The organism is Stenotrophomonas maltophilia (assembly GCF_013464915.1).
GTDB classification, from domain to species: domain Bacteria; phylum Pseudomonadota; class Gammaproteobacteria; order Xanthomonadales; family Xanthomonadaceae; genus Stenotrophomonas; species Stenotrophomonas maltophilia_AT.
The window spans coordinates 1-57,033 of the sequence record NZ_RAVT01000022.1 but is presented as its reverse complement, the minus strand read 5'-3'; the positions used below and the strand labels follow the sequence as shown (position 1 = coordinate 57,033).

The window sequence follows — 57,033 nt, the reverse complement described above, 5'->3', positions numbered from 1 at the left end:
GGCAACGGACGGACCACGCGCTCGTACACGTGCCAGAACTGGTACTCGGCCTGCAGGTCGATCACAGGCGTCACGGACGGCGCCTGCCGGGGCCATCCTGGGCCCCGGATGTCGAACAACGGTGATCGCGGGTTGTACTGAGCCATGCCTACAGGATGACCCAGCAACATTGTGGGAACCTTGCGTCGCCGCCAGAAAATCCCTGTTGATTGCGCAAGGCAGGTTTGTAGGCGGGTTTTGGGGGTCAGAGCCCTTTGCTGCGCAAAGGGATCTGACCCCGATCACGGGATGGCTGCGGGGTCGGATCCCTTTGCGCAGCAAAGGGCTCTGACCCCGCCACTACTTGCCTCAGAACGCCATCGAGGTACTGAACATCAATTGCCGGGGCGCGCTGCGCTGCAGGGTCTGGTAATCCCCCGAGAACGACGAGCCTGCGATGGTGGCGGTGCCGATGTTGTGGCGGTTGAACAGGTTGCTCACGTCCAGCCGCAGCTCCAGGCCGGGCATGGCGCTGTCCGCACCGAAGCGGTAGGCCGCATAGGTGTTGACCTGCCAGAAGGTCGGCACGCGGATGTCGTTCTCGTAGGTGAACGGCTGGCGCAGGTAGGAAGTGCTGGTGGCACCGAAGCGCCAGTCACCGAAGTGGGCGGACAGGTCGCTGACCAGCGAGATCTGCGGGTAGCCCGGCTGCGCGTTGCCCTTGATCGGGTACACCGTGTCACCCACCACGAAATCGCTGTCGTAGTACGAACGGGCCACGGCCACGCCCTGGTAGAACTGCAGGTGGTCGGTCAGGTCGGCGGTGATGCCAAGGTCGGCGCCGATCACGTGCATCTTCGGCATCAGCCGCACGGTGTTGATCTGCGCGAACTGGGTACCGATGGCGGCCGACAGCAGGCGGTTGCGGATGTCGTTGTAGAACACGTCGCCGGTGATCGTCAGCCTGTCGAAACGATGCGATGCGCCGACGGTCAGGTTCCAGTTCTTCTCCGGGCGCAGCGTGCCGGCCACGCGGTCGAACTCGTCCTGGTCGGTGATGGTCCACGCCGAGGCGGTGTAGCCGATGTTGCCGCGCTGGGCCACGCGGTAGCCGTTCATGGTATTGGCCAGGTCGATGAACGCATCGGTGGATTCGGTCGGGCTCCAGAACAGCGAGACGTGCGGCAGGAAGTTGCTCTTCGCGCGCAGCGTGCCGTTTACCGGCCGGTCCTTGGCATCACCCAGGCCGCCACCGCTGGTGCGGAAGTCCACGGCCTTGAAGCCGACACCCAGCTTCAGCGTGTCGTTCAACACGATGTCGTCCTGCAGATAGAACTGGCGCGAGCGGGTCGCCCAGCTCGATGCATTGTCGGTCTGGAACGCGGGGCCGTACACATCGAACGGACCCGTGGCCTTCAGCGGTGGGCCCTCGCCCAGCAGCGGCTGCTGGTACCACTCGGTCTTGGCCGCGGCCTTGCTCTTCTCCTGCCAGAAGCCGGCGGTGAAGGTGTGCGCGCCGGTCTCGAACTGCAGGTTGAGCATGCCGCCCAGGCGATTCACGCGCGGCGTCTGCACCTGTTCGGAGAACGGTGCGCCGTTGGGTGACGGTACGGTCGGGTCGGTCAGCGTGGCCTGGGTGTGGCTGTTGGCGTTGTACAGCTGCACGTTGCCACTCAGCGCCGGGCTGATCTGGAAGCGGTGGTTGATCGAGGACACGCGGTCGCGGGTGATCTGGCCGGTGTCGTACGGAATCAGTTCGGACAGCTCGCCACAGGTATAGGCGCCGCAGGATTTATCTGCGTTCTCCGGTGAAGCCACGTACCAGACCCAGGCGTAGTCCGGATAGAAGATGTCGGCCTTCCAGCCCAGCTTGCGGATCATGTCGAAGGAGATGTTGTTGTAACCCCAGACCTTGGCCTTGCTGTCGGACAGGAACACGGTAAAGTCACCCCAGGCCACGTCCTGCTGCAGCTTCAGGTCGCCGCGCAGGAAGTTCTGGGTGCCCTCGCCCTGGTACTTGTCGGCAGACACGCGCTGCAGGTCGACCAGCACCTTCGGGCCGTGCTCACCCAGCTGGCCGCTCTGCCCGGACACGGTGGTGACCAGCGTGCTGTTGCTGCCCACGCCCTGCTTCACCCGCAGGCTGGGTGTGTCCTGCAGCTCGCGCAGGCGGTATTCCAGACTGCCGCCGTTGACGCTGCTGGAGAACACGCTGACCGGTGCGCCACCGGGGCTGACCGTGATCGCGCCGATGCCATCGGGCACGCCCACGTTCACCACGCTGGTGCCGGTGAGCGAGAGGAAGCCGTTGTCGTTCAGCGGCACGCCTTCGAAGGTGATGCCCATTTCGTTCATGCGGAAGCCGCGCACGAACAGGCTGGTGGCGGAGATGTCCAGGCCCAGCCCATCGGTGGCGGTGTAGCTGGCGCCCGGCACCTGCTTGAGCATGGCCAGGCCGTTGTTGCCGGTGACCATCGCGTCGAGGTCTTCGGCCTTGATGACGTAGCGGTTGGGACCGACCACCTGGGTGGGTGCAACGGCCGCACCGCGCGGCGTGGCGATGACCTGCAGGGCGTTCAGGGTGGTGGGGGTGTCATGTGCTGCGTCGTGAGTCTCGGCGGCGTACGCAGGTGCGGTGATGGCCGTGATGATGGCCAGGGCGAGGCGCGTCGTGGGTGGGGTGTTCATGGGCAGATCCAGGGTGCAGGGAGAGAGCGGCGCAGGCACACGCCCAGCGCGTTGCAGCGCCGGTGTCGGCGCCCTGGCTGGCGATGCGATTGCGTTGAGGGGATGACCGCGCGGTGCGCGCCGGTCAGTGGCAGACGAGGACGATCATCTGCCGTGGGATTCGATGGCGTGATTTCGACGTGCGAAAGTCTTGCATCGGTTTGCCGCATTCGCCATCGCGCCGTGGTACAGCGCCGATGGCGATGGGGATGTATGGGCTATACGCAGGTATAGATCCAAGCCAGGCTAGCGAGCAGTCGTGGACTGCTTCCACTCATCGACCAAAGCCACAACGGCAGCATGCAGCTGGGCGGCATCAAGCTCATACGCATGGCGATCCATCTCTTCGCCGCAATACATGTCGGCAGCACAGAAGATGTTGGACAGGCACGTTGAAAGCGCTGCGTCATCCAAAGCCAGCACGTCAAGATCCCGCTCGATCTTCCACAGCTCAATGTAGGACTCGGAGAAAACCAGCGCCGACATCCGCTCGTTGGCAAAGGACTGGGCAAACATCATCAACGTCCAGCTCATGATGCGCTCCGGCTCATTGCAGCACGAGGCGCTCGATCGCGCGCGCCACGCCGTCATCGGCATTGCTGGTGGTTTCAAACCGCGCCACCGACTTCACCGCATCGATGGCGTTACCCATCGCCACGCTGGTACCGGCGTACTGCAGCATGGTCAGGTCGTTCTCCTGGTCGCCGATGGCCATGACGTTGGCGCGGCCGATGCCCAGGTGCTCGGCCAGCGTCTGCAGGCTCGGGCCCTTGCCGGCACGGCGGTCGAATACTTCCAGGAAGAATGGCGCGCTCTTCAGCACCGCGAAGCGCTCGGTCAGCTCGGCGGGCAGGCGTGCGATGGCGGCATCCAGCACGTCGGGCGCGTCGATCATCATCAGCTTGATGAAGGACATGGACGGGTCCATGTCGGCCACGCGACGGTAGGACAGCGGCATCCGCGAGAGATGCGAGTCGGCCACGGTGTAGTAGCTGATGTCCTGGTTGGGCGTGTACATGCGCTGGCTGTCCAGCGCCTGGAAGTGCACGCCCAGGTCGCGGGCCACCTGCTCGCAGAACAGGAAGTCGTCGAAGCTGAGCGGGTACTCGACCACGGTTTCGCGCGTGCCGATGCGCTGCACCAGGCCGCCATTGCAGGCGATGCAGTAATCATCGTTGCCGGTGATGCCCAGCTCGTGCAGGAACGGTGCCAGGCCGGGAACCGGGCGGCCACTGGTCAGCACGATGTGCACACCCAGCGCGCGCGCCTGCGCGATGGCCTTCTTGGCCCGCGCGGTGAGCGTGTGGGTAGGGTCCAGCAGGGTGCCATCCATGTCGATGGCGACCAGTTCGATGGTCGATTGCCTGCGGCCCATGTCCATTGCGTTCAACTCGTGCGGGGCACGCCAGTTTACCCCCTCATGCCCGGTTCACCTCTTTGCCCACGCTGGCCGGGATACTGCGGGAGCCTGTGCGTCCCCCACCGCAGGACGGCCCACTGACCGCCCTTCCCTGGAGAACCTTGCGACGCATGACCTACCGTGCCCCCGAAACCAATGACAGCGCACCCCTGGCCCAGCAGATCGAGCAGATGATCGACGAGCTGCCCGGCGAACAGGTCAGCATCGGCACCCTGCTCAGTGCGCTGGGCGATGAAGGCCTGCTGCTGATCGTGATCCTGCTCTCGGCCATCTTCATCATTCCGGTGTCGATTCCCGGGCTGAGTACGGTGTTTGGTGCCTCGATCCTGCTGATCGGCCTGAGCCGGGTGCGCAACCGCCCGCTATGGGTGCCGCAGAAGCTCGCCCGCCGCGAGATCGCCACCGACAAGCTGAAGGCCAACCTGGGCCGTGCGCTGAAGTGGGTGCACCGCATGGAGCGGCTGTCTCGGCCGATGCGGCTGGCGGTGATGGTGCGCTCGAAGAAGATGATGCGCCTGAACAACCTGGCGCTGGTCGTGGCCACCCTGCTGCTGATGGCGCCGGCCGGGCCGATTCCCTTCAGCAACACGCTGCCGGCCCTGGCGCTGATGTCCTTCGCCATTGGCTTCATCCAGCGCGATGGCGCGGCGGTAGCAGCGGGCTACGCGTTCGTGGTGGCCACGATGGTGTATTTCGGCGTGCTGCTGGGTGGCGTCGGGTTTGCCGCCGAATCGGTGTTCAGCGGGCTGCGCGCGAGAGTCGACTGGTAGAGTCGACTGTTAGTCGACTGCTCTCCGCTGCCCCCCGAGAAGCACGCGCTGCGCGCGTGAGTCGACTGGTAGAGTCGACTGTTAGTCGACTGCTCTCCGCTGCCCCCCCGAGAAGCACGCGCTGCGCGCGTGAGTCGACTGACAGTCGACTCTACCGGTTGTCCTGGGGTCATGGCTCCACTCTACAGCGCTACTTCGCCGACACCCGCCACACCACGTCGCCCACGTCGTCGGCCACCAGCAGTGCGCCCTCGGCATCCATCGCCATGCCCACCGGTGCGCCCATCAGGGTCTTCTCGTCCTTCGAGGCGAAACCGCTGACCACGGTCTGCGGCCGCCCGGTCGGCTTGCCGTCCTTGAACGGTACGTAGACCACTTCGTAGCCGCTCAACGGCGAGCGGTCCCAGCTGCCGTGTTCGCCGATGAAGGCGCCGCCGTGGTACTGCGCCGGCAATGCCTGGCCGGTGTAGAACAACAGGCCCAGCGGTGCCACATGCGAGCCGATGGCATAGTCCGGCACGATCGCCTTGGCCACCAGGTCCGGCCGCTGCGGCTGCACGCGCTCGTCCACGTGCTGGCCGTAGTAGCTGTAGGGCCAACCGTAGAAGCCATCCTCCTTCACCGAGGTGAGGTAGTCCGGCACCAGGTCGGCACCGATCTCATCGCGCTCGTTCGCCACCGCCCACAGCTTCCCGGTACTCGGCTCCCAGTCCAGCCCGGTCGGATTGCGGATGCCCGAGGCGTAGATGCGGCTGCCACGCGTGGCCACGTCCACTTCCAGCACCACCGCGCGGCGGTACTCGACCGCCAGGCCGTTCTCGGTGATGTTGCTGTTGGAGCCCACGCCCACGTACAGCTTGCGGCCATCGCGGCTGGCCAGCAGTTCCTTGGTCCAGTGGTGGTTGATGGTGCTGGGCAGGTCGGTGAACTCGCGGCCCTTGTCGGACATGCGGGTTTCACCGGGCACGTAGTGGTACTGCACGATGTTGCCGGTGTTGGCCACGTACAGCGTGTCGCCGATCAGCTGGATGCCGAACGGCGAATGCAGGCCTTCGATGTAGACGTGCTGGGTCCAGGTGTTCGTTCCCGGCGTGTGGCGCAGCAGGGTGACCCGGTTGCCGCCCTTGCCGGCCTTGCCCGAGCGCGCCTTCACCTTGCCGGCGATCCACTGCTTGGGCGTGGTGACCGGTTCTTCGCCGGGGCCATTGCCCTCCACCACCAACACATCGCCATTGGGCAGGGTCAGCAGCCGCCGCGGATGCAGCAGGTTGGCGGCGATGCGCTCGATCTTCAGGCCTTCGGCCACGGTGGGAGACTGCCCCTCGGCCCAGCCGACACCCGTGGGCACCTGCATCGGCGGCATCAGGAAGTTCTTCGGTGCCGGCAGCGGCGGCTGCGCACCGGACTGGTCGGCGGGATGGTATTCGGCCTTGCCGGCACAGGCCGACAGCATCACAGCCAGCGCCAAGGCGCCGATGGTGGGCAGGATGTGCTTAGCCATGACGGCCTCCCTGCAGCACCGGCGGCTGCAATGACAGCAGGATCAGGCCCAGGGCGATCAGGGCCACGGTCAGCGCCGACAGGATCGTGCCCGGCACCGCAACGGCATAGGCATCGCGGCTGTGCACGAAGGCATTCCAGATCGCCAGCACCACTGCGACCAGGTTGAGGAAGAAGTCGATGCGGTCGATGCGCGTGGCGGTGCCGTTGCGGCGCCAGACCGTGAACAGGTTGATCAGCCGCGGAATGATGGCGATCAGCAGGCCGAAGGTGATCAGCCAGGCGGCGGCCTTGCCCCACATCACCTCGGCGCTGTTGAGATAGATCGCGTCGAAGATCAGTGCGCCGACGAAGAAGCCGAAGGGTATCGGGTTCAACAGGCTGAACAGCGTGGTGCCAAGGCCGCGATGCGCCTGGGCCAGAGGGTTGACCATCATCGTGCTCCGATGCGGAAGGGTGCACGGGCTGTAGTAGCACAGCGGGATGTGAGGGAACGCGATGACGCCTGGCAGATCCACCCCATGCGTGGATACGCATGCCAACCAGGGTTGGCATCTACCAGATGAAGGTCACTGCATACGTCATTACATCGCGCCAGTAGATCCACGCCATGCGTGGATGCGGGGCCAGCCAAGATCGACATCCACCAGATGCAGGGCACCGCTGTCGTAATTACCCCGCGGCATAAGTGTTTGTGACGCAATTGGCACATCTGCAGATTGCTTGTGTGAAGAGGTAGGGGGTTCTTCGTTGTGTCGCGTTTGGCTCGTTGCGATGGGGCAGTTCCGCCCCGCCGTCCTGCCATGCCGATTCACAACAGAAGGATTCGTGTATGAAGCGACACACGCAACGCTCCGCGCCACCGCGCTCCGCGCGCCTGGCCCTTGCCACTGCCCTGGTGCTGGGCAGCCTGGCCGTCACCGCCCAGGCCCAGCAGGCTGACCCGCTGGCCGGTCGCCAGTGGCACCTGCTCAACACCGGACAAGCCGTGCTGGGCGATACCCGGCCTGTGGCCGGCAACGATCTGAACGTGGACGGGCTGTTCCGCAACGGCATCCGCGGCCAGGGCGTCACCATCGCCATCGTCGATGATGGCCTGCAGATCGCACACCCGGACCTGGCTGCCAACATCGCGGCAGTCGCAGGCAAGAACTTCGCCAACGGCTCCAACAATCCGACGCCGCCTGATCCCGACGTCGACAACCACGGCACCATGGTCGGCGGCATCGCCGGCGCGGTCGGGGCCAACAATCTCGGCGTGCGCGGCGTGGCTCCGGCAGCGACACTGAAAGGGTTCAACCCGATTTCGAGGGCTGCCCAGGGCAACCAGCAGAGCAACATCGAGTATGCCTGGTGGGACGGTGCCGAATCGGCGGATGTACAGGTCTTCAACAACAGCTGGGGCGCAGGCCCTGGCAATCCAAACCTGCCGTTCGCATACAGCCAGAATGACATCACCGCCTACGAGCAGGCCTTGTCAGGCACCCGCGGTGGCCGCGGCGGCATCTATGTGAAGGCAGCGGGCAACAACTTCGACAATGCTGCGATCAACCAGTTCCAGGACGTCTGCACCAACGACACCAAGAACCGCAGGACCGGCTGTGTTCCGGCTGGCCGCGATCCACGCAACAACCTGTTCAACGTGATCACCGTGGCTGCGGTGCGTGCCGACGGTGTCCGCTCCTCGTACTCGTCCACCGGCTCGGCATTGTGGGTGTCCGGCTTCGGCGGTGAGAACGGCTGGCAGCGGCAGGTGGTGCCGGGGCAGCTGGCGATCCGCTACGATCCCGCCATCCTCACCACCGACGTCACCGGCTGCGCTCAAGGCAGCAACAAGAACAGCAGCCTGCGGAACACGTTGGACGGCGACCAGTCGGCCATCGACAGCACCTGCAACTACACCGGCAAGATGAACGGCACCTCGGCCGCCACGCCGATGGTGTCGGGTGTCGCGGCACTGGTGCTGGAAACCAACCCGAACCTGTCCTACCGCGATGTGAAGTACATCCTGGCCACCACGGCCACCCGCAACGACCCGAACCAGGCGGCAGTGACCCATTCCGACGGCCGCGTGCTGGTGCCCGGGTGGACAGTGAACGCCGCCGGCCGCGCCTACAGCAACTGGTACGGCTTCGGCGTGGTCAATGCCGCGCGTGCAGTGCAGGTGGCGGAGAACTTCCAGTCGCTGGGTGCGCTGGTAGACAGCGGCTGGCGCAATACGACGCGCACCGTGGCCATCGGCAATACCTCGGCGGCCGCCGCACGCCTCACCTTCCAGCTGGCGAACGGCGCGCGCAACATCGAAAGCGTGCAGCTGGGCTTCCGCGTCAACCACACCAACACCCGCCAGCTGCAGTTCGTGCTGATCTCGCCCAGTGGCACCCGCAGCGTAGTGCAGCCGGCGTTCACCGCGATCGGCTCGGGTACCGGTGGCGTGCAGCGCAACTTCACCAGCTGGGACCTGCTGTCCAGCAATGCCTTCCTGGATGAAAACGCCAGCGGCACCTGGACACTGGAAGTGACCGACCTGGGGCAGGCCGCGAACGCTGCATCGCGTGGCAACCTCGAATTCTTCAAGATCCGCGTTCTGGGGCACTGATGATGAAGACGACCATTCTGTTGAGCACCCTCGCCCTCGCGGCGATGACCACCACCACCTGGGCCCAGAGTTCGGGCCAGACGCCGCCAGACAAGACCCTTTCGACCGTGGATGCACAGGCGCTGAAAGCGGCAGCCACCGGCCGTTCGTTCGATGTGGGCGGCTCCCGCTTCCAGCTGGCGCCTTCGGCGACCGTGCAGCAGGCCAGCGGGGGTCAGTTCAAGATCACCCAGGGCAGCACTGCCAGCGCACCTGCAGCGGGTACCCGCAGCAAGCGCTCTACCGATGCCGCGTCGGGCGCGGCCGCACGCCTGGATGCCGGAGCCAGCAAGTTCGCCGCCGCCGTCTCCAACGATGGCGCACCGGTAGTGGCGACCTCGCGGGTCAAGGTGTTCTTCACCGATGCGGCCTCGGCCCAGCGTGCAGCCACCGCCACCGGCGGCACCGTGGTGAAGGTGTCCAAGGCGTCGGGCCGCGCGATTGTGGAGTACCCCTCGGTGAACGCGGCGCTGGATGCGACCACCAAGCTTCTGTCGACCGCCGGCATCAAGGCGGCCGAACCGGACGTGGTGCAGTGGGAAGAAACGAAGTAAGGCGTTGAGTGGTGCCCCCGGCCGGTTGGCTCTCCTGGCCGGCCGGGGGATTGAAGTGGTGGGCGACCAACGGTCGGCACCCACCGGATCGAATCTGCCGCTACCGGGCGGCAAGCATGTAGAGCCGAGCCTATGCTCGGCTGCTGTGCGTTAGGCACGGAGCCGAGCATGGGCTCGGCTCTACAGGTGTGCCAACCAAGGTTGGCACCCACCAGGAGCAGTGGTCGGCACCCACCACCGTCAGCGCGCGGCGAGTGTGTCGCTGTGCCTTGGGCTGCAGCTGGCCAGTGGACCATTGCCGGCGGCCGGGTGGCCGGGCTCGAGCAGCAGGCGCTGCACGTCGGAGAACAGCTTGTCCACCGGCATGCCGTAGGGCGCGAACAGGCGCAGGCGGCCTTGGCGGTCGAACACGTAGCCACCGGCAATGTGGCTCATGGTGTAGGTGTCCGGTACCTGGCCGGGCTCTTTCTCGTAGAACGCCTTGAAGTCACTGGCCATCGCAGCCAGTTGTGCTTCGTTGCCAACCAGCGCGATGGCCTTGGGGTCGAACGCTTCCACATAGGTGCGCGCCACCTCCGGCGTGTCGCGGGCCGGATCGACGCTGACGAACACCACCTGCAGCTGATCGGCATCCTTGCCCATCAGGTGCTTCACCTGGCTCAGCTCGACCATCGTGGTCGGGCACACGTCCGGGCAGCTGGTGAAGCCGAAGAACAGGTAAGTCACCTGCCCCTGCAGGTCCTTCGGGCCACGCACGGTGCCGTGGCTGTCAGGCATCGACCAGTGCTGGCCGAGCTCTTCGCAGGCGATGTCCCTGGAATAGAAGTCCATGCGCGACTGCGCGCTGCAGGCGGCCAGCAGGCCGATGGCCAGGCCTGCCAGCAGCGGCAGGCGGAAACGGGGAGAGAACAACGAACGAACAACAGCAGCAGGACGCTTCACGGGGTACCACCAACGCAGGTGCGGGCGGGGTCTCGGTCGGGCCTGCCCTTGGGGGGAAAGAGGACGGAGGTGCCGGGGTGATCGTGCGGTCCATGCCGATCACCCCGGCCACGGTCAGTTGATCATCATGTGGTAGTGCATGCTCCAGATGATCCACACCGACAGCGCGACGATGATGAACAGGATCACCAGGGTGAACACGAAGCTGGCCAGGTTCCAGCCACCCTCGGACTTGCGGTCCATGTGCAGGAAATAGACCAGCTGCACCAGGATCTGCGCCACCGCGAAGCCGACCAGCAGGAACAGCGTGAGCGGCCGTGACAGCACCGGGTTCATCACCAGCGCGAACGGCACCACGGTCAGCAGCGCGCACAGCACGAAGCCGATCAGGTAGGACTTGGTGGAGCCGTGCGCATTGCCGGCGCGCGAGGTTTCGACGTGGGCCATGTCAGAAGGCTCCGATCAGGTAGACGAAGGTGAAGACGCAGATCCACACCAGGTCCAGGAAGTGCCAGAACAGGCTCAGGCACGACACCCGGGTGATGTTGGTCGGGGTCAGGCCACGGCTGTAGACTTGGTGCATGACCACGGCCATCCAGATCAGGCCGCTGGCCACGTGCAGGCCGTGGGTGGCAACCAGGGCGAAGAACGCCGACAGGTAGGCACTGGTGCTCGGGCCGGCGCCTTCGTGGATCAGGTGCGAGAACTCGTAGATCTCCATGCCGATGAACGAAGCACCGAGCACGAAGGTCACGCCCAGCCAGCGCAGCACTGCCGAGGCATCGTGGCGATGCATCGCCAGCACGGCCTGGCCGTAGGTGATGCTGGACACCAGCAGCAGGAAGGTCTCGGCCATCACGAACGGCAGCGAGAACAGGTCCTTGCCGGTGGGGCCGCCGGCGTATGCGGTGCTGAGCACCGCATACGAGGCGAACAGCGAACCGAACAGCACCAGGTCGGACATGAGGTAGACCCACATGCCGAACACCTTCATGCCGCCCTGCTCGTGGCCATGGTCGTGATCGTGGTGGTCCTGGTGCGCCTGCGTATCGCTGGCCAGCTCCGGGCGGGTCAACAGGTTCATGCGCGTACCTCCTTCAGCTTGGCAAGGCTGGCCGCTTCGGTGCGCGCCACCTCTTCGGAACTGACGTAGTAGTCCACGTCCTCGTCATAGGACCGCACGATCAGGGTCACGATCATCGCGATGAAGCTGGCCGCGGCCATCCACCAGATGTGCCAGACCAGGGCGAAGCACAGCACCAGGATCCAGATGTTGAGGATCAGCGGCACGCCGGTGTTCTTCGGCATGTGGATCGGTGCGTACTTCTTCGGCGGCGGCGGCAGGCCGCGCTTCTTCGCTTCATGGAAGGCATCCAGCTCATCGGCCTTGGGCACCACGGCGAAGTTGTAGAACGGCGGCGGCGACGGCGTGGCCCATTCCAGCGTGCGTGCGTTCCACGGGTCGCCGGTCAGGTCCAGGTTGCGCTTGCGGTCGCGCACGCTCACGTAGATCTGCACCAGCATCAGGATGATGCCCGCGAACACGAACAGCGCGCCGATGAAGGCGGCGATCAGGTACGGCGTCCATGCCGGGTTGTCGTACTGGTTCATGCGGCGGGTCATGCCCATGAAGCCGAGCATGTACAGCGGCATGAAGGCCAGGTAGAAGCCGATCACCCAGCAGGCGAACGACCACTTGCCCAGGCGCTCGTTGAGGGTGAAGCCGAACACCTTCGGGAACCAGTAGGCGAAGCCGGCCAGATAGCCGAACAGCGCGCCGCCGATGATGGTGTTGTGGAAGTGCGCGACCAGGAACAGGCTGTTGTGCAGCAGGAAGTCCGCGCCCGGGATGGCCAGCAGCACGCCGGTCATGCCACCGATGGTGAAGGTGACCAGGAAGGCGATGGTCCACAGCATCGGCACGCTGAACTCGACGCGGCCGCCGTACATGGTGAACAGCCAGGTGAAGATCTTCACGCCGGTGGGGATGGCGATGATCATCGTCATGATGCCGAAGAAGGCATTGACGCTGGCACCGGAGCCCATGGTGAAGAAGTGGTGCAGCCAGACGATGAACGACAGGATGCCGATCGCCAGCGTAGCGCCCACCATCGACTTGTAGCCGAACAGCTTCTTGCGCGCGAACGTGGCGGTCACTTCAGAGAAGATGCCGAACGCCGGCAGCACCAGGATGTACACCTCCGGATGGCCCCAGGCCCACACCAGGTTCACGTACATCATCGGGTTGCCACCCAACGTGTTGGTGTAGAAGTTGAAGTCCAGGTAGCGGTCCAGGGTGAGCGCACCCAGTGCCACGGTCAGGATCGGGAAGGCGGCGATGATGATCACGCTGGTGACCAGCACGGTCCAGGTGAACACCGGCATCTTCATCAGGGTCATGCCCGGCGCACGCATGCGCAGGATGGTGATGAACAGGTTGACGCCGGTCAGCAATGTGCCGATGCCCGAAGCCTGCAACGCCCAGATGTAGTAATCGACACCGACCCCTGGACTGAACTCGATGCCCGACAGCGGCGGATAGGCCACCCAGCCGGTCATGGCGAATTCGCCGACACCCAGCGAGATCATCATCAGCGCGGCGCCGACCACGAAGATCCAGAAGCTGAAGGCGTTGAGGAACGGGAACGCCATGTCGCGCGCGCCGATCTGCAGCGGCACGATGATGTTCATCAGGCCGACCACGAACGGGGTGGCCACGAAGAAGATCATGATCACGCCATGCGCGGTGAAGATCTGGTCGTAGTGCTCCGGTGGCAGGAAGCCGTCACTGCCCGGGCCAGCCGCGGCCAGCTGCGCGCGCATCATCAGCGCATCGGCGAAGCCACGCACCAGCATGACCAGCGCCACCACCACGTACATGATGCCGATCTTCTTGTGGTCCACGGTGGTGAACCAGTCGCGCCACAACGGGCCCCACAGCTTGAAGTACGTCACCGCGCCGAGCAGCGCGAGGCCACCCAGCACCATGGCCGCCAATGTGACCACGACGATCGGCTCGTGCAGCGGCACGGCCTCCCACGTCAATTTACCCAACATGTTCGTTACTCCTGGGAAACCTGGGCACCACCGGCAGCGCCCGCCGGGGTGGCGGCGGCGGTGTTTTCACCCACGCCGATGAACTGGTCGATGACCTTCTTGAACAGCAGCGGTTCAACACTGGAGAAGTGCTGCACCGGTGCGTTCTTCGACGGCGCGGCCAGCGCCTTGAACTGCGTGAAGCTGAGTGCTTCGGGCGCGCTGCGCACCTCGGCCACCCAGCGCTCGAAGTCTTCGTTGCTGCTGGCGGTTGCGATGAACTTCATGTTCGAGAAGCCATGCCCGCTGTAGTTGCCGGACATGCCGCGGAACTGGCCGGGCTCGTTGGCGATCAGGTGCAGCTGCGTGCGCATGCCGGCCATCGCGTAGATCTGCCCACCCAGCTGCGGGATGAAGAAGGTGTTCATCGTCGAGTTGGAGGTGATGTTGAACGCCAGCGGGCGGTTGGCCGGGAAGTTGAGCTGGTTGACCGTGGCGATGCCCAGGTCCGGGTAGACGAACACCCATTTCCAGTCGGTGGCGATCACGTCCACGTGCAGCGGCTCTCCGGCCACGTCCAGCGGCTTGTACGGGTCGAGTTCGTGGGTCGACTTCCACACGATCACCGCCAGCACCGCGATGATGATCAGCGGCACACCCCAGACCACAATCTCCACCTTGGTGGAGTGCGACCAGTCCGGCGTGTATTTCGCTTTGGTGTTGCCGGCGCGGTAGCGCCAGGCGAACACGAAGGTCAGCACGATGGCCGGTATCACCACGATCAGCATCAGGCCGATGCAGATCAGGATCAGGTCGCGCTGGGCGAGCCCGACCATGCCCTTCGAATCCAGCAGCACCCAGTCACAGCCCGACAGGCCGACGCAGGCCAGGGCGACCAGCGCCAGGCGGATGCGGTTCCAGCAGATATTCATTGGAGGTCAACCCTGTTGAAGAAGCGCGCTTGACCGGCTCGCCTGCGCGCAGCGCCCGGGCGTGGAGCGGCTACACTGTGGGTACGAGGTCGCCTACAAGCGGGCGATCCACTCCAATCAAGCCCATACAAGATACATCATTGTATGGACTTGTGCATCTGCACGTATGGAAAAAACTGACCGATGACGCCACCTGCCGCCGGCCGCCGCCTGAAACACCCCAATCGCACCTGGGTTCGCCCGTTCCGCGAGGGCGCCGGCCCGCTGTACCTGCAGATTGCCCAGCAGGTGCGCGAAGCGGTGGATGACGGCGTGCTGCGCCCGGGCGACCGCCTGCCGCCACAACGCGACCTGGCCCAACAGGTGGGCGTGGACCTGACCACGGTCACCCGCGCCTTCGCCGAGCTGCGCCAGGCCGGCCTGCTTGATGCGCAGGGCGCCGGTGGCACCTTCATCGCGCTGTCGGCCGGCAACCGCAGCACCTCGGTGGACCTGAGCATGAACATCCCGCCGCTGCTGGGCAGCGCGCCGTTCGCGCAGGGCATGGAAGCCGGCTTCCAGCACGTAGGGCAGCAGCTGGGCCAGGGTGAACTGATGAGCTACCACGTCGGCGCCGGCACCCGCGAGGATCGCGCCGCCGCGGTGCAGTGGCTGGCGCCGATGCTGGGCACGGTGGGTGCCGACCAGGTGGTGATCTGCCCCGGCGCGCAGACCGCGCTGTGTGCGCTGATCCTGGCCCGCACCCAGCCGGGCGAGCTGATTGCCGCCGAACAGCTGACCTACCCGGGCCTGCTGGCCGCCGCGCGCGTGCTGCAGCGGGGCGTGGTGCCGGTGGCGATGGACGCCGAAGGCATGCTGCCCGATGCCTTGGAAGAGGCCTGCCAGCTGCGGCGCCCGCGCCTGCTGTACCTGGTGCCGACCATCCAGAACCCGACCACGGCAACGATGTCGGCGCAACGCCGGCAGGCTCTGCTGGACGTCGCCAAGCGCCACGATCTGACCGTGATCGAAGACGATCCCTACTGGTTGCTGGCCGGTGACGCCGCGCCGCCGCTGGCCGCCCATCGCGACGCCGGCTGCCCGGTCTACTACATCTCCACCCTGTCCAAGTGCCTGGCCCCGGGCCTGCGCACCGCCTACCTGGTGGTGCCGGCCGGCGAGCCGATGGAACCGGTGCTGGACGCCCTGCGTGCGATCGCGCTGATGCCGACCCAGTCGATGGTGGCGGTGGCCTCGCAGTGGATCCGCAGTGGCCAGGCCCGGGACATGGTGCAGCGCTTCCAGCAGGAGCTGCGCGAGCGCCAGGCCATTGCTGCCCGCTACCTGCCGGCCCGTGCCCAGGCGCATCCGGCCGGCCTGCACGTGTGGCTGCCGCTGCCGCCACGGCTGGACCAGTACCGGCTGATCCAGGCCGCCCAGGAGCAGGGGCTGGGCATCGCCAGCTCCGACGCCTTCAGCGTGGAGGAGCCGCCACCGGGCAACGCGATCCGCCTGTCGCTGGGCGGCGCAGTCGACCAGGGCGCGCTGGCCGGGGCGCTGGCCAAGCTGAACGAGATCCTGTCTGAAGCCCCCGAGGCCCGGCACAGCGCCATCGTCTGAATCGGGCGCATGGCGCTTCATCCATACAAGATGATATTTTGTATGCAATGTATGGATGAAGGACGTGCATCGATGCGCGCCGAGAAACTGAAGTTCCACCTGGTGATGGCCGGTTGCGGCGGCTTTGTCGTGCTGATGCTGGCCGCGCTGGCCTGGGTCTGCCTGCAGCCGCAGACCGTGGACGTGCAGGCCGCCGAGCGCCATGCCATCGAGCAGTGCGTGCAGCGCAGCGAGGATCCGTCGCGTAGCGAGATCCAGCGCCGCGCGCAGGCCGATTCCTGCCGCGAGATGCGCAAGCAGTACGTGCACAAGTTCGGCCGGGAAGATTCCTGATGGGCGCAGCCGCGCCGCGTCGCCGCTGGCTGCTGCCGACGATGATCGCCCTCGCCTGCCTGTTCATGGCCGGCGTTGCAGCAGCCCTGTGGCAGTACTTCGGCTACAGCGCGCAATCCACCTTCACCGAGCAGGCGATCGTCTTCGACGACTCGCAACTGCGCCTGCCAGCCGATCTGGCCGGTGATACCGGCCGCATCCGCGTGGTGCATTTCTGGGACCCGGCCTGCGGCGTGTGCAACCGCGAAACCGGTGCGCACCTGAGCTACCTGATCAGCATGTACCGCCGCGCCGGCATCGACTTCTATGCGATCCGCCGCCCGGGTACGCAGGGCGAACTGCCCGAGCCGCTGCGCAACAAGGTGATCAACCTTCCGACCATCGACGGCATCGAACACATTCCGGCCAGCCCCGCCGTAGCCATCTGGGACCGCCAGGGCCACCTCGCCTATGCCGGGCCATACAGCATCGGCATGGTCTGCAATTCGGCCAACAGCTTCGTCGAACCGCTGCTGGACAGACTGGTGCGCGGCGAAACCGTGCGCCCCAAGGGACTGCTTGCCGTGGGCTGCTACTGCCCGTGGCAGGCCAAGCGCTGAGGACGCGCAATGACATCACTGACGCTGGCCGGCGCGGCCGCCGCAAACAACAACGGCGGTCACCTGTCCGAACCGACCGATGGTTATGGACAGGCTCCCGCCGTTGGAAGCAACGATACGCCCCGACATGCTCCGTACATGCCGCGACCGGATGTCGCAGCGCGCGAGTGGGTGCAGGACGTGCTTGCACACAGCGGGCCGATCTACCTGCGCATCGTCAACTCACTGGAACGCACGGTGCGTCGGGGCGGCCTCGCACCCGGCCAGCGCCTGCCCTCGCAGCGCGCGCTGGCGCAGCAGCTGGGCATCGACCTGACCACGGTCACCCGCGCCTTCGATGAAGCACGCAAGCGCGGCCTGATCGAAGCGCGCGGGCCACAAGGCAGTTTCATCGCGCCGCCCAAGGCTGGCTTCGACCAGGTGGTGGACCTGAGCATGAACGTGCCGCCGGTGCCTGATGCCGACGCGCTGGCGGAGACGCTGCGCCGCGGTGCCGCCGCCGTGCTTGCACGCAGCAACGCACCGAACCTGATGACCTATCACCTGGGCGGCGGCAACCCCACTGATCGCCATGCAGCAGCGCGCTGGCTGCAGCCGATGCTGGGCGCCGTGGATGACAACTGCCTGCTGCTGACCGAAGGCGCGCAGGTGGCGCTGGCCGCGATCCTGGTCAGCCAGGGCCGCGATGGCGATGCGATCCTGTGCGATGCGCTGGTCTATCCGGGCCTGCTGCAGGCCGCAGCGGCGCTTGGGCGTCGGCTGCTGCCGGTGGACGGCGACGAACACGGCATGTGCCCTGAAGCGCTGGTGCGGCAGGCGCGTGACAGCGGTGCACGGCTGGTCTATCTCAATCCCACCTGCCAGAACCCGACCGCCCTGACCCTGTCCCTGCAGCGGCGCGAAGCGTTGGCGCGCGTGCTGGAACGCGAAGGCCTGCTGGCGATCGAAGACGATCCGTACTGGCACCTTGCTGAAGACGCGCCAACACCGCTGGCGACACTGGCGCCGCGCCACGTGTTCTACGTGGCGACGCTGTCGAAGGTGATCAGCCCCGGCCTGCGCACCGCCTTCGTGCACTGCCCGGGTGCCGCACACGCCGAGGCGATGACAGCCGCGCTGCGGGCAACGCGGTTGATGGGCCATCCGCTGGTGTCGGCGCTGGCCAGCCAGCTGCTGCTGGATGGCTCGGCACAGTCGTTGCTGGCGCAGGTACGCAGTGAAGCAGGTGAGCGCATGCGGATGGCGCGGTACCTGCTGGCACCGTCGCTGCTGCAGCGTGCCGAAGGCCTGCATGCCTGGTGCCGGATACCGGCGCCGTGGACCGATGCGACCCTGGTGCGTACCGCGCAGCTGCAGGGACTGGCGATCGCACCGTCATCGGCATTCTGTCCGCCCGGCGTGTCGCACCCGAATGGCGTGCGGCTGTCGCTGGGGCTGGCAGCGGACCGCAGGCAGCTGGAAAGTGCGCTGCGGCGGATTGACCGGTTGTTGTTGTCGGATGCGTTGCCGGCACTACCCCAATGCCACGAGCGCCTGCACGAGGGCATCCATCTGCTCCGGCCGGGTGAATACCGACGGCGTCACCCGCACGCAGGCGCCGGAGTCCAAGCCGTCACGGTGGGTAGTAAACACGCGATGCTCATTCAGCAGGCGCTTCTGCAGCGCGATGTTGTCAGCCAGGCTGGTGCGCCCGCGAAGGCGGAAGCTGGCCAGCGCACTGGCCAGCGCCGGGTCCGGCGAGGACAGCACTTCGATATGTGCCATCTGCCGCGCCGGCACGGTCCAGCGCTCACGCAGGTAGCGCAGGCGCGCCTGCTTGTTGGCCACGCCGATGCGCTGATGCAGGGCAATGGCGTCCGGCAGTGCCAGGTAGGCGGCGAAGTTGACCGTACCGGTGTGCACGCGGCTGCTCACACGGCCATCGTCGGTCTCGCCCATGTAGGGGTCCAGGTCGGTCACGCGCCCCTTGCGCACGTACATCGCGCCGACACCGACCGGCGCACCGATCCACTTGTGCAGGTTGATGCCGACGAAGTCGGCGTTCAGCTGCGGCACCGCGTAGTCGATCTGGCCAAACCCATGGGCCGCATCAACGATCACATCGATACCGCGTGCTCGCGCACGCTCGGCGATCTCCGCCACCGGCAGCACCAGCCCATGGCGATGGCTGACCTGGGTCAGCAGCACCAGTTTCAGGTGCGGCAACCGCGCGAATGCGGCCTCGTAGGCCTGCAGGATCTGCGCGTGGTCGGGCACTGCCGGCAGCGCGATGCGCTCGACCTGCGCGCCGCGACGCTGCTGCAGCCAGCGCATCGCGCCGATCATGCTGTCGTAGTCGATGTCGGCGTAGAGCACCTGGTCGCCGGGCTGCAGGCGGTTGTAGCCACCGATCAGCACCAGCATCGCCTCGGTGGCGCCACGGGTCAGTGCGATCTCGTCGGCACCCACGCCCAGCAGCTCGGCCACCTGCCGCTGCACCGCGATGTACTGCGCCGGAAACTCGCGACGGCCATACCACGCGTTGCCACGGTTCACCTCGGCGGTGTGGCGCTGGTAGCTGGCCAGCGTCTCGCGGCCCATCGCGCCCCAGTAGCCGTTCTCCAGATGGTTCACTTCATCGGTGATGTCGAAGTGGCTGGCCACGGCGGTCCAGTAGCCTTCATCGCGGGCCAGCACGTCCGGCGCCACGGTCGTTGCGGGAATCTGCATGGGCGCAGCGTAACCCGCGGCAGCCACGGCGGGCAGTGAAGACAGCGCGGCCGTAGCCGGCAGCAGTGCACCGGCACGCAGCAGGGAGCGGCGGTTGCGGTCCATCAGAAGCTCAGCCGGTACTGTGCGTACAGATTGGCGCCGTCGGTGTCATACGGCGCGTTGCGCGAGTAGACCAGGCCACGGCTGGCCTGGAAGGTCGCTTCGTCCGGATAGCGGTCGAACACGTTGTCCGCGCCCACGCGCAGGCTGTGGTGTTCGTTGATGCGATAGCCGACGGCCAGGTCGAGGAAGCTCATCGCACCGAAACGCTGGTAGATATCGCCCACTGCATTGCCACTGGAGTCGGTCCAGGCACCGTAGTAGCGCATGCGCGCCATCAGCGACCAGGCACCGATGTCCCAGCTGCCGGTCAGGCTGCCCTTGTGCTCGGGCAGGCGGTCTTCAAACAGCACGCGCTGGGTTTCGTTGGTGGCCACCGAGGTGCTGCCGTTGTCCACGCGAGTGCGGTTGTAGTTGTAGGCCAAGGTCAGCGTCATGCGGCCGGCGCCGAGATCGCGCAGGTAGTTGCCGACCACGTCCACGCCGGTGGTGGTGGTATCGAAATCGTTGGTGAAGTAGTTCACCGAGGTATAGCCCAGCGGATTCGGCGTGCCTGCCGGAATGGCAAAGCTGGCCGACTGGCTGAAGCGGTCGGTGAGCTTGATCTGGTAGACATCCACCGAGCCGGACAGGCCCAGGTCGGTGCGCCAGGTCAGGCCCAGCGACGCGGTACGCGATTCTTCCGGCTTCAGTGGCCTGGCACCGAGCATCTGCGCCAGCGGGTCGTTCGGCGACAGGCGGCCACTGGTGAAGATCTGCAGGGTGCGCGTATCCAGGCCCTGGGTGGTGCTGGTGGTGTTGAGCTGCGCCGGGGTCGGTGCGCGGAAGCCGGTCGACACGGTGCCGCGCAGGGCCACGTCCGGGGTGATCGCAAAGCGTGCCGACAGCTTGCCGTCCAGGGTGCTGCCGAAGCTGGAGAAGTCCTCGTAACGGCTGGCTGCACCGATGCTCCAGCGCTCGCCCAGCGGCACTTCCATATCCACGTAGGCCGCCTTGCTGCGCTGGCTCCACTGCCCGGCCTGGCTGGCCGAGAAGCCCGGTGCGCCGTTGGAGTTGGCCTCCAGGCCCGCGGCCGCGCCCGGGCCTACCGCGTACGAGGCCGGATCACCGGCGCGCACCTGGTAGGTCTCCTGGCGGAACTCACCACCGAAGGCGACGTTGATCGGCTTGGCCAGCGCGGCCACGTCCCACTCGTAGTTGAAGTCGGCGTTGGCGTTCTTCTCGGTCTGGGTCAGACGGCCGAGATCGAACGCGGTCGGGCTGGCCGGGCCGAGCGAGGCGTTGATCGAGTTCTTCAGGCTGTAGTCGATGGCGTTGCGGCCATACGACGCACTGACATCCCAGCGCAGCTTCGGAGTGATCTCGCCACGCAGGCCACCAACCAGCTGCAGGTCGTTCTGGACGTTGCCGTACTGCGGGCTGAAGCCCACCGGATAGATCGAACGCAGGTTCCAGCCGGGGAAGATCGCTGTGGTGCGGTAGGCACCGGTGGTGGTGTCCGGGTTGCGCCAGTTGAAATCGCTGACGCCATCGCTGTGGCTGTACAGGCCGAACGCATACAGCTCCAGCGCGTCGCTGGCATTGGCCTTTACGTTGAAGCCGACTCGGCGGCTTTCCAGTTCCGGCTGACCCCAGCGCTGTACCGGATTGGACACGTCCAGATCCGGATGCGCGGCCTGGAAGGCGATCGCATCCGGGCGCTGGCGGGTGCGCGAGGTGGCGTCGGAGTTGGACGATTCGGCGAACAGCACCAGGCTGCCGTAGTCACCCAGCGACCAGCCGGTACGTGCGCTGAAATCACGCGACGCGCCATCGCCCTGTGCGTACTGCGAATAGCCGGCGGTGATCTCGGTACCGGGGCCATCCTCGAGAATGATGTTGATGACACCGGCGATGGCGTCCGAGCCGTACTGCGCAGAGGCACCATCGCGCAGCACTTCAATGCGCTTGATCGCACTGGTCGGAATCTGTGCCAGATCGGCCGCCTGCGCGCCGCGGTTGCCGAGCAGCGCACTGCGATGGAAGCGACGACCGTTGACCAGCACCAGGGTCTGGTCCGGCGACAGGCCACGCAGCGTGGCCGGGCGCACGAACACCTGGCCGTCCGCCATCGGCAGGCGCTGCACCACGAACGACGGCACCAGCTGCGCCAGCACGTCCTTCAGGTCGGTGGATTCCACCGACCTGATGTCCTCCTTGGTGAACACGTCCACCGGCGCCAGCGTTTCGAACTGGGTGCGGTTGGACGCGCGGGTGCCGGTGACCAGCATCGCGTCAAGCTGGGTGGGCACGGCGCGGCTGACACTGCTGGCATCGACCGCATCGGCCTCCGCTGCGATCGCGCCTCCTGCGCTGGCCATGGAAAGGGCAAGGAGGATGGAACGCGAAAGCTTCGAACGATGCACGGCAGGGCTCCGGGAGGACACGACAGGGCCAGTACCTGTGCGGACACAACAGGTCTGGACAAGGCGCGCAGTCTCGGCGCGATCTGTGAAGGAGCCATGACGTCAGTGCGACAACTTGATGCGCCAACCAAGGTTGAGCGCTGCCAGGGCCCACCCGTAGATCCACGCCATGCGTGGATGGGCAACGCCGCCCCACGCCCCATCCCCGCGCACGCCGGGCTAGCCGTTGCCGTCGTCGCCACAGCCGAAACGGGCCGGCCGTGCCGTTCGCAGCGGAACGAACATCATGGCGGTGAATACCACCAGGGCAGGGGTGGACATGATCCAGATGCCCCTGTTGCGAATCCCGATCCCCATGAAATCGGCCTGCAGATCGCCGATCCACTGCAGCTGCGTCAGTATCATCACCAGCCCACCGATGGTCGCGCACGGCACCCCACCGTGACCGGCCCCAAGCAACGTCGGTGTCAGAAACCCGCCCAGCAACGCGAATCCGACGCGGTACACCAGGGATTGCCGCGCCACCGTGGCGCGCCGGACACCATCAGCAGCAGCAGCGCCAGGGTCAACAGACTGGGCACTACCCAGAGGGCAAGCAGCATTTCGATCATCTCGATCATCGGCCGGGCTCCGCTGGCCGGGCATCCCACGTCGTCGTTCGCATCTTCCTGCTCCTGATCTCGTCCATGAAGCGCACATTGTTGCCGGCATGCGGGAAGACGCACAGCTCGGGCAGCGCAAGAACTGCTAAACGCGGCACCTGCCGATCCGCTACTGTGCCGGCATCGGATTCGGGGAACGGCAGGATGAGCGCGGCAGGCAAGGCCTTGTGGTACATCGAAACCCATGCGGACCAGCCATTGGCACTGGCCGATATTGCCGCCGCAGCGGGGCTTTCACCGTTCCACCTGTCACGCCTGTTCCAGGCCCGCACTGGCACCTCGGTGGTGCGCTATCTGCGGGGACGGCGCCTGACCGCTGCCGCGCAGCGATTGGCCAACGGGGCGGGGGATATCCTGCAGGTCGCGCTGGCAGCCGGCTATACCACCCATGCGGCGTTCACCCGCGCCTTCAGCGAACAGTTCGGGCAGACACCGGAGCGCGTACGCGAACAGGGCACCGATGGACTGGCGCTGGTACAGGCGATCCGCGTGGATGAAGCACCGGCGCCCTGCGCTGAAGCGCCGCGACTGCTCGACACGCCCGCTTTCCAGGTGGCGGGCATCGGCATGCGGCATACCCGCGACAGTGGCGGCGCGATTCCCGGCCAATGGGCGCAGCTCAACCGCGAATGGCCGACGCCGGCACCGATCAGTTTCGGCGTGTGCTGCAACAGCGATGACGACGGTGGCTTCGACTACGTCGCAGCGCTGCCCGCCAGCGCGCTGCCCACCGTGCCCGCGCATTGGCAGCGGATCGATGTGCCCGCGCGCCGCTATCTGGTGGCCTGGCACGGCGGGCACATCTCGACCATCCGCTCGACCTGGTTCTGGCTGCTGGACCACTACCTGCCCGGCTCCGGCCTCAGCCTGGCCGATGCACCGGACCTGGAACGCTATGACGCCCGCTTCGATGAGCACACCGGCAGCGGCGGCGTGGAGATCTGGCTGCCGGTGGACGGGCGTCCCTGCTGACATGGAGTTGAAGATGCGCATGAACACCGCGGTCGTCGGGCTGCTGCTGATGGCATCAGCGCTCTCCGCCCACGCAGATGGCGCCTGGACTGCCGGCGAGCGCCATGGCACTACGACGGTGGCCAGTGCCTCCGTGCGCGATGCACAGCACCGCGACACCCTGCGCTACACGGTGTGGTATCCGGCGCCGGCCGACAGCAGCGAAGTCGCGCTGGCCATCGGTCCGCCTGGGGCGCCCCTGTTCGATGTCGGTCGTTCGGCGTTGGATGCGCCGCTCGCGGGCGCTCGCCTGCCGGTATTGCTGCTGTCGCACGGCAACGGCGGCAGTGCACGCATGATGGGCTGGTTGGGCACGGCGCTGGCGCGGGACGGTTATCTGGTGATCGCGGTCGATCATCCCGGCAACAATGGTGCCGACGAAATGACCTTGCCCGGCAGCATGCTGAGCTGGCTGCGCGCGGATGACCTGCGCGCTGCGCTGGCCGCCGTGCAGGCCGATCCGATGCTGGGCCCGCACGTCGATCCTGCACGGCTGGGCGTGGTCGGCTTCTCGGCCGGTGGTTACACCGCACTGCTGGCCGCCGGAGCGCGGCCCAACCTGCAGCGGCTGCTGGCCTTCTGTACCGCGCACCCCGATGACGGCGTCTGCCGGCCACAACAGGAAACCGCCACGCACACGATGGAGGCGCGTGTTGCCGCTGCGAGCTCACCCGCGCTTTCCCCCTGGATCTCCCACGCCAACGACTCGCGCGCGATCCCCGGCGTGCGCGCGGTATTCCTGCTGGCGCCAGCAATCGTGCAGGCATTTGCGCCGGAACAGCTGTCCTCGCTGAGGCAGCCGGTGTCGATGATGCTGGGCGAGGCTGATACGGTTGCGCCACCGCAGAGCAATGGCGAGGCTGCACAGGCACTGATTCCGCACGCAACGCTGCAACGCCTGCCGGACGTGGGTCACTACGACTTCCTGGCAGCCTGTACCGCTGCCGGCGTGCAGAGGCTGCCCGAGCTATGCAACACGTCGATCCCCAGGGCAGAAACCCACCGGGAAGCGGTGGATGCAGCAATGCGGTTCTTCGCAGACGCATTGCGCTAGTGGCCGCCGGGCACGGCCCGGCGCTACAGTGGCCGCGTCCACGGAGGAACGATCATGCGCCTGCTGCACCTCACCCTGCCGGTGTCCGATGTCAGTGCCGTCGCCGCATACTTCCACGATGTGCTGCAGCAACGCGTGGTCGGCAACCATGTGCACGTCGGCTGGAGCACGATCGAACTGCGGCCCGCTGAAGGGCGTCCGGTCGGTGGTGTGCACCTGGCGTTCAACGTGCCGGACAACCGCTTCGACGAGGCGATGACCTGGTTGCGCGAACGTACACCGTTGCAGCGTAATCCTGCCGGGCTGGACTACTTCGCGCTGGAAAGCAGCTGGCAGTCGCAGTCGGTGTACTTCACCGGCCCCGATGGCCTGATCCTGGAACTGATCGGTCGTCGCCGCTTGCCGGCCAGCGCGCGCGAAGGCGTGTTCCATGGCAGCGAGCTGGCCTGCCTGAGCGAAGTCGGCCTGCCCAGCCACGATGTCGACGCGGTGCGCGAACAGTCCACCCAAAGGTTCGGCCTGCAGCCGATCAGCCCGCCTTCGCCGCAGTTCGCGCCGATGGGCGACGACGAAGGCCTGCTGATCGTGGTGGCGGCGGATCGACGCTGGTTCCCCGAGCAGAAGGACCTGCCCAATGCGCAGGGACTGCAGGTGCAGGTCGGCGACGTAGCCGGCCCGGGTGTTGTGGAGGACGTTGGGCTCGGCTGGCGGGTACAGGCAGTCTGAACTACCAGCTGCCCGATGCACCGCCTCCGCCGCTGCGGCCACCGCCCCCGGACCAGCTGCTGGAACTGCTCGAGGATGAACTCGACGACGAGGTGCTGGACGCGCTGCGGTGGCCACCGGATGAACTGCGGCTGCCGCGTGCCTTCTCACCTGGCAGCATGGTGAAGATCCAGGCGAAGTACAGCACCAACGTGCCGGCACTCCACCCGATCGTCGCCGCAAGGCGCGCAACCGGGTCGGCCCGATCAATGGCCAGCAGTGCGAAGATCGCGTAGCCCGCGGTCAGCAGCAACAGCACGGAGAACCTCACCCCGAAGCTGCTGCGGTCCTTGTGCCAGCGCGCGCGAGACGCCTGTAGGAGGAAGAACACCAGCATGGCCACGATACCCACCGCCAGGTCCAGCAACGTGTGCAGGGCCAGACTGGGCGGTAGCTGGCCACGCAGCACCATCACCACGAAGAACCCCGAACTGGCCGCGAGCATGCCCAGCAGCACCACGCGCACACCTCGGCTGCGGCGCCAGCACCAGCCGAGCAGGCTCGCCACCGGCACGCACAACGCCAACACGATGCAGAGCGCTGCCAGTGCCTGGCGTGGCGCCCACATGGCCGTCGCCAGCAGGCCCGCGGCCACCACAGCCGTCACCAGCAGCGGGCGGGCCCAGGCCGGCAATCGCTTCGGGCGCGCCTGCGGCGTGGTGACCTCGCGCGGCGCTCCACGCCGGCGCTCGCGATGCCTGCGTGCGAAGTCGTCCGGCGTCCTGGTCGCCGGCCGCGAGGGCGGCGAGCGCCACAGGCCCGCAAGGAAGCCGGCCAGCAGCGTCAGTGCAACCACCGAGTCCGCGCTGCGCCAATCGGCCGGCAGCACGTTGCGCATCGATGGCTCTTCCCATGCCGGCAGATCCTCGCCATTGATCAGCGCGACCACGATCTTCGTTCCATCCAGCAGGCCCTGATCAAGGTCGCCATCGCGGAAACGTGGCACGATCGCCTTGTCGATGATGCGGGCGGCATAGGCATCGGGAATCGCGCCCTCCAGGCCGTAACCGGTCTGGATGCGCACGCGGCGGTCCTGCACGGCCACAAGCAGCAACACGCCATCGTCAACGCCTTCGCGGCCCAGCTGCCACTGGTCGAACACCCGCTGGGCGTAGGCCTCGATGCCCTCGTCGCCAACATGGTCGACCACCAGCACCTGCAGCTGCGCGCCGGTGCGCGCCTGCAACTGAAGTGCCTGCGTGCGCAGTATGTCGCGGGTATCCGCCGACAGTGCATTGGCGGTATCCACCACCGGATCATCCAGTGCGGGTACTGCGGCTGCGGCCATCACCATCCTCGGCAACAGGCACAGCGACACCAGCAGCCAGGCCATGGCCCATGTGCGCATCACCCTGCGCGGCATCCTCATGTGCCCTGCCCCGCCTCGATCCGCGCATGCAGCACCTGCAACTGCGCGACCGCCTGGTTGAACACCTGCAGATCGGCATCCACCAGGGCCGTCCAGTCGGGCGTGTGCCCCAGCAGCTGCGCCACCTGTTCGTCCGGTGCGCGGTCGAAGCCCTCGCCAAGCACGGCAAGATAGCGCTCACGGAACCCTTCCGGGTCGCGCTGGTCCTGCACGTACAGCTGCACCGCCAGCAGCCCCGCATAGAGATAATTCACCAGATAGTTCGGGTCTTCATACATCAGGCGCTTGCTGATCCAGCTGTTGCGCAGCTGCGGGTAGCGCTCCGGTTGCTGGCCGAAACGCGCCAGCACCTGGCCGGTCAGCGCGTCCAGGTCGTCGGCGGTGCCCAACGTGCCGGCGGCAACGCCCCGGTAGATCGACTGCTCCAGCTGCGCCTCCTCGGAAGAGGTGAACAGCTGCAGCACCATGTCGTCCAGCAGCGACTTCAGGTAATAGGCCTTGGCACGCGGGTCCTGTGCCTGCTGGTACAGCTGGTCGCGGAAGCGCAGCTCGTTGTAGATCGCGAACGCCTCGGTCAGCCACGGGCTGCCATTGCGCTGCAGCGGCGACGCATGGCCGCGCTGCATCCACTCGCCGTGCAGGGCATGACCGGCTTCGTGCGCGATCTCGACATCGCTTTCCAGATCCCCGCTGCGCACACCAACGAACAGCATTGCCGGCACACCGGGAGCGCTCACCGGGAACGCATCCTGGCTGCGGTCACCGCGTTCGGTGGCCAGATCCATACGCTGGTTGGCCGGATCGAGCAGCGCGCGCAGCTCGGCGACATACGCCGGGCCCAGGTGCTGCATGGCATCGGCGGCATTGTCGCGCAGCTGCGCCAGCGTCAGTACCGGCGGCGTGTAGCCGGCATCGGGCAGCGTGGTGTCCCAAAGCTGCGGCGCATCGATGCCGGAGCGCGCAGCGCGGCGCAGCAGCATGTCCTGGTAGGCGCGACGATCCCCTGCATGGCGTTCGATCGCCTGCAGCGTCGCATCCACTGCCGCTGTATCCAGCCCCATGCGCTGGTAGCCATGTTCAGGCGCCGAGCCATCGCCCTGCAGGCGTGCGGCGGCATCATTCACCTGCACCAGCCCCAGCAGCACCGACGCCATCGGCTCGCGGCGCGAGTGCAGGCCCTGCCAGTAGCCCTTCCAGCCGGCCTCGCGCAAGGCGCGGTCAGGCTGCCGGGCCAGTGCCTGCCTGTCGCGCCCCGTGTCCCAGTGCCGACCGCCGTGCTCGATCTGCGGGTACACGGCGCTGCGCAGGATCTGCCCACGCAGGCGCGCGAAGCTGTCCAGCGCCGGATCGGCCAGTGCCTCCACGGCTTTGTCCAGTTCAGCGTTGGCCGGAGCGGCGGCTTCCTTCAACGCACGTACGCGCAGGAAGGCATACGGTGCTGTCCACGCCGCATCTGCGGGCGCCTCGCGCAGCGCAGCACGACCGTTGCTGGCGATGCGGCTGCACAGCCCCATCACCTGATCCAGCGCCTGCGCCGGACGATGATCACGCGCGTTGCGGGCGGCCTGCAGGTGCAGGTAGCCGTGATGGCGCAGGCATTGCGCCTCCAGTATCTCGGCCTGCCGGAAGCGTTCCTCGGGTGCGATGCCTGCAGCGTGCAGCAGTGTCTCCAGCTGCCTGTCCAGCGTGACACGCGCGGCCTGTTCGGCGGCCGCGCTGGCGAAATAGGCGCGGTCATCGGCATGCACCGACTGCGCCTGGACGCCGCTGACGGCGACCATCGCCAGCACGGCGACAATGGCGGCGGTGATGATGTGCATCCTGCGAGCCTGCATCGGCGTCTCCCTGCCTGCACCAGGCTTCGAGCCTAGCAGCAAGCCGCCCGGCCCGCCTGTGCCGAGTCAGGCCTCAGATCGACTCATCCTCGCGCTTGACCAGCATCCAGCACGGCGCCTGCGCGAAGGTGTAGGTCTGCTGGTCGCTGCTGTCCGGCCTGCGGATCTGCACCTGGCGCTGTCCATCGGCCAGCGTGCTGACCTGCAACTCGCGCCCCTGACCGGCCAAGGCAGCGGGATCGGGCATCACCGGCCACTCGACGTCGGTCAGCGCCAGCCGGCTTTCCACCTTGCGCGGTTCCGGCTCGGCCTCGGCATCGATGTAGCTGTCCAGCAGTGGGTCGGCGGTGGCCTTTTCCTGCAGCGTGATCTCGTTGCCGAAGTGCTTCAGGAAGACATCGAACTCCGGGTAGGGGCATTCACTGGGTGCAGCCACAGGCGTGGGCTCGGCGGCGGTGGTCGCCGGCGCGGCCGGAGCAGGCGCGGCCTCGGCCGCTGTCCGCGGTGCCTGCGGCGCTGGCGTGCAGGCAACCAGCACCACGCCACTGGCGAGCATCAGCAGTGCGGCAGAACGGTAACGAAACATGGGCTCATCCTGAATCCGGTCCGGTCGCTCCATGCTACTGCTCATCCTACAATTCCGGCATTCCGCCTGTCCGAGACTGTCCATGCATCGTGTCCTGCTCCTGATCGGCCTGCTGCTGCCCGCGCTGTGGCCTGCCGTGGCGTTGGCCGTCGATGTCCACGAAGGCGATCTGCTGTTCGTCACCGCCGGCCGCAGCGGCCTGAGCGCGGCCATCGACGATGCCACCGGCAGGCAGGGGGCGACCAGCTTCGATCACGTGGCCCTGGTGGCCTCGGCGCCGAAGGGCTGGGAGGTGCTGCACGCGGACGAGAAGGGATCGCGCCGGCAGTCGCTGGCCGAGTTCCGCCAGGACGCGCGTGCCAAGCAGCGGCAGGTCGTGGTCTATCGCCTGCGCGCGCCGCAGCAGGATGCGATCAAGGATGCGGTCGCCACCGCGCGCACGATGCTGGGCAAGCCGTACAACACGTCGTATGTGTTGAACGAGGACAGCTACTACTGCTCGGACTTCATCGAACGCGCGTTCCGCGCGCATCACGTGTTCGCACTGCAGCCGATGAACTTCCGCAACCCACAGACTGGAGAGATCGCCCAGCACTGGGTAGACCTGTACCGTGGGATGGGCATGGACGTGCCGCAGGACCAGCCTGGCACCAATCCCAACGACATGTCGTCGGCACCGGTACTGCAGCGCATCGGCGTGCTGCAATAAGAGAAGCCCCGCACAAGGCGGGGCTTCACCGGTCACACCGCGCGTGCGGCGGGATCATTCTTCTTCGTCGTGGCCGCCCTGCTGCTGGTTGCGTTCCTTGCGCTGCTGGTCCTGCTGCTGTTGCTGCTGCTGGTCACGGCGTCCCTGCTGCTGATCCTGCTGGTTCTGCTGGCCCGGCTGCTTCTGGTTCGGGTTCTGGTTCTGCTGTGCCATGTCCGTTCTCCGAAAGCCACTCGCGGAATGCGGTGGACGCGGACATCGTCTGCAGCAATTGGTTAATCACGCGTGGGTAGGCGGCTACATTCGTGTGTACGGCTGTGAATGAACGCGCCCGGCCCCTTGCGGCACAAGCCTCTGAAGGATTCATGTGGGTTCGGCATGTGCTCATGCCATGGTCAGTGAGGCGCGCATTCATGGCATCCGCTGGTGGAAACACGCGCTGAACGTGGCTGGCTTGGCTGCCCGCGCAGGAAAACCAGCCCTGCATTCAGGGCATCACCGGTGGCACATAGGCCAGGGTCATGCCCAGCAGCCACAGCAGGCCCAGCACCAGCGGAATGTGCACCAGCAGCTGGATGAAGGTGAAGCCGACGATGTCGCGTGCCTTCAGGCCCAGCACGCCCAGCAGCGGCAGCATCCAGAACGGATTGATCAGGTTCGGCAGCGCTTCGGCGGCGTTGTAGACCTGCACCGCCCAGCCCAGGTGCGCCTTCAGTTCGTTGGCGGCCTGCATCACGTACGGTGCCTCGATGATCCACTTGCCACCACCAGAGGGCACGAAGAAGCCCAGTACCGCCGAATAAACACCCATCACCAGCGCGAAGGTATCGGTGCTGGCCACGTGCACGAACAGGCTCGACAGCCGGTGCGCCAGCGTCTGCCCATCACCGCCGGCAGCATGGGTGAGGATCATCGCGATGCCCCCGTACAGCGGGAACTGGATCAGCACGCCGGTGGTACTGGGCACCGCCTTGGCCACCGCGTTGAGGAAGCTGCGCGGGCGCCAGTGCAACAGCAGGCCCAGCGAAATGAACAGGAAGTTGTAGGTGTTGAGGTTGGCGATGGCGGTGACCACCGGCTTGTTGGCGAACTCGTTGAACAGCCAACCGAACGCCAGCAGCGAAAGCAGCACGGTCAGCAGCGGGCTGTATTCCAGCCACTCGCCCGGGCGCGTGCGGCGCTGCAGCGGCTCCGGCTCGGCCTGCGCGGCGCCCGGGAAATCCTCGGCAGTACGCGCACTAGCGGCGGCCGGCGCGGTCAGCCAGGCGATCAGCAGCGAGACCAGGATCAGCACCGCGGTCAGCGCGATCGACTGCCACAGGAAAATGGTTTCGGTGAACGGCAGTACGCCGGTGATCTCGACCAGCCCCGGCGGCATGCTGGCGGGGTTGGCCTGCAGCTGCGCGGCCGACGAACTCAGGCCCATCGCCCACACCGCGCCCAGCCCCAGATAGGCCGAAGCACCGGCCGCGCGGTAGTCCATGCGCAGCTCGGTGCGGCGGGCCAGCGCGCGCACCAGCAGGCCGCCGAACACCAGCGAGAAGCCCCAGCTGAGCAGCGAGGCGAGCATGCTGACCAGGCCCACGTACACCACTGCACCGCGGCCGGTGCGCGGCACCCGGGCCAGGAAGTCGATGAAGCGCGCGACCACCGGTGCGGTCGCCACGGCGTAGCCACCGATGACCACGAAGGCCATCTGCATGGTGAAGGGGATCAGGCTCCAGAAGCCGTCACCGAAGGCGCTGGCGGTGGCCTGCGGAGTCGAGCCGAAGCCCATCGCCGCCAGCGCGACGATGACCACGCCCAGCACCGCGAACACGTACGCATCGGGGAACCACTTTTCCGCCCAGGCGGCCGAGCGCAGCGCTGCGCGCGCCATCCAGCCATCCTGTACTGCTGCCGTCGAGGCCATCGCCTACCCTCCCAGGTTCGATGGCCCGATTCTGGGCGGTGGGGTGCGAGCTGTCTGCCACCTATTGGTCGTAGGTGGCGGAGGATGGTAGTGCCGGCCGCTGGCCGGCAATCCCGGGATCGCGCACGGCTGCAGCCGGCCAGCGGCCGGCTCTACCAAACCCGGAATGGTCGCAGGTGGTGAATGGCGGTAGTGCCGGCCGCTGGCCGGCAATCTCGGATCGCACACGGCTGCAGCCGGCCAGCGGCCGGCTCTACCAAACCCGAGATGGTCGCAGGTGGTGAATGGCGGTCGTGCCGGCCGCTGGCCGGCAATCCCGGGATCGCGCACGGCTGCAGCCGGCCAGCGGCCGGCTCTACCAAACCCGGGATGGTCGCAGGTGGTGAATGGCGGTAGTGCCGGCCGCWGGCCGGCAACCTCGGAATCGCACACCGGTGCAGCCGGCCAGCGGCCGGCTCTACCAAACCCGGAATGGTCGCAGGTGGTGAATGGCGGTCGTGCCGGCCGCTGGCCGGMAATTTCCCAATCGGGWTGGTCGTGCAGCCGGCCWGCGGCCGGCTCTACCAGGCCTTGGGCTCAGCGCAGTGCCAGATCCACGGCGATGCCGGCAAACAGCGCGGCACCCACCCAGTTGTTGTGCAGGAACGCCTTGAAGCACGGGCCGCGCTCGCGGTTGCGGCAGATCCAGAACTCGTACACCACCAGCACCGTGGCCACCGCCACGCCGGCCAGGTAGTACCCACCCAGCCCGCCGCGCACGCCGACCAGCGCCATGGTGGCCAGGAACAGCGCGTACAGCACGCCCTGGATGACCAGATCGAGATCGCCGAACAGGATCGCGGTGGAATGCGAGCCCATCTTCAGGTCGTCCTCGCGATCGACCATGGCGTACCAGGTGTCGTACGCGGTGGACCACAGGATGTTGCCGGCGTACAGCAGCCAGCCCAGCATCGGCACTTCGCCCTGCACGGCGGCAAACGCCATCGGGATGCCCCAGCCGAACGACATGCCCAGGTAGACCTGCGGCAGGTGGGTGTAGCGCTTCAGGTAGGGGTAGCTGGCGGCCAGGAACACGCCGATGAAGCTCAAGCCGATGGTCAGGCCGTTCAGGGTCAGCACCAGGCCGAAGGCCACCAGCATCAGCACGGCGAACAACGCCAGCGCAGCTCGGCCGCTGATTGCGCCGGTGGCCAGCGGACGCGCCTTGGTCCGCTCCACGTGCGGGTCGAGCCAGCGGTCGGCGTAGTCGTTGATGACGCAACCGGCCGAGCGGGTCAGCCACACGCCGGCGGTGAACACGAACAGCGTCCACAGCGGCGGCACGCCGCCGGCAGCCAGCCACAACGCCCACCAGGTGGGCCACAGCAGCAGCAACGTGCCGATCGGGCGATCAGCGCGCATCAGACTCCAGTAATGCCGCCAACGCGGCGTCGCCGGCGACTGCGGCGAAGTGAGGGGGGTATCAGCCATGGCGATAGGATACTCCTGCCCCTCCGGCAGGGCTTTGCCGGTGGGGGGAGATTTGTTCGGCGAAACTGGATAGAATGCCGGTCCCGCACCGCCTCATGGCGCTGCGATGCCCGCCCCGGCACTGGCCGACGGCGTGGCAGTTCTACAACGCGCCCGTAGCTCAGCCGGATAGAGTAGTGGCTTCCGAAGCCATTGGTCGGGGGTTCGAATCCCTCCGGGCGCGCCATTTTTCCCTGCTCGTACCCGTCACTCCTGGCCTCTCGCTTGCACTTCCACGTCAACGCGGCTCAGGAGCGAACGGCATCGAGCGATGTGCGCAACCTTGAAGATCGCGCACGACGATGGAAAGCTCCTGCCCTTTCTGCACCGCACCGGGCAGGAAGGCGCCCTTGCCGTCGTACAGGAAGGTTTCAATCTCACCACGTGCAACCACCAGGTCCGCAGCCGGCGGCTTGAGCTCTTCCAGAACAACACTGAAGGGACGCCAGGCCAGACCGTGTTCGTCGCGGATATCGGCCGATACCGCGTGTGCATGCGCCTGCCGATCCACGCTGGCCAGTGGCAGTCGTAGTGCCTGCGATCCCTCCGTACTGATCTGGAACCTGCCAAGGACCACGGCATCCACAGTTTCACTGCCGATGTAGGTGATCGTGGCCTCGGGGCACTGCACGGCATCGGCTGGGTGCGATGCACACGCGGCCAGGCTTGCGGTCAGGAGGGCAATGATCGGCCGGATCATGGGCTGGCACCTGGCACGTCGCTACCCTGCCCAGCGTTTGCAGCAGCGCGCGTAGTGGAAGCACCCGGCCTGCGCGCGTAGCTGTAATCCGGATCGCGGCAGGCTCGCATGATCGGACTTCGTGCGTGCCTGATTACGCCAGGGAACCAGCACAACGCCAGCACCACGGCCCAGATCACAGCCAACCAGAACCATCGGCCCAAGGCATAGGCCCAGATCATGGGCAATGCAGCCAGCAGCACGATGATCTGCGTATACAGCAGGTAGAGCGTGTGCAGGCCCAAGCGGGGATCCGAGCGCAGCATCACGCCACATCCCCTGCATGCCGTCTTCGCCTGCCGTCTCGATGCGGAAAGCAGCGGGAATCGCTGCCCGGCAGCGCCGCAAAGTGGACAGGTGAAGGCCAGCAGGCGCATCAGGCAAGCTCCTCTCTGTCGATTGACATCAACTGCCGGGCACGAAGCCGAGCCTAGCATGGGTCTGTTAGGGGGCGTCGCAAACAGCAACGCCGAGCATGGCCCGGCGTTGTGTTCAAGACAGTCGAGCATGGCTCGACTCTACAAGAGCGAATCAATACTTGCCGTCAAACGCGAAGATCGGCTTGCGCTGCTTCCACGCACCTGCAGTGAAGTCCGGGAACTCCAGCGTCTGGAAGCTGTTGGCGATCGACTGCTCGCTGAGCGGCGTGATCGCACTCCATGTAACCGCGTCGTAGATGTCGATCGGCATCGGTGCCTTGGCCTTGAGCGCTTCGACAAAGGCATGAATGACGAACCAGTCCATGCCACCGTGGCCGGCGCTGGCGGCGGTGTCGGCATTCTGCTTCCACAGCGGGTGCTCGTACGCGTCCTGGTACTTCTTGAACTCTTCCCACTGGTGCGGCGGGCTGCGGCCTTCGATGTGGATCGAATGGTTCACGTCCATCCACAAACCCTTGGTTCCCTGCACGCGGAAGCCCATCGAATACGGGCGCGGCAGCGAGGTATCGTGCTGCAGCAGGATGGTCTCGCCGTTCTCGCAGGCCAGCGTGGTGGTGACGATGTCGCCCAGCTTGAACTTCACCTTGGTGCTGGGGTGGGTGGTGCCGCCACTCTTGGCCACGGTGTATTCATGCAGGCCGCGCGCCTTGGTCGCGAAGGCGTTGATGTGGGTGAAGCGGTTGCCACGGTTGATGCCGGTGTACATCGCGCACGGGCCAATGCCGTGGCTGGGGTACAGCTCGCCGTTGCGCTCCACCGAATGCTCGGTGCGCCAGCGTGCTTCGCTCCAGCCCTTGGGGCCGAATTCCACGCCGCTGTCGTAGGGCTGGTTCGGGTCGCCGGAATTGAACTTCACGCCGCGCAGGTCGTGCTGGTAGCCAGCCTGCAGGTGCACCAGTTCGCCGAACAGGCCCTGGCGCACCATCTGCAGCGCGGCCATCACATCTCGGCGGTAGCAGACGTTCTCCAGCAGCATGTACGGGGTGCCGGTGCTCAGCTGGGTCTTCAACACGTCCCAGTGGTCCTGCAGGGTGATGCCGGCCACCACTTCACAGCCCACGGCCACGCCGGCCTGCATGGCGGCAATCGCCATCGGCGCGTGGTATTCCCACGGCGTGGCGATGATCACGCCATCGATGCCCTTCTGTTCCAGCAGGCGCTTCCAGGCATTGCTGTCACGGTCCTGGCCGTAGGTCTTCGGGGCAGGCTTGCCCGCCTTGGCCACCATGTCCACGGCGCGGCCAAGCATGATCGGCTCGATGTCGCACAGCGCGACCACCTCGACATCGTCGCGCCGCACCAGCTCCTTCAGCAGCACCAGGCCGCGCATGCCGGTACCGATCATGGCCAGGCGCACCTTGCGCCCGCGCGCCCATGCCGGGGTCTGCGGCAGCAGGCTGCTGGCGGCGACTGCGGCACTGGCCGCGATGAATTCCCTACGCTTCATGGCAAACATCTCTCCTCTTGGCMGCGTGCCGGCCGCWGCCGGCACGCCAGGTCACGCAAACGGAATTACTTGAAACGGTAGCCAATGGTCACACTGTAACCACGGCCGAAGATGGTTGCGTAGTCACTGGAGTCACCCAGGAAGCTGTTCGGGTCGTAGAACGGCAGGCGATTGAACAGGTTCTTGACGGTGAAGCTCAGGTTCCAGGCATCATCCGGGCGCCAGGTGACGCTCATGTTGGCGGTCCACCACGACGGCGCACCATCGCACTTGCTCTTCTGCAGGGCCAGGTAGCCGCCGGTGCAGGTTTCCTTGTTGTTGCTCACCTCATCAACCTGGTCGGTGGCCCACTTGGTGCCGCCCACGTAGTTGACGAACATGCTGGTGGTGACCTGCTTGTAGGTCCAGTCCGCATTGAGCGTGGCACGCAGGCGCGGGTTGTTGTAGTAGCCCACCACGTCGCCGTAGTACCAGCCGTTCTCGGCGTCCATATAGAAGCGGTTGCGGTTGGCGATGGTGGCGGCCAGGCCGATGTTCAGGTTGCCCCAGTCGCCCAGCGAGAAGCGGCTGCGCGCATCGATGTCGAAGCCGTCGATCAGGGTCTTGCCGCGGTTCTTGTACTGGCCCACCACGCTGGCCACGTTGCCGGCCGAGTAGCCCGGCAGGTTCGCCGGGCAGCTCACGCCGCTGGCCGGATCGGCACACATCGCCGCCAGCTGGGCCAGGTTGGCACGGTCGCTGTCGGTGATCGGCGAGCGCGACATCGAGATGATGTCTTCCATGCGGCGATAGTCCGGCGCGACGATTTCATTGTCGCGGTAGATGAACCAGTAGTCGGCCGACACCGACAGCCAGGTTGCCGGCTCGTAGACGAAGCCGAGGGTGGCGATCTTCGCCTTTTCCGGCTTCAGGTCCTTGTTCGGCTGGGTCATGCGCGCCACGGTGCGGCTGCAGTCGACGTTCAGCAGGGTCTTGCCCAGGTCGACATCACCCGGCCGCTGCGACTTCAGCAGCAGGTTGGCGATGGCATTGGTCTCGTTGCAGCGCAGCTCGTCACGGAAGCCACCGAGCTGTGCGAACACACCGCCGTTGCCGGACTCGGCCAGGCTCGGTGCACGGAAACCGGTCGAGTAGGTACCGCGCAGCATCAGCTGGTCGAACGCCTGGTACTTGAAGCCGATCTTCGGCGCGACGTTGGCGCTGAAGTTCGGGTACTTGTCCACGCGCACTGCTGCATCCAGCTCCAGCTTGTCGGTGATCGGGGCCACGGTCTCGGCGAACAGCGCGTAGGTGTTGCGCTTGCCGTCGAACCACGAGCCGCCCTGCTGGGAGATCAGGCCGTTGGCCGCATCGGCGTTGCCCGGGGTGTAGAAGGTTTCGCGGCTGGCGTTGAAGCCGAACGCGGCACGCATCTCACCGGCCGGCAGCTGGAACAGCGGGCCTTCGATCTTGCCGTCCAGGGTGTGCAGGCGGGTCCACGACTGGATGTCGAAGGTCGGGAATGCTTCACGGATCAGTGCGGCGTTGGCTTCGCTGATCTCGCCGAACTTGTACGCCGGGTGGTCGGAGATGATCACGCGGCCGGTGCCCGGATCGATCGAGTACGGGCCGAACGCCTTCTCGAAGCCCTTGATGTTGACGTTGATCGTCTGGTACGTGGTGGAATGCGTACCCGCGCTGGCGAACGCGGTCTCCCAGTTCCAGTCCCCCCGGTTGCCACGCGCACCGGCCAGCACGCGGTAGCTCTTGTCGGTGTTGCGCTGGCCGAAGTAGTTCGGGCCAGCATCCTGCAGCAGGTAGTTCAGGCCGACCACACCACCCATCATCGCCTTCATCTGCGGGCTGGCGTGGTTGTACTCGTTGTTCGGGCCCAGGAACGGGTACAGGAACTGGTTGACGGTGTTGCCGGTGTTGCGCGAGAACCAGCTGGTCGGGTTGCCGGTGGTGGTGCCGTAGGTACGCGGCGTACCGCCGTTGGCGCGCAGGTCGATGTCGGTGTAGGTGGCCTCGGCGAAGATCTCGGTGCTGTCGCCCACCAGGAAGGTGCCGTTGAGGTAGGCGGTGTTGCGCTCGGACTTGGCGCCGGCATCGATCTCGTTGTTCATCCAGGTTTCCCAGACGCAACGCGGGCCGGCCGCTTCACTGGTCAGCACGTTCCTGCAGCCCGGCGCAGCTTCCTGCACACGGCGGCCGGTGACCGGATCGAAGGCGAAGTAGCTGCCCGGGTTGAACTCGCCCGGCTTGCTGCCCACGCCCAGGCGCAGGTTGTTGAGGTAGTTCGGGTTGTTGACGTAGTACTGGTCGGGGCGCTTGTCGTAGAAATCGCTCAGCGGGATCGCGTCGCGGCGGTACATGTTCACCGCTCCGTAGATGTTGAAGCGGTTCTCGGCCAGGTCACCGAAGCCGGCGGTGATGCTGGCCTGGCGCTCGCCGTAGGAGTCGATGCGCGAGGAGGTGTCGTTGGTGAAGCTGACCTCGGCACCCTGGAAGTTGCGCTTGGTGATCACGTTGATCACGCCGGCCACCGCGTCGGTGCCGTACACCGCCGAGGCGCCGTCGGTCAGCACTTCCATGCGTTCGATGGCTGCGGCCGGGATCGCATCGATGTTGACGAACTGGGTCTGGAAGCCGGCCGGTGCACCGTAGTACGACAGGCGGCGACCGTTCAGCAGCACCAGCGTGCCCTGCGCGCCCAGCCCACGCAGGTTGGCCTGCGAGGCACCATCAGAACCGGTGAACAGCGAGCGCGCGTCCTGCTGCGCCGGGCGTGCGGCCGGCAGGTTGTCCAGCACCTGCAGCAGCGTGCGTGCACCCATGTTCTGGATGTCCTGCTTGCTGATCACCTGCACCGGGGACGCGGTTTCCACGTCGGTGCGGCGGATGTTGGAACCGGTGACCTCGATGCGGGCCAGGTCGGTGGCCTTGTCCTTGCTCTCCTGGGCGAAGGCAGGAACGGCGACCGACAGCAGCACGCCGGCGATGGCCAGCGACAGCGGAGCGATCGAACGACAGGGGGGGCGGTGGTGGCGTGCGGGCAACATCGGGGTTCTCTCCTGGCAGGGGTGCAGCGCAACAAGTGAGCGCATGGGCGTTCGGCGGGCAAAACGCTCCCGGGCCACGGCCATGAGGGCCGTAGTCGGAATGGGCGGGGGGAGGAGCGGTGTTACGAGGGGGTCATGGGGCGACGATGCTGGCGGAGTCGCCCTCCTGGCCGATCAGCACGGCGTTGGCCCAGTTGGCACAGACCTGGGCGGGTTGGCTGCCCTGCGCACCCAGCGTGCGCAGGCTCAGGGTGGAAAGGCCACGGATGTCCAGCTCCGGCTTGACCACGCCGGGTGCCTTCACCAGGCCGCTGTCGTACAGCAGGCGGTTGTCGCCCCAGACCTGGAACTGCAGGCCACCGGCAGTGCGGCAGGCATCGTCGATGCCGAGGTCGGCACGCAGCAGGTGCCAGCCGCCCTGCAGGCGCAGGTCGATGCGGCTGTTGGCGCCCACGCCCAGGCCACGGCGGAACTGCAGGCCGTTCATGCGCATGCCGGCATCGCCACGGAACGACTGGTCGGCACGCACCTGGCTGGCCAGCGCGGCCGGCACCGGCAGCTCGGAGAGATAGCGCTGCCGGGCCGGTCGCTCCGGTTCCTGGTGTTCGAGGATGTGGAAGGTGGACAGGGCGATCGGGCCGACGTCGCGCGGCTGCAGCGCATTGAAGGCGCGGGCGCTGCCCTGTGCCGCCGTGACCATCGGGTCGGTGCTGCTGGCGCCATCGCCCTCGGGGTTCTGCACGCTCAGCACGCGGAAGCGCAGCAGGCGACCGGCGTGGGCCGGGAAGTCGATGCGCTGCAGGCCCTCCTTCAGCTGCAGGCGGCCACGGGCGATCGGCTCGCCCCACTCGCCATTGCTGTCACCCAGGTACACCTCGTAGTCGCGCACCTGGCCGTGCTTCCAGTTCTTGTCGTTGCGCGGCGCGATGTCGATGCCATCGATCATCTTCCGCTCGCCGAAGCCCACCACCCATTCGTGGGCACCGGTGCGCACGGCCTGGTTGCGCACGCTGCGGAACCAGGTGTTGGGATCGTCGTCGAAGGCGTTTTCCAGCGCATGGCCAGGCTCTTCGGCCGGGCGGTTGACCACCAGCAGGCTGTCGGCGGGCAGTTCGCGGCCCAGCACCGGCGCGGCCGGATAGGCGTCGTCGGCGACCGCCGCAGCCGCCGCGAAGTCCAGCTGCAGCTGCAGCGGCTGGCGGATGTCCTGGCTGGCGGTGCGCACATGCAGGGTGCCGCGGCGTTCGGCGGCATCGAAGTACCAGCCTTCGCTGGCGTTGTTGAACGCAGCGGCGTCGGCCAACGCGGGCAGCGCGCGGCCACCGGCCTGCACCGCGCGTGGCGCCTGGCGGCTGAGCACGCGCAGGCCATAGCGACGCTGCGGCAGCTGGCCGTTGTACTGGCCCTGCACCGCATCGATCTGCACCTGCACCGGGCCACTGCCCTGCGCCGGCGCCTGCACGCGGATCAGCTGCGTGCTCGACTCGCCCTGCTGGTAGCGGCGGGTGTTGCCGTCGTCTTCGTACAGCGTGTACTGCGAATCGCCCTGCGGGTAGAGGTCGAAGGTCACCTCATCGAGGGGCTTTTCGCCATCGAACAGCATCGACGGGTACATCGGCAGGATCGCACCGGCACGCACGAACACCGGCAGCGTGGCCAGGTCCACCTGGCGGTCGAGCTGGCGGCCGTCGGCGGCGGCCTGCACGCGGCGGCCATCCCAGTAGTCGATCCAGCCACCAGCCGGCAGATGGATGTCGCGACGCCAGCCACGGCTGGCCGCCTGGCTGCGGTACACCGGCGCCACCAGCAGGTCGCGGCCGAGCAGGAACTGGTACTTGTAGGTTTCATCCTGCGCATGCGGATCGCGCGGGTTGTCCCACATCAGGCCGCGCACCGGCGGTGCGCCGGTCTGGGCGGCCTCGTGCACCAGCCCGTACATGTACGGGGTCAGGCGCATCTTCAGCTTCAGGTAGTCGCGGTTGATGCTGCGGTAGGGTTCGTCGTACCACCACGGGTGCTTGCGCGCATTCGACGACCAGCCGCTCATGCCCATCAGCACCGGGGTGAAGGCCTTCCACTGCAGGTCGCGGGTAAAGGTCTCGGCGCTGCCGCCGAAGATCGCATCGACGTCGCCGCTGGCATAGGCCATGCCGGACAGGCCCGAACCGACCAGGGTCGGCACGTGCCAGCGGATGTAGTCCCAGCTGCTGCTCTGGTCACCGGTCCAGGCCACGGCATAGCGCTGGATGCCGGCCCAGCCCATCACCGTCCACAGGAACGGGCGCGAATCGGAATTGTCGAGGATGCCGTTGAATGCCTGGCGGTTGGCGTCCATCGCGAACTGGTAGCCCTTGCCGGTCCAGGCCACGTCCAGCTTCTGCACGCGGCTGCCGGCCTTGCCCACTTCCCAGGCGATCTTGTCGACGCCGTTCTCGGTCCACAGGCCGGTGCGGAAACCATACGTGGCCAGGCCCTTCACCGTTTCCGGCAGCTGCTTGTAACCGCAGCCATAGCCATCGTTGGGCAGGATCCAGCCACCAGGCATGTCGTGGGCGCGGTACTGCTTGGCCACGCTGTCGATCACATCCGGCGTGGTGCCGGTCGGGCCGTCACTCCAGCCCTCGGGCACGGTGCCGGGCTTCTTGCTGTTGTCGCCGTCGTTGTAGCAATCGGCATCGCCGTAGGACAGCGCCCAGCGCGCGACCATGTTCGGGCGGCCGGTCAGCTGGGTATAGCGCTCGATCAGCTTCGGCAGGTCGGCGCCGACGAAGTAGTAGGCGTCGAAGCGGTCTTCGCGATGCAGCAGCGTGGCCTGGTCGCTCTGGCGCAGGTCGTAGCTGCCATCGCTCCATGTGTTGCGCAGCATGCCCCAGCCACGGCTGCTCAGCAGCATCGGCGCCGGGCTCGGCCGATCACCTTCTTCCCAGCCGCCGGAGTAGGACACGTCCAGCTCGCGGCCCTTGAACTGGTAGCGGCCGTTCTGCTGGCCGCCACCGAAGTAGCCTTCATCGGCCTGCGAGGACAGCACCTGCACGCTCTGCGTGGCATCCAGGTCCAGCGGCTGCATTTCCTGCCACAGCGCGGTGGGCTGGCCGTTGTCCAAGCGTTCCAGGCGCATGCGCAGCGGCTGCCGCTGCACATGCAGCACCAGTGCATCGGTGCGCACGCGGATTTCCTGCGCGTCTTCTTCCAGCTGCGCCTGCACATTCGCCTTGGGCTGCGGCAGCACGATCGGTGCGGCCTTGTCGCCGGCACCGGTCAGCGTGCCGTTGCGGCCGGCCTGCACGCGGATGATGTCGGTGGCCGGCAGCTCGATGCGGATGCGCGCGCCCTTGTCGGTCTGCAGGTCCCAGCCCTGCACGCCGTCGCGGCTGTCGCTGGCGGCCACCGAACGCAGATTGCCGACCGGCTCGGCGCGGGCCGGCATGGACGCCAGCATCAATGCCGGCAACAGGGCCAGCATCAGCGGCGAGCGACGAACGCAGTTTTCCACGCGGACTCCCAACCCGTTCACCGGGCGTTTCGAAAGCGGTTGGGCCGACTCTAGGGCAGCGATTCGAAAGATGTCAACAAATTGAAAGGAAAAAGGAAGATATATTCCATTGAAACGAAAGTTGTTGCGCCGCAATACTTTGTGTAAGCGCTTGCAACCGCCTGTTAAGCATTGTGCGATACGGCATCCGGCCGCTTCTTTCGTTTTCCCGCATGCGTCGGAGCGTGCGAAGCACACATCACCTTTTCTTTCTTTTTGCTTTCGCTATTTGACATTTCGAAAGAAAACGCAGATGGTGCGCTGGCCCAACTGGAACCTCCGAATGGACGTCACCCTGCTTTCCGATGTGTCCGCCTGGCAGCGCCTGGGCGGAGCCGATACCGCTACCGAAATCGCCCAGCAGCCTGCGCTGTGGGAAGCCCTCGCACAGGACCTGTCGCGTGCCCGCGACCGCCTTCAGGCCTTCCTCGGCGACAGCCTCAACGATCCCAACCAGCGCGTGCTGTTCACCGGCGCCGGCAGCTCCGGCTTCATCGCCGAGATGGTGGCCGACGCAATCAACGCGCAGTGGCCGGCCGACGTGCGCGTGGTGCACACCACCAGCCTGCTGACCCACCCGGCGCTGTACCTGCAGCGCGACCGCCCCACCCTGCTGGTGTCGTTCGGCCGCAGTGGTTCCAGCCCGGAAAGCGTGGCCGCGGTGGACCGCGTGCGCAGCGACGTGGACGATGCCCGCTTCCTCGACATCACCTGCAACGCCGATGGCGAACTGGCCCGTCGTGGCGCCGGCCGCGCAGATACCTGCACCCTGCTGATGCCTTCGGCCAGCTGCGACCGCGCGTTCGCCATGACCAGCAGCCTGACCTGCATGCTGCTGGCGGCGCTGACCGTGTTCGACCGCTCGCCGTGGGATGCGCGCGTGGCACGGCTGAAGCAGATTGCCGGTCTCGCCCGCGAAGGCCAGGCACAGTGGGACGCACCGGTGGCCGCACTGGCGCAGCGCCCGTTCAACCGGGTGATCTACCTTGGCAGCGGCCCGCTGGAAGCGCTCGCACGCGAAGCCGCGCTGAAGGTGCTGGAGCTGACCGCCGGCCGCGTGCTGGCGTTGGCCAATACGCCGTTGGGCTTCCGTCATGGGCCGAAGTCGACGCTGGACGGCAACACCCTGGTGGTGGTGCTGCGCAGCGTGCAGCCGCTGGCGCGCCGCTACGAACAGGACCTGCTGGAAGAACTGCGCCGCGACGGCGTGGCCGGCCAGGTGCTGGCGATCGGCCCGCACTCGGATATCGGCACCGATGACGAGTACACCCTTGTGGTGCCGCCGCTTCACACTGCATTCGACGACCCGTGGCTGGCGCCGGTGTGGCTGGGCTTCGCGCAGCTGTTCGCGCTGCAGCGCTCGGCCGCGCTCGGCCTGACCCCGGACAACCCGTTCCCGGACGGCACCGTCAACCGCGTCGTCAAGGGCGTCACCATCCACCATGGCTGAGCTGATCGCCCACGCCTGCTACGGCATCGACATCGGCGGCACCAAGATCGAGCTGGTGGCGTGCGATGCGGCGATGCAGGTCACCTGGCGACGCCGGGTGGCCACCCCGCAGGGCGACTACGACGGTTTCCTGCAGGCGGTGGTGACCCTGGTCGCCGAGGCGGATGCCGCGCTGGGTCGCAGCGATGCGGCGATCGGCATCGCTCTGCCCGGCGTGCGCGACCGCCGCAGCGGCCGCCAGCTCAGCGCGAACGTGCCTGCGTTGACCGGGCACAGCGTGGCCGCCGACCTGCAGGCGCGCCTGCAGCGACCTCTGCATTTCGGCAACGACCTGCAATGTTTTGCCCTGTCTGAAGCGCACGGCGGCGCGGCTGACGGCTACCCCAGCATGTTCGGCGCCATCCTCGGCACTGGTGCCGGCGGCGGCTTCTGCCTGCAGGGTCGCCTGCTGTCCGGCTTCAATGGCGTGGCCGGGGAATGGGGCCACTGGAGCGTGCCCGGCCACCTGCTGCAGCGCCATGGCCTGCCACTGATCGACTGCGCCTGCGGCCTGCAGGGCTGCGTGGAGCGCTACGTGTCCGGCAGTGGCGTGGCGATGATCGAACGCCATCTCGGTGGCAGCGCCGCCGACGCCAGCGCGGTGATCGCACTGGCCGAAGCCGGTGATGCCCGCGCACGCAGGGCGCTGGACATCCACCGCGACCTGCTCGGCCACAGCCTGGCCGCGCTGGTGCTGGCGCTGGACCCGCACGTGATCGTACTTGGCGGTGGTCTTTCGCAGTACGCGCCGCTGTACCAGCAGCTGCCCGCCGCCATCGCCGCCCATCTGTTCAACGGCGTGCAGGTACCGCCCATCGTGCCGCCACGCTTCGGCGATGCCGGTGGCGCACGTGGTGCCGCCCTGCTCGCCTGCCAACCCTCGTTTTCCTGATCGACCGGAGCCTGACCATGTCCCCGTTGCAGAGCCTGCTTGCCTCCCACCGCGCCGGTGCCAATGTCGGCCTGTACAGCGTCTGCTGCAGCAACGAACAGGTCCTACGCGCGGCCATGCACGTGGCGCAGGCGCATGGCACCGTGCTGCTGATCGAGGCCACGTCCAACCAGGTCGACCAGTTCGGTGGCTACACCGGCATGACCCCGCCGCAGTACCGCGACTACGTCGGCGCGCTGGCCGATGAGGAAGGCTTTCCGCGCGAACAGCTGATCCTGGGCGGCGACCACCTCGGCCCGAATGCCTGGCAGAAGCGCCCGGCCGCCGAGGCAATGACCCACGCGCGCGTGCTGATCGAAGCCTACGTCGCCGCCGGTTTCCACAAGATCCACCTGGACTGCAGCATGTCCTGCGCCGATGACCCGGTGCCGCTGCCGGACGCCATCGTCGCTGCGCGCTCGGCCGAGCTGGCCGAGATCGCTGAACGCACCGCCGCCGAACACGGCCTGCCGCCGCCGGTCTACGTGATCGGTACCGAAGTGCCGATTCCCGGTGGTGAAGCCTCGCTGGCCGAAGGCCTGCAGGTGACCACGCCGGCCGCCGCCGCGCAGACCCTGGCCATCCACCAGCAGGCGTTCGACACGCCGCAGCTGCGCGATGCGTGGCAACGGGTGATCGCGATGGTGGTGCAGCCGGGTGTGGACTTCGACCACAGCAGCGTGCACGAATACGACCCGGCCGCCGCCAGTGCGCTGGCCGATTTCCTCGAACAGCAGCCGCGCATCGTGTTCGAAGCGCATTCCACCGATTACCAGCGCGAAAGCGGCCTGCATGCCCTGGTGCGCGATCACTTCGCCATCCTCAAGGTGGGCCCGGCGGCGACGTTCGCCTATCGCGAAGCACTGTTCGCCCTGGCCGCGATCGAGGCCGAACTGCTGCCGGCGGCGCAGTGCTCGCGCCTGCCGCAGGTGCTGGACGAGGTGATGGTGGCGCAGCCGAAGTACTGGCAGTCCTACTACCAGGGCGATGAGGCGGCGCTGCGCCTGCTGCGCAGCTATTCCTTCAGCGACCGCTGCCGCTACTACTGGGGCGAGCCCGCACTGGTGCAGGCGGTGCAGACCCTGTTCGCCAACCTGGAACGGCACGCGCCGCCGCTGGTACTGCTCAGCCAGTACCTGCCCGAGCAGTACCGCGCCGTGCGCGAGGGCACCCTGGCCAATACGCCTGCCGCACTGGCACAGCATCGCGTCGGCCTGTGCCTGGGCGAGTACGCCCGTGCGTGCAGCGCCAACCAGGCCGGAACCCGCACTCACCACGCAGGTTCGGCTGCCGCCGTTGCTGCGAACGGCTAATCTCTACCTTTCCCCGCGACACCGAGAATGGCCATGCGCAACACCCGCTCCCGCCGGCAACAGATCCTGCAGCTGCTGATCGAGCACGGCTCGGTGCAGGTGGCCGATCTGGTCGAGCGCTTCGGCGTGTCGGCGGTGACCATCCGTGCCGACCTGACCCACTTCGAATCGCAGGGCCTGGCCAACCGTACCCACGGTGGCGCCACGCTGGTGCGCACGCCGCCGCAGGAACAGGACATCCACGAAAAGGACGCACTGAACCTGCCGCTGAAGGAATCGATCGGCGCGTGTGCCGCGCGCCTGGTGCGGCCCGGTGACAACATCATCATCGACTCCGGCTCGACCACGATGACCCTGGCCCGCCACCTGCGCAGTCAGCGCGACGTGACGGTGATGACCAACGGGCTGAACATCGCCTGGGAACTGGCCAACGCGCCCGGCATCAACGTGCTGCTGACCGGTGGGCTGCTGCGCCAGCAGTCGTTGTCGCTGCAGGGCAGCCAGGCCGAAGCCAGCCTCAACTCCTACAGCTTCGACACCCTGTTCCTGGGCGTGGACGGCCTGGACCTGCAGTTCGGCCTGACCACCCACGATGAAGCCGAAGCCCGCCTCAACCATCGCATGGTCGAACGTGCACGCCGCATCGTGGTGCTCACCGACGCCTCCAAGTTCGGCCGCGTCAGCCTGCACCGCATCGCGTTGCTGGATCAGATCCACACCATCATCACCGACGCCGGCATCGACGATGCAACCCGCGAAGGACTGCAGCGGCTGGGCATCGAAGTGATCATCGCCGAGCCCGCTATATGACCGACACCCGCTCCCTGCATGGCCGCATCCTCACCCCGCTGGGTTGGCGGCGTGGCCAGGTCCACTTCGATTCACACGTGCGCCAGCTGCAGGTGGACGACCACAGCGGTGCCGACGATCTGCAGCTGCCGGTGATCCTGCCCGGCTTCATCGACCTGCATGTGCATGGCGCCGCCGGCGTGGACCTGATGCAGGGCGGCGACGTGGCGCGCACCATCGCCCGCACCCATCTGCGCTTCGGCACCACCACGCTGCTGGCGACCACCATGACCGCCGGGCTGGACGAGATCGAGCACGCGCTGCAGGGCGTGGCCGCCACCATGGCCGCACCCGACGCCGAGGCCGCCTGTATTGCCGGCGTGCATCTGGAGGGGCCGTTCATCAGCCCGCAGCGGCTGGGTGCGCAGCCCAACCGCACCATCGAGGCGACGCTGGCGCTGGTACAGCAGCTGCACGCGCTGGCGCCGATCCGGGTGATGACGCTGGCGCCGGAAATCGGTGAGCACACCGCGCTGATTCCCGCGCTTTCGGCAATGGGCATCCGCGTGCAGCTTGGCCACAGCGCCGGCACCTACGAGGAAGGCGTGGCCGCACTGCAGGCCGGTGCTTCCGGTTTCACCCACCTGTTCAACGGCATGACCGGCGTCGATCACTATCGCCCGGGCATCGCCGCAGCGGCGTTGGCGCATGCGCAGTACGCCGAGATCATTCCCGACCTGCAGCACATCCACCCCGGCGTGATCCGGCTGGCCGCGCGCGCGATCCCGCGCCTGTATGCGGTGACCGACGCCACCGCCGCTACTGGCATGCCCGATGGCGAGTACGCACTGGGCGAGCAGCGCGTGCACAAGTGCGGCGGCTGCGTGCGCCTGGCCACCGGTTCACTGGCCGGCAGTGCACTGACCATGGACCAGGCGCTACGCAACCTGGTGCAGGTGGGCCTGGAGCTGGCCGATGCCTCGCGACGTGTTTCCACCTTCCCGGCCGACTACCTGGGCCTGGGCGATCGCGGCCGCATCGCGCCCGACGCCCGCGCCGACCTGGTGGTGCTGGACGCCGGATTGCGCCTGCAGCAGGTGGTGATCGGCGGGCGCGTGGTTGATCTGAACTGACACTCGCGATGCGGCCCGGACGCCGCGCAGGCTCCCTGTAGAGCCGAGCCATGCTCGGCTCAGCGTGCGAAGCGCGGGATGGGGAACCTCGATATCGGAACGGAAAGCAGCCGAGCATGGCTCGGCTCTACAGAAAGCACTCTGCGACGAACCGCCGCCGGGCGTGGCCCGGCGCTACCACAGGAACTGCCGATGACTGCAAGCACCGCTCCGCGCTGGCCCGTACGCTACCTGCTCTTCATCGGCGGCCTCGGCGGCCTGTTGTATGGCATCGACATCGGCATCATCGCCGGTGCCCTGCCCTATCTTGAGGCCACCGCCAGCCACGCCTGGCAGCTCAGCAGCCAGCAGCTCGGTTTTGTCGTGGCTGCGGTGCTGCTGGGCAGCGTGCTGTCCTCGCTGTTCGCCGGCATGGTTGCCGACCTGATCGGCCGCCGCGGTGCGATGCTGCTGGCCGGCCTGTTGTTCACCGCCTCGATTCCGATCATGGCACTGGCCTCCGGCTACACGCCGCTGCTGCTGGGCCGCCTGCTGCAGGGCGTCAGCGGCGGTCTGATCGGCGTGGTGGTGCCGCTGTACCTGGCAGAAGTACTCAGCCCCGAGCGCCGCGGGCGCGGTGCAGCGATGTTCCAGCTGCTGCTGACCATCGGCCTGGTACTGGCCGCGCTGATCGGCCTGTACCACGCACATGCGGTGGATGCTGCCGCCGAAGCCGTGCGTTCGCTGCCCCTGGCACAGCAGGCGCAGGAACTGTTCACGGTGAAGGACCATGCCTGGCGCACCATCTTCTGGAGCTGCCTGGCCCCGGGCCTGCTGTTCTGTGCGGGCATCTTCTGGCTGTCCGAATCACCGCGCTGGCTGGTGCGCCGTGGCCGCATCGATGATGCGCGCCGCAGCCTGCAGCGTGTGCTGCCCGCTTCGGAGGTGGAGCCGACGCTCGCACTGATCCAGGCGCCGGAATCCAGCAGCAACAGCGGCAAGCGCGACCCGCTGCTCAGCCGCCGCTATGTGGTGCCGTTCCTGCTCGCCTGCGTAGTGTTGGCCTGTACCCAGGCCACCGGCATCAACTCGGTGCTGGCCTACGCGGTGAACATCCTCAACCAGGCCGGCCTGTCCGGCTCGGTCGCCAATGGCGCCGACGTGGCGATCAAGCTGCTCAATGCGGTGATGACCGTGGTCGCGCTGCTGCTGGTCGACCGCAAGGGCCGCAAATTCCTGCTGATGCTCGGCAGCGGCGGCATCTGCGTGGCCCTGCTGGCCGCCGCCACGCTGTTCTTCCAGGCCGAACGCGGTCGCACCGACGTGCAGCCGCAGTTGCAGGCGGCGGTCAGCGGCGATGGTCTGCAGCTGGTGCTGGACGACGCCCAATGGCAGCGCCTCGGCGCTGGCATCGACAGCGAAGGCCGGCCGATGCAGCTGACCGTGTCCTACGCCTACGGCGACTTCACCAATGTGCGTGCCCTGCGCAGCGACAACCTGATTGATCGCGAGCTGCGCATCGAGCGCGCCGGCACCGTGCAACCGGACAGCGTGATCGGCGCGTTCTTCCGCAAGCTGCATCTGAACCCGTTCGCTGACCCGGCCAGTGCCGCGCAGGCGCCGCTGCGCATCGAACAGGCCCGCATCGGCCCGGTGCCGCCACCGGCACACGGCTGGGCGGTGGCTGCCTGCATCCTGGTGTTCGTCGCGTTCTTCGCAGTCGGCCCCGGCGTCTGCGTGTGGCTGGCGCTGTCGGAGCTGATGCCGAACCGCATCCGCTCCAACGGCATGAGCATCGCGCTGCTGATCAACCAGTTCGTGTCGACCACCATCGCCGCGATCTTCCTGCCCACGGTGGGCCACTACGGCTACGCCAGCATGTTTGTGTTCTGGGCGGCGTGCACCTTCGTGTTCTTCCTGGTAGCCGCGTTCTGGCTACCGGAGACCAAGGGCAAGTCACTGGAGGAGATCGAGGCACGGTTCGCGGGAAAGCGGGGCTGACAGCGCCTGCACCTGGCGTCGGCCATACCCCATGACATGCCAACGGGGTATGGCCCGCCGTGACGGTATGGCACGCCGATGGGTGTGGCACGCAGACCGGGTAGAGTCGACTATTAGTCGACTGCTCTTCGCTCCAACACCAGGAACGCCGCGCTACGCGCGTGAGTCGACTAACAGTCGACTCTACCGCCTCCCATCATTTCCCGGTGATGTGCCTGGCCAACGCCTGCGCCTCAGGTCGCTGAGGCTGTGGCACGCCGATGGGTACGGTACGCAGACCGGGTAGAGTCGACTGTTAGTCGACTGCTCTTCGCTCCAACACCAGGAACGCCGCGCTACGCGCGTGAGTCGACTAACAGTCGACTCTACCGCCTCCCATCATTTCCCGGTGATGTGCCTGGCCAACGCCTGMGCCTCAGGTCGCTGAGGCTGTGGCACGCCGATGGGTACGGTACGCAGACCGGGTAGAGTCGACTGTTAGTCGACTGCTCTTCGCTCCAACACCAGGAACGCCGCGCTACGCGCGTGAGTCGACTAACAGTCGACTCTACCGCCTCCTATCATTTCCCGGTGATGTGCCTGGCAATCTCCTGTGCCTCGGCAATGCTCGGCAGCCCGCTCAGCATCATCGATTCACCGAACGGGCCTTTCACCGTCGCCACCATCAGCACGCGGCCATCCACGCTGATCGCCGCCCGCTGGCCCACCAGCGCCGCCGTGCCATCATGGATGCGCTGGCGTGCCTCTGGCCGATACCGGATCTGCAGACCCGGCTGCTGGCCCTCGTCCAGCACGTAGCGCACATCGGCGATATCGGCGCTGCCGGCAATCGGCGGCTCGCGCAGGGCCAGGGTTTCGCCTTGCCATTGCGCCGGCTTGCCTTTGCCGGAGGCGTCCACCGCGCTCAGGCGCACATCCACGCCAGGGCGCGGCACGTGATCCTTCCCTGCCAAGCCACCGGGCGTGGCGCCCGGCATGCAGCCGGCCAGGGTCAAGGCCACGCCCAGCAACAGCGGAAGCGCAGTCCTCACTTCAGCTTCCGCAGCTTGAACGCCACCAGCACCTGCAGCAGCCCGTACAGCAGGCTGCCGATACCGATCCACAGCGTGGTCACCGCCACGCCGGCATACGGGTTGGCCGCAAACAGCAAGCCCAGCACCACGGCCAGCACGCCGCTGAGGATCAGCAGCCATTCGCCCTGGATCTGCTTGCGCACGCGGATGGCGAACACGATGCGATAGATGCCGGCCACCAGCAGCCACGCCGCCAGGAACAGCACCAGCACGCTGGCCGTCGCCAGCGGATTGATCACCGCCAGGATGCCGAAGCCCAGCGAGGCGAGGACGTACAGCGCCAGCCAGCCGCGGGACGCGCCGCTGCCGCCATTGATCAATGCGAACAGGCTGATGACGCCCTCGATGATGGCCATCACGCCCAGCGTCCAGGCCAATGCCATGGCCGCCGACAAGGGCCAGCCGATGGCGATGATGCCGAAGCCGAGAGCGACCAGGCCATACAGCAGGAGGATCCACCAGCTACGGCCGACCGCCGACAACAGGGGAGACAAGGGGGAATTCATGGCCACTCCTTCGATCCGGAATCGGCTTCATCGTAGCCTTTCGGGATGAAGAGGGAGATGACGGTGACCTTTGACGGGATTGTCGTGGGCCGGCGCTGCCATGGACGACATTGCTCGGATCTCATCAATGGACAACAGCGGTCGCTCTTCTTCGCGTCGCCCTACGCCCCCTTGCGCCAGCGAGACTGACCCGGGGGCCGATGCCACTGCCGTTGATCCTGCCGCGGGGTTTGCTGGAGATTTCGACTCTTGAACGAAAGACCCATCAGACGCCAAGCATCCAGCCAAGTTGGCTACAAGCGCTCACGCCGGAGCAATTCAAACACCCCGCAACGCCCAATGGCCTCCTCAAGGTCGGATGACCTTCGTGTCGAATTCACATACAGCAGGACGGGGTACTGCGGGAATGCAACCTCCGCGGGCTCCCCATCAAACGGGTCAACGTTGATCTTCAGAACCATATTCTCTGAATCACGCCCCACATATCGGTAGTACACCCCTCCCTGGTAGGCGCTGTCCCTCTCTTCAAAAATCACGCCAAGCGCAGACTCCGCCGTGCACCTCGCCGAATAGAGGTCCAAGCCTCCAGCGCCATACAGATCGTACGTATCCTTCATTCTTGAAGTATCCCATTGGGCCGACTTGAAGTATCCCATTGGGCCGAGAGACTGCGATTCCCACGAAGTCACGGGGCATGAAGTCCAGATCACATCGCGCAGCGCCACCGCGCCGGCAGCGGCGTTCGGATGCAGACCCTGCTGTCGTTCTTCTTCGTGCCGCCCAGCAGGTTCAACGCCGCGCTGGCGTGGCTGCTCGGCGGACTGAAAACGCCACCACTGCTGGTCTTGGCGCGGGATTCGTTCTTGATGTCGACAACGGACAGGCTTCCGGTATCCAGGCGATTCCTCGAAGCATCAGCAGTGCCACCGATCACGCAGGCTTGCAGAAGCGTGTTGCCGCCCACGGCGCACATCCTTAAATAAATTCTCGGCGCGCGTAAACAAAGCCACTAAGCGGGGGCAAGTCCCTCTGGAAGCCTGAAACATGCAAGCATTCAACGTCGATCCTTGAAATAACACCCGCCGAATTTGCCGCATCAACATTTGTCGCCACGACCTCCATACTTTCTCGATCGAAATCAGTTGGATCACGATCAAGGTAGTAACGAATCAACAACTCCCCCTTCTCGTTGTACCCGATGGCTATAGCTCTAATCTCCCGATATATCTCTCCAAGGAGCGCCACTCTGAAACACACAACCAGCCAATCCGGAAGCCTACTTAAGAACATGCCGCCTACTCCCTCGCATCCAGAACAATATGAGCACCATTTTTACCATATTGTATCTGCCCCCTTGTTACGGTCTTTCCCGTTTTGCCATCAACGCCTATCGGCCGACCAAACTCCACAATTGGATTACCTCGTGAACCATTTCCAACGACGGGATACTTTCCACTATGAACCCCAGTTAGCAGCTCGCCAATCGTTGAGTAGCCAAGGAAAGCATTGGCGCCCTTGATAAGCTGCTGCTCTGCCGCATATCCACGTCCGCGTTTCTCCGAGGCCTCCAGTTGAGCCTTGTTCGGATCGCTATCCGGTACGCCGGCGGAACAATGAACCAGGGCACACATTGCGTCGTTCAAGCGCTGCTGCTCATCAGCAGTCTTGCCCTGCTTCAACGCATCCAGCTTCTTTGCTTCGTCAAGGTGCAGCTGCCGATTGAATCGATCTCCTGTAAGCGCAATGTTGGCGCCRGTGCTTCCACTCAGAGCCCCACCTACCATCGCGCTGCCGACTTCCATCAGCGACTGGTAGGCCTCCCCGCTCAGGCTGCCCTTGTTGTTCTCCAAGTAATCCGAGATCGCGATCTTGGCCTTCTCCGCACCGGCAGCACTCACCGCGCCCTTGAGTGCATCGGCGCCACCCAATGCGGCCATCGCCGCACCGGCCATGCCGTGCAGCAGCGCGCGTCCGTTGCCGCAGATACTGGCAACCACCTTCAAACTTGGCCGCCTGCCTCGCCTGCTTTGCACAGGCTGTTCAGATCGAAGAGGTCATCTTCCTGGCCGCCAGATCTATTTCTATTGAAAGATCCAACTCTGATTAAAGACCTCGAAGGGCCCTACGATACTCATCAATGTCGATGGTCACTAAGATTTACGGGTCAGAATCGCACATTCTTTACACTTAGAATTCGTCAACACTAGATCCTTTGAAAGCGGGTCGACACGGAAGTCCTCTGCCCGCTGGAGCGCACCCCAATTCGCGGAGCAAATGCCAAATACCAAATTATCTCAACTACCCACCTAATCCCTCACGCCCCATAATATCCTTTAGCTCAACCGCCATCTTTGCAGCCTCATCAATTGGAACCCCTATCCTCAATTCATATTCCTTCCTGTTCAATGTTGCAAATGACTCTCGAATGCATGATAGAACCAGATCGAGCTCTCGGGAGTTTAGATGCAAAATTAGGTCCGCATCGTTAATTCTATCTAATTTCATTGAGTTCTCAGTATGGAACTGATTGAGTTGGGAGAGTGGAAATATAGTCTTTCCAGTTTTTAGGCTGGAACGCGGTTCCTTCCCCGCCGTTTGGATTTCTAAAGACAACAGTGCCTGTACTCTCTTGAATATACACCGTCCGACCATCTTTGTAATAACGTATCGACGATGGATTACTCATAACATTTTCAATATGACTTGCAAATTGCTCACGAGTCCGAATACCCAGCCCCTAGAATTCCCCCTGTACAAGCACGTGCTTTTCGAAGGCATGCCCACCCGCAATCTCCTGAGCGGCCAACTGGGTACGAAGCTTGGCGGCGTTCACCGCGCCCTTCAGCGCATCCGCACCACCCAGCGCGGCCATCGCCGCACCGGCCATGCCGTGCAGCAGCGCGCGTCCGTTGCCGCCGTCGGCCCAGAACGCCTTGCCCTCCTCGGTCTCCGCCTTCTGGCTCAGGTAGCACAGAAGCCTCCTTGCGTTTTCAGCACCTCCGCTCGAGCGCAAAATTCACAAGTAGGACAGAAACCCAGCAAGCACGCTATATAAATAGCACATCAAGTCTATCAACTACCCACGATACCCTCCGCCCATCGAGAAAGGCGAAATCCTCTAGAAAGGCCTCGTCGAAGAACATGAACTCACCACTGGTGATCCTCCCATCTTTGAGATCCCCAACAATTTCGTACGAATACCCAACCCCCCGTCGAGTTATCGATGAGCCAATGCCAGGAAGATCATTTACAACATACTCGGAAAAAACCATTGGAGATAGTTCAACTTGGTACGTCTCGCCCACTTCAATGCGGAATGGAAGGTAGCTCGCGAAACAGACGAGCCGCTCGCCTGAAATCTCTATAGATACCTCCTCCTCCACCACAGGACTCAGACCCTCAACAACTGCCGAATAGATCATTGCACTGGCCTCATCGCCTTATCCAGAGAGTCACCATTAATCGTCCTCCATATATTCTTTCCACTTTCAACATGGATAGTAGTGATGGAACCATCAGCGTTAGTTCCTACAAATCCAAACTTAGCTTTCCCGCGTGACGTGTTTCCCATAAATTGAACATACCCGGTCCGAATTTCCCCCTTATAGACATACTGGACCTTTTGCCCATACGTCATGATGTCCTTACCAACTTCAAGGTACTCCGAAGCCGACCTAGCACCAAACTCAGCGCCATGCTTTTCAAAGTGGCCCATCAGTTTTACCTCATCGGCAAAATTTGCTGTACCTGTGCCCAAGTTGGGCTTCGGAACACCGCTCTTAGGTAGTTGGGTGGCAGATCTTCCCAAACCAGCCAAGGCTCCACCACTGGCCGCCTCCCTCGCAACGTTTTCAACAATCAACTCGGCAGTCTTCGCAGCTGCACCCGCGCCAACCACCAAGCTGGCACCACCCGTTGCCTCGCTTGCGACTGCATCAACCACGCCGGTCAGGATTGCGTCGCAGGACGCTGGCTTGCTCAGGCAGCTACGCGCCGCAGCCAACGCAACCGGCGACAGTCCCGCGGCCGTGATGACAGCCGTCCCTCCAATAAGCACTTTGCCGTGGGTCTTGCGATCAATCTGATCCTGGATGGCAGCGGCCATCGCCTGCTCTTGCGAGGGCACATCCAGACCGTTCTTGCGATAGAAGTCCGCCCTCAGACTCCATGAGCCGACGTACTGCGTTGCATCCGCCTTCTCACCCGGCGTTGCATAGAACAGTGGGCTGTAGCCGCTACCCGGCCTGTTCGGATCAGGTTCAAGAAGCCTGCCCGCGCTGACTTGCCTCAGATAGTCGCTCGCGGCTTGATCCCATTGCCCCTCTACGCCGAACTGCACCTGCCGATAGGCCTGCTCCGACAAGGACTTCTCGGCTGCGTCGATCTGCTCGCGGCTTGGGTTGCGGCAACCGCACAGGCGCTGAGCAAACCCAGACGCGGAGCCCTGGATCAAATCGATCTCACTGATGTGCAGCTGCCGATTGAACCGATCCCCGGTCACCGCAATGTTGGCGCCCGTGCTTCCACCCAGAGCCCCACCCACCATCGCGCTGCCCACTTCCATCAGCGACTGGTAGTCCTCCCAGCTCAGGTTGCCCTTGTTGCTCTCGAGGAATTCCGAGATCGCGATCTTGGCCTTCTCCGCACCGGCAGCACTCACCGCGCCCTTCAGCGCATCGGCCCCGCCCAGCGCGGCCATCGCCGCACCGGCCATGCCGTGCAGCAGCGCGCGTCCGTTGCCGCCGTCGGCCCAGAACGCCTTGCCCTCCTCGGTCTCCGCCTTCTGGCTCAGGTAGCTGCCCAGGTCACCCGCGCCCTTGAACAGCAGCTGCCCGCCCAGCTGCATCACTTCGGCGCGCTCCTGCATCTTGCGAAGGTCAACGGCTGACAGCGCGCTGTCGGTATCAAAGCCGGTTGCGGTGCGATCGAGCCCGGCCAGTGCACTTTCATTGCCATCGCGCAC

The 57,033-nt window shown here is 65.9% G+C and carries 50 protein-coding genes, 1 tRNA gene and 2 pseudogenes (1 of these 53 only partly in view); 18 read left to right on the top strand and 35 right to left on the bottom strand.

Annotated features, from left to right (window positions below; all coding sequences use genetic code 11):
- The 4 genes from D7T59_RS07690 to yidA form a co-directional block, all read right to left on the bottom strand.
- Nucleotides 1–170: the beginning of a hypothetical protein gene (locus D7T59_RS07690; protein WP_164138428.1), read on the bottom strand. It extends 217 nt beyond the left edge of the window; only the first 170 of its 387 coding nucleotides appear in the window; its start codon is at nt 168–170; its stop codon lies beyond the left edge, outside the window.
- Nucleotides 171–348: 178 nt separating this feature from the next.
- Complete coding sequence (locus tag D7T59_RS07685) at nt 349–2,667, bottom strand: TonB-dependent receptor (protein ID WP_180852558.1); 2,319 nt, start codon at nt 2,665–2,667, stop codon at nt 349–351.
- Nucleotides 2,668–2,952: 285 nt separating this feature from the next.
- On the bottom strand, nt 2,953–3,240 hold the full coding sequence (locus tag D7T59_RS07680) for a colicin immunity domain-containing protein (protein WP_180852557.1): 288 nt from the start codon (nt 3,238–3,240) through the stop codon (nt 2,953–2,955).
- A gap of 13 nt (nt 3,241–3,253) precedes the next feature.
- Nucleotides 3,254–4,087, bottom strand: a complete 834-nt coding sequence (yidA, locus tag D7T59_RS07675; protein WP_180852556.1) for a sugar-phosphatase — start codon at nt 4,085–4,087, stop codon at nt 3,254–3,256.
- Between the two features lie 149 nt (nt 4,088–4,236).
- On the opposite strand from yidA, the gene D7T59_RS07670 reads away from it, so the two are divergent.
- Nucleotides 4,237–4,896 (top strand): exopolysaccharide biosynthesis protein, encoded by a 660-nt coding sequence (locus D7T59_RS07670; protein ID WP_180852555.1) that lies wholly within the window; start codon nt 4,237–4,239, stop codon nt 4,894–4,896.
- Nucleotides 4,897–5,086: 190 nt separating this feature from the next.
- On the opposite strand, the gene D7T59_RS07665 is transcribed toward D7T59_RS07670, so the two are convergent.
- Together D7T59_RS07665 and D7T59_RS07660 are read right to left on the bottom strand one after the other, a co-directional pair.
- Entirely contained in the window at nt 5,087–6,397 is a 1,311-nt protein-coding gene (locus tag D7T59_RS07665) for a PQQ-dependent sugar dehydrogenase (RefSeq protein ID WP_180852554.1), read from the bottom strand.
- Nucleotides 6,390–6,830 (bottom strand): DUF2231 domain-containing protein, encoded by a 441-nt coding sequence (locus D7T59_RS07660; protein ID WP_010482106.1) that lies wholly within the window; start codon nt 6,828–6,830, stop codon nt 6,390–6,392. The genes D7T59_RS07665 and D7T59_RS07660 overlap by 8 nt, the downstream gene beginning before the upstream one ends.
- Nucleotides 6,831–7,228: 398 nt before the next feature.
- Between D7T59_RS07660 and D7T59_RS07655 the strand changes: the two genes are divergently transcribed.
- The gene (locus D7T59_RS07655) at nt 7,229–8,995 is read left to right on the top strand and encodes a S8 family serine peptidase (protein WP_180852553.1); all 1,767 of its coding nucleotides are present in this window, start codon (nt 7,229–7,231) and stop codon (nt 8,993–8,995) included.
- Nucleotides 8,995–9,588 (top strand): S8 family serine peptidase, encoded by a 594-nt coding sequence (locus D7T59_RS07650; protein WP_164137497.1) that lies wholly within the window; start codon nt 8,995–8,997, stop codon nt 9,586–9,588. Before D7T59_RS07655 ends, D7T59_RS07650 begins: the two co-directional genes overlap by 1 nt.
- 240 nt (nt 9,589–9,828) lie before the next feature.
- On the opposite strand, the gene D7T59_RS07645 is transcribed toward D7T59_RS07650, so the two are convergent.
- From D7T59_RS07645 to cyoA, 5 genes are all read right to left on the bottom strand, one after another.
- On the bottom strand, nt 9,829–10,500 hold the full coding sequence (locus D7T59_RS07645) for an SCO family protein (RefSeq protein WP_164137529.1): 672 nt from the start codon (nt 10,498–10,500) through the stop codon (nt 9,829–9,831).
- A gap of 144 nt (nt 10,501–10,644) precedes the next feature.
- A complete protein-coding gene (cyoD, locus tag D7T59_RS07640; RefSeq protein WP_005411473.1) occupies nt 10,645–10,977 on the bottom strand; it encodes a cytochrome o ubiquinol oxidase subunit IV in 333 nt (110 codons plus the stop codon).
- Between the two features lies 1 nt (nt 10,978).
- Entirely contained in the window at nt 10,979–11,614 is a 636-nt protein-coding gene (cyoC, locus tag D7T59_RS07635) for a cytochrome o ubiquinol oxidase subunit III (protein ID WP_180852552.1), read from the bottom strand.
- Nucleotides 11,611–13,587: a cytochrome o ubiquinol oxidase subunit I gene (gene cyoB / locus D7T59_RS07630; protein ID WP_014038802.1), complete on the bottom strand. Its 1,977-nt coding sequence runs from the start codon at nt 13,585–13,587 to the stop codon at nt 11,611–11,613. Before cyoB ends, cyoC begins: the two co-directional genes overlap by 4 nt.
- 5 nt (nt 13,588–13,592) lie before the next feature.
- On the bottom strand, nt 13,593–14,498 hold the full coding sequence (cyoA, locus tag D7T59_RS07625) for a ubiquinol oxidase subunit II (protein ID WP_164137499.1): 906 nt from the start codon (nt 14,496–14,498) through the stop codon (nt 13,593–13,595).
- Nucleotides 14,499–14,681: 183 nt separating this feature from the next.
- Between cyoA and D7T59_RS07620 the strand changes: the two genes are divergently transcribed.
- The 4 genes and pseudogenes from D7T59_RS07620 to D7T59_RS21425 all read left to right on the top strand — a co-directional run.
- Complete coding sequence (locus tag D7T59_RS07620; protein WP_180852551.1) at nt 14,682–16,097, top strand: aminotransferase-like domain-containing protein; 1,416 nt, start codon at nt 14,682–14,684, stop codon at nt 16,095–16,097.
- 72 nt (nt 16,098–16,169) lie between these two features.
- Nucleotides 16,170–16,430 carry a hypothetical protein gene (locus tag D7T59_RS07615; RefSeq protein WP_005411478.1) on the top strand — a complete coding sequence of 87 codons (261 nt, stop codon included), beginning with the start codon at nt 16,170–16,172 and terminating at the stop codon, nt 16,428–16,430.
- Nucleotides 16,430–17,029, top strand: a complete 600-nt coding sequence (locus D7T59_RS07610) for a DUF6436 domain-containing protein (protein WP_012481503.1) — start codon at nt 16,430–16,432, stop codon at nt 17,027–17,029. Before D7T59_RS07615 ends, D7T59_RS07610 begins: the two co-directional genes overlap by 1 nt.
- A gap of 9 nt (nt 17,030–17,038) precedes the next feature.
- Nucleotides 17,039–18,544, top strand: a pseudogene (locus tag D7T59_RS21425) (aminotransferase-like domain-containing protein); the annotation flags it as partial.
- Here D7T59_RS21425 and D7T59_RS07600 read toward each other — a convergent pair.
- From D7T59_RS07600 to D7T59_RS21295, 4 genes are all read right to left on the bottom strand, one after another.
- Nucleotides 18,542–19,843, bottom strand: a complete 1,302-nt coding sequence (locus tag D7T59_RS07600; protein ID WP_180852549.1) for an aminotransferase class V-fold PLP-dependent enzyme — start codon at nt 19,841–19,843, stop codon at nt 18,542–18,544. The pseudogene D7T59_RS21425 and the gene D7T59_RS07600 sit on opposite strands and share 3 nt — an antisense overlap.
- On the bottom strand, nt 19,843–22,245 hold the full coding sequence (locus tag D7T59_RS07595) for a TonB-dependent receptor domain-containing protein (RefSeq protein WP_180852548.1): 2,403 nt from the start codon (nt 22,243–22,245) through the stop codon (nt 19,843–19,845). The genes D7T59_RS07600 and D7T59_RS07595 overlap by 1 nt, the downstream gene beginning before the upstream one ends.
- A 219-nt stretch (nt 22,246–22,464) precedes the next feature.
- Entirely contained in the window at nt 22,465–22,752 is a 288-nt protein-coding gene (locus D7T59_RS07590; protein WP_258013115.1) for a hypothetical protein, read from the bottom strand.
- Nucleotides 22,713–22,865, bottom strand: coding sequence for a hypothetical protein (locus tag D7T59_RS21295; protein ID WP_258013114.1), 153 nt, complete (start codon nt 22,863–22,865; stop codon nt 22,713–22,715). Before D7T59_RS21295 ends, D7T59_RS07590 begins: the two co-directional genes overlap by 40 nt.
- Nucleotides 22,866–23,051: 186 nt before the next feature.
- On the opposite strand from D7T59_RS21295, the gene D7T59_RS07585 reads away from it, so the two are divergent.
- From D7T59_RS07585 to D7T59_RS07575, 3 genes are read left to right on the top strand one after another with little or no spacing between them, the layout of a single operon-like run.
- Nucleotides 23,052–23,879: an AraC family transcriptional regulator gene (locus tag D7T59_RS07585; RefSeq protein WP_180852547.1), complete on the top strand. Its 828-nt coding sequence runs from the start codon at nt 23,052–23,054 to the stop codon at nt 23,877–23,879.
- 13 nt (nt 23,880–23,892) lie between these two features.
- The gene (locus D7T59_RS07580; protein WP_180852546.1) at nt 23,893–24,972 is read left to right on the top strand and encodes an alpha/beta hydrolase family protein; all 1,080 of its coding nucleotides are present in this window, start codon (nt 23,893–23,895) and stop codon (nt 24,970–24,972) included.
- A gap of 54 nt (nt 24,973–25,026) precedes the next feature.
- Entirely contained in the window at nt 25,027–25,698 is a 672-nt protein-coding gene (locus tag D7T59_RS07575) for a VOC family protein (protein ID WP_180852545.1), read from the top strand.
- A gap of 1 nt (nt 25,699) precedes the next feature.
- Here the strand turns inward: D7T59_RS07575 and D7T59_RS07570 are convergent, their stop codons facing one another.
- From D7T59_RS07570 to D7T59_RS07560, 3 genes are all read right to left on the bottom strand, one after another.
- The gene (locus D7T59_RS07570; protein ID WP_180852573.1) at nt 25,700–27,100 is read right to left on the bottom strand and encodes a TPM domain-containing protein; all 1,401 of its coding nucleotides are present in this window, start codon (nt 27,098–27,100) and stop codon (nt 25,700–25,702) included.
- 2 nt (nt 27,101–27,102) lie between these two features.
- Nucleotides 27,103–28,941 carry a M3 family metallopeptidase gene (locus tag D7T59_RS07565; RefSeq protein WP_180852544.1) on the bottom strand — a complete coding sequence of 613 codons (1,839 nt, stop codon included), beginning with the start codon at nt 28,939–28,941 and terminating at the stop codon, nt 27,103–27,105.
- Nucleotides 28,942–29,014: 73 nt separating this feature from the next.
- On the bottom strand, nt 29,015–29,527 hold the full coding sequence (locus tag D7T59_RS07560; protein ID WP_180852543.1) for a hypothetical protein: 513 nt from the start codon (nt 29,525–29,527) through the stop codon (nt 29,015–29,017).
- A gap of 82 nt (nt 29,528–29,609) precedes the next feature.
- Between D7T59_RS07560 and D7T59_RS07555 the strand changes: the two genes are divergently transcribed.
- On the top strand, nt 29,610–30,236 hold the full coding sequence (locus D7T59_RS07555; RefSeq protein ID WP_164137512.1) for a YiiX/YebB-like N1pC/P60 family cysteine hydrolase: 627 nt from the start codon (nt 29,610–29,612) through the stop codon (nt 30,234–30,236).
- 54 nt (nt 30,237–30,290) lie between these two features.
- Here the strand turns inward: D7T59_RS07555 and D7T59_RS07550 are convergent, their stop codons facing one another.
- From D7T59_RS07550 to ubiA, 3 genes are all read right to left on the bottom strand, one after another.
- A complete protein-coding gene (locus D7T59_RS07550) occupies nt 30,291–30,449 on the bottom strand; it encodes a hypothetical protein (protein WP_014038817.1) in 159 nt (52 codons plus the stop codon).
- A gap of 274 nt (nt 30,450–30,723) precedes the next feature.
- Complete coding sequence (locus D7T59_RS07545; protein ID WP_180852542.1) at nt 30,724–32,148, bottom strand: short-chain fatty acid transporter; 1,425 nt, start codon at nt 32,146–32,148, stop codon at nt 30,724–30,726.
- A gap of 576 nt (nt 32,149–32,724) precedes the next feature.
- Complete coding sequence (gene ubiA, locus D7T59_RS07540) at nt 32,725–33,618, bottom strand: 4-hydroxybenzoate octaprenyltransferase (RefSeq protein ID WP_180852541.1); 894 nt, start codon at nt 33,616–33,618, stop codon at nt 32,725–32,727.
- Between the two features lie 149 nt (nt 33,619–33,767).
- Here ubiA and D7T59_RS07535 point away from each other — a divergent pair.
- Nucleotides 33,768–33,844, top strand: a tRNA-Arg gene (locus D7T59_RS07535).
- Nucleotides 33,845–33,895: 51 nt separating this feature from the next.
- Here D7T59_RS07535 and D7T59_RS07530 read toward each other — a convergent pair.
- The 5 genes from D7T59_RS07530 to D7T59_RS07510 form a co-directional block, all read right to left on the bottom strand.
- The gene (locus D7T59_RS07530) at nt 33,896–34,357 is read right to left on the bottom strand and encodes an adhesin (protein ID WP_180852540.1); all 462 of its coding nucleotides are present in this window, start codon (nt 34,355–34,357) and stop codon (nt 33,896–33,898) included.
- Complete coding sequence (locus D7T59_RS07525; protein ID WP_180852539.1) at nt 34,354–34,773, bottom strand: hypothetical protein; 420 nt, start codon at nt 34,771–34,773, stop codon at nt 34,354–34,356. The genes D7T59_RS07530 and D7T59_RS07525 overlap by 4 nt, the downstream gene beginning before the upstream one ends.
- A 154-nt stretch (nt 34,774–34,927) precedes the next feature.
- On the bottom strand, nt 34,928–36,283 hold the full coding sequence (locus D7T59_RS07520; protein WP_180852538.1) for a Gfo/Idh/MocA family protein: 1,356 nt from the start codon (nt 36,281–36,283) through the stop codon (nt 34,928–34,930).
- 65 nt (nt 36,284–36,348) lie between these two features.
- Entirely contained in the window at nt 36,349–39,324 is a 2,976-nt protein-coding gene (locus tag D7T59_RS07515) for a TonB-dependent receptor (RefSeq protein WP_180852537.1), read from the bottom strand.
- Between the two features lie 133 nt (nt 39,325–39,457).
- Nucleotides 39,458–42,817 carry a TIM-barrel domain-containing protein gene (locus D7T59_RS07510; protein ID WP_180852536.1) on the bottom strand — a complete coding sequence of 1,120 codons (3,360 nt, stop codon included), beginning with the start codon at nt 42,815–42,817 and terminating at the stop codon, nt 39,458–39,460.
- Nucleotides 42,818–43,139: 322 nt separating this feature from the next.
- Between D7T59_RS07510 and D7T59_RS07505 the strand changes: the two genes are divergently transcribed.
- From D7T59_RS07505 to D7T59_RS07480, 6 genes are all read left to right on the top strand, one after another.
- Nucleotides 43,140–44,306: an SIS domain-containing protein gene (locus D7T59_RS07505; protein WP_180852535.1), complete on the top strand. Its 1,167-nt coding sequence runs from the start codon at nt 43,140–43,142 to the stop codon at nt 44,304–44,306.
- Nucleotides 44,299–45,237, top strand: a complete 939-nt coding sequence (locus D7T59_RS07500) for an ROK family protein (RefSeq protein ID WP_180852534.1) — start codon at nt 44,299–44,301, stop codon at nt 45,235–45,237. The genes D7T59_RS07505 and D7T59_RS07500 overlap by 8 nt, the downstream gene beginning before the upstream one ends.
- Nucleotides 45,238–45,254: 17 nt before the next feature.
- Nucleotides 45,255–46,589, top strand: a complete 1,335-nt coding sequence (locus tag D7T59_RS07495) for a D-tagatose-bisphosphate aldolase, class II, non-catalytic subunit (RefSeq protein WP_180852533.1) — start codon at nt 45,255–45,257, stop codon at nt 46,587–46,589.
- Nucleotides 46,590–46,622: 33 nt separating this feature from the next.
- On the top strand, nt 46,623–47,399 hold the full coding sequence (locus D7T59_RS07490; RefSeq protein WP_180852532.1) for a DeoR family transcriptional regulator: 777 nt from the start codon (nt 46,623–46,625) through the stop codon (nt 47,397–47,399).
- Nucleotides 47,396–48,511, top strand: coding sequence for an N-acetylglucosamine-6-phosphate deacetylase (locus D7T59_RS07485; RefSeq protein ID WP_180852531.1), 1,116 nt, complete (start codon nt 47,396–47,398; stop codon nt 48,509–48,511). The genes D7T59_RS07490 and D7T59_RS07485 overlap by 4 nt, the downstream gene beginning before the upstream one ends.
- Nucleotides 48,512–48,703: 192 nt before the next feature.
- Nucleotides 48,704–50,491 carry an MFS transporter gene (locus D7T59_RS07480; RefSeq protein ID WP_180852530.1) on the top strand — a complete coding sequence of 596 codons (1,788 nt, stop codon included), beginning with the start codon at nt 48,704–48,706 and terminating at the stop codon, nt 50,489–50,491.
- Nucleotides 50,492–51,051: 560 nt separating this feature from the next.
- Here D7T59_RS07480 and D7T59_RS07475 read toward each other — a convergent pair.
- From D7T59_RS07475 to D7T59_RS21285, 9 genes and pseudogenes are all read right to left on the bottom strand, one after another.
- Entirely contained in the window at nt 51,052–51,522 is a 471-nt protein-coding gene (locus tag D7T59_RS07475; protein ID WP_180852529.1) for a SecDF P1 head subdomain-containing protein, read from the bottom strand.
- The gene (locus D7T59_RS07470) at nt 51,519–52,070 is read right to left on the bottom strand and encodes an HdeD family acid-resistance protein (protein ID WP_180852528.1); all 552 of its coding nucleotides are present in this window, start codon (nt 52,068–52,070) and stop codon (nt 51,519–51,521) included. The genes D7T59_RS07475 and D7T59_RS07470 overlap by 4 nt, the downstream gene beginning before the upstream one ends.
- Before the next feature lie 293 nt (nt 52,071–52,363).
- Nucleotides 52,364–52,687, bottom strand: coding sequence for a hypothetical protein (locus D7T59_RS07465; protein WP_180852527.1), 324 nt, complete (start codon nt 52,685–52,687; stop codon nt 52,364–52,366).
- 89 nt (nt 52,688–52,776) lie between these two features.
- The gene (locus D7T59_RS07460; protein ID WP_180852526.1) at nt 52,777–53,034 is read right to left on the bottom strand and encodes a hypothetical protein; all 258 of its coding nucleotides are present in this window, start codon (nt 53,032–53,034) and stop codon (nt 52,777–52,779) included.
- 11 nt (nt 53,035–53,045) lie between these two features.
- A complete protein-coding gene (locus D7T59_RS21520) occupies nt 53,046–53,360 on the bottom strand; it encodes a MafI2 family immunity protein (protein ID WP_475283664.1) in 315 nt (104 codons plus the stop codon).
- 5 nt (nt 53,361–53,365) lie between these two features.
- On the bottom strand, nt 53,366–54,067 hold the full coding sequence (locus tag D7T59_RS21395; RefSeq protein WP_343203080.1) for a polymorphic toxin type 50 domain-containing protein: 702 nt from the start codon (nt 54,065–54,067) through the stop codon (nt 53,366–53,368).
- Nucleotides 54,068–54,807: 740 nt separating this feature from the next.
- Nucleotides 54,808–55,083, bottom strand: coding sequence for a hypothetical protein (locus D7T59_RS07450; RefSeq protein ID WP_180852525.1), 276 nt, complete (start codon nt 55,081–55,083; stop codon nt 54,808–54,810).
- Nucleotides 55,084–55,117: 34 nt separating this feature from the next.
- Nucleotides 55,118–55,492: a hypothetical protein gene (locus tag D7T59_RS07445; protein ID WP_180852524.1), complete on the bottom strand. Its 375-nt coding sequence runs from the start codon at nt 55,490–55,492 to the stop codon at nt 55,118–55,120.
- Nucleotides 55,489–57,033, bottom strand: a pseudogene (locus D7T59_RS21285) (hypothetical protein); the annotation flags it as partial. The pseudogene D7T59_RS21285 and the gene D7T59_RS07445, both read right to left, overlap by 4 nt.

Coding starts and splice junctions, on each gene's coding strand:
- D7T59_RS07550 (WP_014038817.1), bottom strand. CDS start 30,449: ATGGCACAGCAGAACCAGAACCCGAACCAGAAGCAGCCGGGCCAGCAG.
- D7T59_RS07465 (WP_180852527.1), bottom strand. CDS start 52,687: ATGAAGGATACGTACGATCTGTATGGCGCTGGAGGCTTGGACCTCTAT.
- D7T59_RS07520 (WP_180852538.1), bottom strand. CDS start 36,283: ATGAAGCGTAGGGAATTCATCGCGGCCAGTGCCGCAGTCGCCGCCAGC.
- ubiA (WP_180852541.1), bottom strand. CDS start 33,618: ATGGCTGATACCCCCCTCACTTCGCCGCAGTCGCCGGCGACGCCGCGT.
- D7T59_RS07555 (WP_164137512.1), top strand. CDS start 29,610: ATGCATCGTGTCCTGCTCCTGATCGGCCTGCTGCTGCCCGCGCTGTGG.
- D7T59_RS07650 (WP_164137497.1), top strand. CDS start 8,995: ATGATGAAGACGACCATTCTGTTGAGCACCCTCGCCCTCGCGGCGATG.
- D7T59_RS07660 (WP_010482106.1), bottom strand. CDS start 6,830: ATGGTCAACCCTCTGGCCCAGGCGCATCGCGGCCTTGGCACCACGCTG.
- D7T59_RS07685 (WP_180852558.1), bottom strand. CDS start 2,667: ATGAACACCCCACCCACGACGCGCCTCGCCCTGGCCATCATCACGGCC.
- D7T59_RS07680 (WP_180852557.1), bottom strand. CDS start 3,240: ATGAGCTGGACGTTGATGATGTTTGCCCAGTCCTTTGCCAACGAGCGG.
- cyoB (WP_014038802.1), bottom strand. CDS start 13,587: ATGTTGGGTAAATTGACGTGGGAGGCCGTGCCGCTGCACGAGCCGATC.
- D7T59_RS21520 (WP_475283664.1), bottom strand. CDS start 53,360: ATGTTCTTAAGTAGGCTTCCGGATTGGCTGGTTGTGTGTTTCAGAGTG.
- D7T59_RS07495 (WP_180852533.1), top strand. CDS start 45,255: ATGTCCCCGTTGCAGAGCCTGCTTGCCTCCCACCGCGCCGGTGCCAAT.
- D7T59_RS07580 (WP_180852546.1), top strand. CDS start 23,893: ATGCGCATGAACACCGCGGTCGTCGGGCTGCTGCTGATGGCATCAGCG.
- yidA (WP_180852556.1), bottom strand. CDS start 4,087: ATGGACATGGGCCGCAGGCAATCGACCATCGAACTGGTCGCCATCGAC.
- D7T59_RS07545 (WP_180852542.1), bottom strand. CDS start 32,148: ATGGCCTCGACGGCAGCAGTACAGGATGGCTGGATGGCGCGCGCAGCG.
- D7T59_RS07480 (WP_180852530.1), top strand. CDS start 48,704: ATGACTGCAAGCACCGCTCCGCGCTGGCCCGTACGCTACCTGCTCTTC.
- D7T59_RS07560 (WP_180852543.1), bottom strand. CDS start 29,527: ATGTTTCGTTACCGTTCTGCCGCACTGCTGATGCTCGCCAGTGGCGTG.
- D7T59_RS07585 (WP_180852547.1), top strand. CDS start 23,052: ATGAGCGCGGCAGGCAAGGCCTTGTGGTACATCGAAACCCATGCGGAC.
- cyoD (WP_005411473.1), bottom strand. CDS start 10,977: ATGGCCCACGTCGAAACCTCGCGCGCCGGCAATGCGCACGGCTCCACC.
- D7T59_RS07445 (WP_180852524.1), bottom strand. CDS start 55,492: ATGATCTATTCGGCAGTTGTTGAGGGTCTGAGTCCTGTGGTGGAGGAG.
- D7T59_RS07655 (WP_180852553.1), top strand. CDS start 7,229: ATGAAGCGACACACGCAACGCTCCGCGCCACCGCGCTCCGCGCGCCTG.
- cyoC (WP_180852552.1), bottom strand. CDS start 11,614: ATGAACCTGTTGACCCGCCCGGAGCTGGCCAGCGATACGCAGGCGCAC.
- D7T59_RS07600 (WP_180852549.1), bottom strand. CDS start 19,843: ATGGACCGCAACCGCCGCTCCCTGCTGCGTGCCGGTGCACTGCTGCCG.
- D7T59_RS07485 (WP_180852531.1), top strand. CDS start 47,396: ATGACCGACACCCGCTCCCTGCATGGCCGCATCCTCACCCCGCTGGGT.
- D7T59_RS07565 (WP_180852544.1), bottom strand. CDS start 28,941: ATGCAGGCTCGCAGGATGCACATCATCACCGCCGCCATTGTCGCCGTG.
- D7T59_RS07505 (WP_180852535.1), top strand. CDS start 43,140: ATGGACGTCACCCTGCTTTCCGATGTGTCCGCCTGGCAGCGCCTGGGC.
- D7T59_RS07665 (WP_180852554.1), bottom strand. CDS start 6,397: ATGGCTAAGCACATCCTGCCCACCATCGGCGCCTTGGCGCTGGCTGTG.
- D7T59_RS07515 (WP_180852537.1), bottom strand. CDS start 39,324: ATGTTGCCCGCACGCCACCACCGCCCCCCCTGTCGTTCGATCGCTCCG.
- D7T59_RS07490 (WP_180852532.1), top strand. CDS start 46,623: ATGCGCAACACCCGCTCCCGCCGGCAACAGATCCTGCAGCTGCTGATC.
- D7T59_RS07575 (WP_180852545.1), top strand. CDS start 25,027: ATGCGCCTGCTGCACCTCACCCTGCCGGTGTCCGATGTCAGTGCCGTC.
- D7T59_RS07610 (WP_012481503.1), top strand. CDS start 16,430: ATGGGCGCAGCCGCGCCGCGTCGCCGCTGGCTGCTGCCGACGATGATC.
- cyoA (WP_164137499.1), bottom strand. CDS start 14,498: ATGAATATCTGCTGGAACCGCATCCGCCTGGCGCTGGTCGCCCTGGCC.
- D7T59_RS07525 (WP_180852539.1), bottom strand. CDS start 34,773: ATGCGCCTGCTGGCCTTCACCTGTCCACTTTGCGGCGCTGCCGGGCAG.
- D7T59_RS07670 (WP_180852555.1), top strand. CDS start 4,237: ATGACCTACCGTGCCCCCGAAACCAATGACAGCGCACCCCTGGCCCAG.
- D7T59_RS07530 (WP_180852540.1), bottom strand. CDS start 34,357: ATGATCCGGCCGATCATTGCCCTCCTGACCGCAAGCCTGGCCGCGTGT.
- D7T59_RS21295 (WP_258013114.1), bottom strand. CDS start 22,865: ATGATCGAGATGATCGAAATGCTGCTTGCCCTCTGGGTAGTGCCCAGT.
- D7T59_RS07620 (WP_180852551.1), top strand. CDS start 14,682: ATGACGCCACCTGCCGCCGGCCGCCGCCTGAAACACCCCAATCGCACC.
- D7T59_RS07470 (WP_180852528.1), bottom strand. CDS start 52,070: ATGAATTCCCCCTTGTCTCCCCTGTTGTCGGCGGTCGGCCGTAGCTGG.
- D7T59_RS07500 (WP_180852534.1), top strand. CDS start 44,299: ATGGCTGAGCTGATCGCCCACGCCTGCTACGGCATCGACATCGGCGGC.
- D7T59_RS07615 (WP_005411478.1), top strand. CDS start 16,170: ATGCGCGCCGAGAAACTGAAGTTCCACCTGGTGATGGCCGGTTGCGGC.
- D7T59_RS07570 (WP_180852573.1), bottom strand. CDS start 27,100: ATGCCGCGCAGGGTGATGCGCACATGGGCCATGGCCTGGCTGCTGGTG.